53 protein-coding genes and 4 tRNA genes (2 of these 57 cut by a window edge) are annotated in these 55904 nt (G+C 60.8%); 24 read left to right on the plus strand and 33 right to left on the minus strand.

What is annotated here, in order from left to right:
• Window positions 1-80 carry the start of a 3-isopropylmalate dehydratase small subunit gene (gene leuD, locus AC19YY_RS14435; protein ID WP_169953454.1) on the minus strand. 565 nt of this gene lie to the left of the window's left edge, so 80 of the gene's 645 nt are visible here — the first part of the coding sequence; its start codon is at window positions 78-80; the stop codon falls past the left edge of the window.
• Between the two features lie 10 nt (window positions 81-90).
• The gene (leuC, locus tag AC19YY_RS14440; protein WP_169953452.1) at window positions 91-1509 is read right to left on the minus strand and encodes a 3-isopropylmalate dehydratase large subunit; all 1419 of its coding nucleotides are present in this window, start codon (window positions 1507-1509) and stop codon (window positions 91-93) included.
• 146 nt (window positions 1510-1655) lie between these two features.
• Here leuC and AC19YY_RS14445 point away from each other — a divergent pair, with 146 nt between their 5' ends.
• Complete coding sequence (locus tag AC19YY_RS14445; protein ID WP_169953450.1) at window positions 1656-2546, plus strand: LysR family transcriptional regulator; 891 nt, start codon at window positions 1656-1658, stop codon at window positions 2544-2546.
• Between the two features lie 63 nt (window positions 2547-2609).
• Window positions 2610-5903 carry an EAL domain-containing protein gene (locus tag AC19YY_RS14450; RefSeq protein ID WP_169953448.1) on the plus strand — a complete coding sequence of 1098 codons (3294 nt, stop codon included), beginning with the start codon at window positions 2610-2612 and terminating at the stop codon, window positions 5901-5903.
• 28 nt (window positions 5904-5931) lie between these two features.
• Here AC19YY_RS14450 and AC19YY_RS14455 read toward each other — a convergent pair whose 3' ends face one another.
• The 13 genes from AC19YY_RS14455 to gltX form a co-directional block, all read right to left on the minus strand.
• Window positions 5932-7251 (minus strand): hypothetical protein, encoded by a 1320-nt coding sequence (locus AC19YY_RS14455; protein WP_500604405.1) that lies wholly within the window; start codon window positions 7249-7251, stop codon window positions 5932-5934.
• Window positions 7252-7420: 169 nt separating this feature from the next.
• Window positions 7421-8173, minus strand: coding sequence for a beta/alpha barrel domain-containing protein (locus AC19YY_RS14460; RefSeq protein WP_346266497.1), 753 nt, complete (start codon window positions 8171-8173; stop codon window positions 7421-7423).
• 279 nt (window positions 8174-8452) lie between these two features.
• The gene (locus AC19YY_RS14465; protein ID WP_500604406.1) at window positions 8453-9751 is read right to left on the minus strand and encodes a hypothetical protein; all 1299 of its coding nucleotides are present in this window, start codon (window positions 9749-9751) and stop codon (window positions 8453-8455) included.
• A 559-nt stretch (window positions 9752-10310) separates the two neighbouring features.
• Window positions 10311-10760, minus strand: coding sequence for an Hsp20 family protein (locus AC19YY_RS14470; protein ID WP_170043442.1), 450 nt, complete (start codon window positions 10758-10760; stop codon window positions 10311-10313).
• Window positions 10761-10878: 118 nt separating this feature from the next.
• Window positions 10879-11838, minus strand: a complete 960-nt coding sequence (locus tag AC19YY_RS14475; protein WP_169953442.1) for a tRNA dihydrouridine synthase — start codon at window positions 11836-11838, stop codon at window positions 10879-10881.
• 67 nt (window positions 11839-11905) lie between these two features.
• A complete protein-coding gene (locus AC19YY_RS14480; RefSeq protein ID WP_169953440.1) occupies window positions 11906-12337 on the minus strand; it encodes an acyl-CoA thioesterase in 432 nt (143 codons plus the stop codon).
• A gap of 55 nt (window positions 12338-12392) precedes the next feature.
• Window positions 12393-13226, minus strand: a complete 834-nt coding sequence (locus AC19YY_RS14485; protein WP_169953439.1) for an alpha/beta hydrolase — start codon at window positions 13224-13226, stop codon at window positions 12393-12395.
• A 30-nt stretch (window positions 13227-13256) separates the two neighbouring features.
• The gene (locus AC19YY_RS14490; RefSeq protein ID WP_169953437.1) at window positions 13257-13796 is read right to left on the minus strand and encodes a TetR/AcrR family transcriptional regulator; all 540 of its coding nucleotides are present in this window, start codon (window positions 13794-13796) and stop codon (window positions 13257-13259) included.
• A 183-nt stretch (window positions 13797-13979) separates the two neighbouring features.
• Window positions 13980-14055 (minus strand) — tRNA-Glu (locus tag AC19YY_RS14495).
• Window positions 14056-14133: 78 nt separating this feature from the next.
• Window positions 14134-14209, minus strand: a tRNA-Ala gene (locus tag AC19YY_RS14500).
• Window positions 14210-14258: 49 nt separating this feature from the next.
• Window positions 14259-14334, minus strand: a tRNA-Glu gene (locus AC19YY_RS14505).
• Window positions 14335-14411: 77 nt separating this feature from the next.
• Window positions 14412-14487 (minus strand) — tRNA-Ala (locus tag AC19YY_RS14510).
• Window positions 14488-14634: 147 nt separating this feature from the next.
• Complete coding sequence (gene gltX / locus AC19YY_RS14515; protein ID WP_169953435.1) at window positions 14635-16116, minus strand: glutamate--tRNA ligase; 1482 nt, start codon at window positions 16114-16116, stop codon at window positions 14635-14637.
• A gap of 198 nt (window positions 16117-16314) precedes the next feature.
• Here gltX and AC19YY_RS14520 point away from each other — a divergent pair, with 198 nt between their 5' ends.
• Both AC19YY_RS14520 and AC19YY_RS14525 read left to right on the plus strand, forming a co-directional pair.
• The gene (locus AC19YY_RS14520) at window positions 16315-17361 is read left to right on the plus strand and encodes an HlyD family secretion protein (RefSeq protein ID WP_169953433.1); all 1047 of its coding nucleotides are present in this window, start codon (window positions 16315-16317) and stop codon (window positions 17359-17361) included.
• Window positions 17351-18901, plus strand: coding sequence for an MDR family MFS transporter (locus tag AC19YY_RS14525; protein ID WP_432755296.1), 1551 nt, complete (start codon window positions 17351-17353; stop codon window positions 18899-18901). Before AC19YY_RS14520 ends, AC19YY_RS14525 begins: the two co-directional genes overlap by 11 nt.
• Before the next feature lie 120 nt (window positions 18902-19021).
• Here the strand turns inward: AC19YY_RS14525 and uvrB are convergent, their stop codons facing one another.
• Window positions 19022-21037 carry an excinuclease ABC subunit UvrB gene (gene uvrB, locus AC19YY_RS14530; protein ID WP_169953429.1) on the minus strand — a complete coding sequence of 672 codons (2016 nt, stop codon included), beginning with the start codon at window positions 21035-21037 and terminating at the stop codon, window positions 19022-19024.
• Between the two features lie 343 nt (window positions 21038-21380).
• On the opposite strand from uvrB, the gene AC19YY_RS14535 reads away from it, so the two are divergent.
• Window positions 21381-22577 (plus strand): amino acid aminotransferase, encoded by a 1197-nt coding sequence (locus AC19YY_RS14535; RefSeq protein ID WP_169953427.1) that lies wholly within the window; start codon window positions 21381-21383, stop codon window positions 22575-22577.
• Between the two features lie 115 nt (window positions 22578-22692).
• Window positions 22693-22902: a hypothetical protein gene (locus AC19YY_RS14540; RefSeq protein ID WP_169953425.1), complete on the plus strand. Its 210-nt coding sequence runs from the start codon at window positions 22693-22695 to the stop codon at window positions 22900-22902.
• On the opposite strand, the gene ptrR is transcribed toward AC19YY_RS14540, so the two are convergent.
• Window positions 22899-23780 (minus strand): putrescine utilization regulator PtrR, encoded by an 882-nt coding sequence (ptrR, locus tag AC19YY_RS14545; protein WP_492634344.1) that lies wholly within the window; start codon window positions 23778-23780, stop codon window positions 22899-22901. The two genes, AC19YY_RS14540 and ptrR, sit on opposite strands and share 4 nt — an antisense overlap.
• A gap of 104 nt (window positions 23781-23884) precedes the next feature.
• Here ptrR and AC19YY_RS14550 point away from each other — a divergent pair, with 104 nt between their 5' ends.
• A complete protein-coding gene (locus AC19YY_RS14550; RefSeq protein ID WP_500604407.1) occupies window positions 23885-25276 on the plus strand; it encodes an aldehyde dehydrogenase family protein in 1392 nt (463 codons plus the stop codon).
• An 82-nt stretch (window positions 25277-25358) separates the two neighbouring features.
• Window positions 25359-26222 (plus strand): sensor domain-containing diguanylate cyclase, encoded by an 864-nt coding sequence (locus AC19YY_RS14555; protein WP_172313068.1) that lies wholly within the window; start codon window positions 25359-25361, stop codon window positions 26220-26222.
• Window positions 26223-26259: 37 nt separating this feature from the next.
• On the opposite strand, the gene tspO is transcribed toward AC19YY_RS14555, so the two are convergent.
• Together tspO and AC19YY_RS14565 are read right to left on the minus strand one after the other, a co-directional pair.
• The gene (tspO, locus tag AC19YY_RS14560) at window positions 26260-26700 is read right to left on the minus strand and encodes a tryptophan-rich sensory protein TspO (RefSeq protein ID WP_169953417.1); all 441 of its coding nucleotides are present in this window, start codon (window positions 26698-26700) and stop codon (window positions 26260-26262) included.
• 115 nt (window positions 26701-26815) lie between these two features.
• Complete coding sequence (locus tag AC19YY_RS14565; RefSeq protein ID WP_170043435.1) at window positions 26816-27049, minus strand: hypothetical protein; 234 nt, start codon at window positions 27047-27049, stop codon at window positions 26816-26818.
• Window positions 27050-27265: 216 nt separating this feature from the next.
• On the opposite strand from AC19YY_RS14565, the gene AC19YY_RS14570 reads away from it, so the two are divergent.
• Entirely contained in the window at window positions 27266-28312 is a 1047-nt protein-coding gene (locus AC19YY_RS14570) for an NAD(P)/FAD-dependent oxidoreductase (protein WP_500604408.1), read from the plus strand.
• Between the two features lie 12 nt (window positions 28313-28324).
• Here the strand turns inward: AC19YY_RS14570 and AC19YY_RS14575 are convergent, their stop codons facing one another.
• Genes AC19YY_RS14575 through AC19YY_RS14585 form a run of 3 tightly spaced genes read right to left on the minus strand, consistent with a single transcriptional unit; the run spans window position 28325 to window position 29071 of the window.
• On the minus strand, window positions 28325-28540 hold the full coding sequence (locus AC19YY_RS14575; RefSeq protein ID WP_346266496.1) for a cytoplasmic protein: 216 nt from the start codon (window positions 28538-28540) through the stop codon (window positions 28325-28327).
• A gap of 14 nt (window positions 28541-28554) precedes the next feature.
• Complete coding sequence (locus tag AC19YY_RS14580) at window positions 28555-28824, minus strand: Rho-binding antiterminator (protein WP_169953410.1); 270 nt, start codon at window positions 28822-28824, stop codon at window positions 28555-28557.
• Window positions 28825-28840: 16 nt separating this feature from the next.
• Window positions 28841-29071, minus strand: coding sequence for a thioredoxin family protein (locus AC19YY_RS14585; RefSeq protein WP_169953408.1), 231 nt, complete (start codon window positions 29069-29071; stop codon window positions 28841-28843).
• Between the two features lie 115 nt (window positions 29072-29186).
• On the opposite strand from AC19YY_RS14585, the gene AC19YY_RS14590 reads away from it, so the two are divergent.
• From AC19YY_RS14590 to AC19YY_RS14610, 5 genes are all read left to right on the plus strand, one after another.
• Window positions 29187-29756 (plus strand): MarR family winged helix-turn-helix transcriptional regulator, encoded by a 570-nt coding sequence (locus AC19YY_RS14590; protein WP_432755293.1) that lies wholly within the window; start codon window positions 29187-29189, stop codon window positions 29754-29756.
• On the plus strand, window positions 29753-30439 hold the full coding sequence (locus tag AC19YY_RS14595; protein WP_500604409.1) for an MOSC domain-containing protein: 687 nt from the start codon (window positions 29753-29755) through the stop codon (window positions 30437-30439). The genes AC19YY_RS14590 and AC19YY_RS14595 overlap by 4 nt, the downstream gene beginning before the upstream one ends.
• A gap of 65 nt (window positions 30440-30504) precedes the next feature.
• Complete coding sequence (locus AC19YY_RS14600; protein WP_500604410.1) at window positions 30505-31131, plus strand: LysE family translocator; 627 nt, start codon at window positions 30505-30507, stop codon at window positions 31129-31131.
• Window positions 31132-31254: 123 nt separating this feature from the next.
• Window positions 31255-31422: a DUF2986 domain-containing protein gene (locus AC19YY_RS14605; RefSeq protein ID WP_169953403.1), complete on the plus strand. Its 168-nt coding sequence runs from the start codon at window positions 31255-31257 to the stop codon at window positions 31420-31422.
• Window positions 31423-31491: 69 nt separating this feature from the next.
• Window positions 31492-32118: a glutathione S-transferase family protein gene (locus AC19YY_RS14610; RefSeq protein ID WP_170057790.1), complete on the plus strand. Its 627-nt coding sequence runs from the start codon at window positions 31492-31494 to the stop codon at window positions 32116-32118.
• Window positions 32119-32379: 261 nt separating this feature from the next.
• On the opposite strand, the gene AC19YY_RS14615 is transcribed toward AC19YY_RS14610, so the two are convergent.
• Window positions 32380-34218 carry a hypothetical protein gene (locus AC19YY_RS14615; RefSeq protein WP_500604411.1) on the minus strand — a complete coding sequence of 613 codons (1839 nt, stop codon included), beginning with the start codon at window positions 34216-34218 and terminating at the stop codon, window positions 32380-32382.
• A 383-nt stretch (window positions 34219-34601) separates the two neighbouring features.
• On the opposite strand from AC19YY_RS14615, the gene AC19YY_RS14620 reads away from it, so the two are divergent.
• A complete protein-coding gene (locus AC19YY_RS14620) occupies window positions 34602-35222 on the plus strand; it encodes a LysE family translocator (protein WP_170057788.1) in 621 nt (206 codons plus the stop codon).
• 40 nt (window positions 35223-35262) lie between these two features.
• On the opposite strand, the gene AC19YY_RS14625 is transcribed toward AC19YY_RS14620, so the two are convergent.
• Genes AC19YY_RS14625 through AC19YY_RS14645 form a run of 5 tightly spaced genes read right to left on the minus strand, consistent with a single transcriptional unit; the run spans window position 35263 to window position 41970 of the window.
• Window positions 35263-35559, minus strand: coding sequence for a DUF3144 domain-containing protein (locus tag AC19YY_RS14625; protein WP_170043428.1), 297 nt, complete (start codon window positions 35557-35559; stop codon window positions 35263-35265).
• Between the two features lie 57 nt (window positions 35560-35616).
• Window positions 35617-36327: a tRNA (adenine(22)-N(1))-methyltransferase gene (locus AC19YY_RS14630; protein ID WP_500604412.1), complete on the minus strand. Its 711-nt coding sequence runs from the start codon at window positions 36325-36327 to the stop codon at window positions 35617-35619.
• Window positions 36324-37781 (minus strand): efflux transporter outer membrane subunit, encoded by a 1458-nt coding sequence (locus AC19YY_RS14635; protein ID WP_500604413.1) that lies wholly within the window; start codon window positions 37779-37781, stop codon window positions 36324-36326. The genes AC19YY_RS14630 and AC19YY_RS14635 overlap by 4 nt, the downstream gene beginning before the upstream one ends.
• Entirely contained in the window at window positions 37778-40879 is a 3102-nt protein-coding gene (locus tag AC19YY_RS14640) for a MexW/MexI family multidrug efflux RND transporter permease subunit (RefSeq protein ID WP_500604414.1), read from the minus strand. Before AC19YY_RS14640 ends, AC19YY_RS14635 begins: the two co-directional genes overlap by 4 nt.
• A complete protein-coding gene (locus AC19YY_RS14645; protein WP_500604415.1) occupies window positions 40876-41970 on the minus strand; it encodes an efflux RND transporter periplasmic adaptor subunit in 1095 nt (364 codons plus the stop codon). The genes AC19YY_RS14640 and AC19YY_RS14645 overlap by 4 nt, the downstream gene beginning before the upstream one ends.
• Window positions 41971-42089: 119 nt before the next feature.
• Between AC19YY_RS14645 and soxR the strand changes: the two genes are divergently transcribed.
• The 4 genes from soxR (at window position 42090) to AC19YY_RS14665 (ending at window position 47939) form a co-directional block, all read left to right on the plus strand.
• Window positions 42090-42584, plus strand: coding sequence for a redox-sensitive transcriptional activator SoxR (gene soxR, locus AC19YY_RS14650; RefSeq protein ID WP_169953389.1), 495 nt, complete (start codon window positions 42090-42092; stop codon window positions 42582-42584).
• Window positions 42585-43697: 1113 nt separating this feature from the next.
• Window positions 43698-44996, plus strand: a complete 1299-nt coding sequence (locus AC19YY_RS14655; protein WP_500604416.1) for an MFS transporter — start codon at window positions 43698-43700, stop codon at window positions 44994-44996.
• 77 nt (window positions 44997-45073) lie between these two features.
• Window positions 45074-45967, plus strand: a complete 894-nt coding sequence (locus AC19YY_RS14660) for a bestrophin family protein (RefSeq protein ID WP_169953385.1) — start codon at window positions 45074-45076, stop codon at window positions 45965-45967.
• 112 nt (window positions 45968-46079) lie between these two features.
• Window positions 46080-47939 (plus strand): DUF3857 domain-containing transglutaminase family protein, encoded by a 1860-nt coding sequence (locus AC19YY_RS14665; RefSeq protein ID WP_432755288.1) that lies wholly within the window; start codon window positions 46080-46082, stop codon window positions 47937-47939.
• Here the strand turns inward: AC19YY_RS14665 and AC19YY_RS14670 are convergent.
• Window positions 47920-48420, minus strand: coding sequence for a DUF2938 domain-containing protein (locus AC19YY_RS14670; protein WP_346266495.1), 501 nt, complete (start codon window positions 48418-48420; stop codon window positions 47920-47922). The genes AC19YY_RS14665 and AC19YY_RS14670 overlap by 20 nt on opposite strands.
• Window positions 48421-48531: 111 nt before the next feature.
• Between AC19YY_RS14670 and AC19YY_RS14675 the strand changes: the two genes are divergently transcribed.
• Entirely contained in the window at window positions 48532-49194 is a 663-nt protein-coding gene (locus tag AC19YY_RS14675; RefSeq protein WP_169953377.1) for an ArsR/SmtB family transcription factor, read from the plus strand.
• A gap of 20 nt (window positions 49195-49214) precedes the next feature.
• Complete coding sequence (locus tag AC19YY_RS14680; RefSeq protein WP_500604417.1) at window positions 49215-49652, plus strand: N-acetyltransferase; 438 nt, start codon at window positions 49215-49217, stop codon at window positions 49650-49652.
• Here AC19YY_RS14680 and AC19YY_RS14685 read toward each other — a convergent pair.
• Window positions 49646-50263: a helix-turn-helix domain-containing protein gene (locus tag AC19YY_RS14685; protein WP_500604418.1), complete on the minus strand. Its 618-nt coding sequence runs from the start codon at window positions 50261-50263 to the stop codon at window positions 49646-49648. The genes AC19YY_RS14680 and AC19YY_RS14685 overlap by 7 nt on opposite strands.
• Before the next feature lie 142 nt (window positions 50264-50405).
• Here AC19YY_RS14685 and AC19YY_RS14690 point away from each other — a divergent pair, with 142 nt between their 5' ends.
• The 3 genes from AC19YY_RS14690 (at window position 50406) to AC19YY_RS14700 (ending at window position 53134) form a co-directional block, all read left to right on the plus strand.
• A complete protein-coding gene (locus tag AC19YY_RS14690; protein WP_500604419.1) occupies window positions 50406-51542 on the plus strand; it encodes an NAD(P)/FAD-dependent oxidoreductase in 1137 nt (378 codons plus the stop codon).
• A 27-nt stretch (window positions 51543-51569) separates the two neighbouring features.
• Complete coding sequence (locus AC19YY_RS14695; RefSeq protein WP_432755285.1) at window positions 51570-51956, plus strand: RidA family protein; 387 nt, start codon at window positions 51570-51572, stop codon at window positions 51954-51956.
• Window positions 51957-52072: 116 nt separating this feature from the next.
• A complete protein-coding gene (locus AC19YY_RS14700; protein ID WP_169953367.1) occupies window positions 52073-53134 on the plus strand; it encodes a YkvI family membrane protein in 1062 nt (353 codons plus the stop codon).
• Here the strand turns inward: AC19YY_RS14700 and AC19YY_RS14705 are convergent.
• The 3 genes in view from AC19YY_RS14705 to aguB are tightly spaced (at most 20 nt apart) and all read right to left on the minus strand, a layout consistent with a single transcriptional unit that may run on beyond the window.
• Window positions 53131-54240: an agmatine deiminase family protein gene (locus AC19YY_RS14705; protein ID WP_492634329.1), complete on the minus strand. Its 1110-nt coding sequence runs from the start codon at window positions 54238-54240 to the stop codon at window positions 53131-53133. The two genes, AC19YY_RS14700 and AC19YY_RS14705, sit on opposite strands and share 4 nt — an antisense overlap.
• Window positions 54241-54260: 20 nt before the next feature.
• Window positions 54261-55346: an extracellular solute-binding protein gene (locus AC19YY_RS14710; protein ID WP_500604420.1), complete on the minus strand. Its 1086-nt coding sequence runs from the start codon at window positions 55344-55346 to the stop codon at window positions 54261-54263.
• 1 nt (window position 55347) lies between these two features.
• Window positions 55348-55904, minus strand: the 3' portion of a protein-coding gene (aguB, locus tag AC19YY_RS14715; protein ID WP_500604421.1) for an N-carbamoylputrescine amidase. It continues 352 nt past the right edge of the window; only the last 557 of its 909 coding nucleotides appear in the window; its start codon lies beyond the right edge, outside the window; its stop codon occupies window positions 55348-55350.

Here is a 55904-nt window from a genome sequence, read left to right on the forward strand (position 1 = left end):
TTGGGGATGATCTGGTCAGTGTCCACGTTGGCACGGTCTAACGGCGCGACCAGACCTGTGTGTTGGGTAAAAGCTCTCATCGGGTATTCCTCAGATCAATTCGCGAACGTCGATAAAACGACCGTTGACGGCAGCCGCAGCGGCCATGGCCGGGCTGACCAGGTGAGTACGACCACCGGCGCCCTGACGCCCTTCGAAGTTACGGTTGGAGGTGGACGCGCAATGCTCGCCGGACTCCAAACGGTCCGGGTTCATCGCCAGGCACATCGAGCAGCCCGGCTCGCGCCATTCAAAGCCGGCTTCGAGGAAGATTTTGTCCAGGCCTTCGGCTTCCGCCTGGGCCTTCACCAGGCCCGAACCTGGCACCACAATGGCCTGCTTGATGGTCGAGGCCACCTTGCGGCCCTTGGCGATCACCGCCGCGGCGCGCAGGTCTTCGATCCGCGAGTTGGTGCAGGAACCGATAAACACACGGTCCAACTGGATGTCGGTGATCGCCTGGTTGGCTTTCAACCCCATGTACTTCAAGGCGCGCTCGATGGAGCCGCGCTTGACCAGGTCGGCTTCCTTGGCCGGGTCCGGCACGTTCTGGTCAACGGCCAGGACCATTTCCGGCGAGGTGCCCCAGCTGACTTGCGGCTTGATCTGGGCCGCGTCGAGTTCAACCACCGTATCGAACACCGCATCCTTGTCGGACACCAGGTCTTTCCAGGCTTCTACGGCGGCATCCCAATCGGCGCCCGCCGGTGCAAACGGACGACCCTTGACGTATTCGACGGTTTTTTCATCCGCCGCGACCATGCCCACGCGGGCACCGGCCTCGATGGACATGTTGCAGATGGTCATGCGGCCTTCGATGGACAGGTCGCGAATGGCGCTGCCGGCGAATTCGATGGCATGGCCGTTGCCGCCAGCGGTGCCGATCTTGCCGATCACAGCGAGCACGATGTCCTTGGCGGTGACACCAAAGGGCAAGGTGCCTTCGACCAGCACCAGCATGTTCTTCATTTTTTTAGCAACCAGGCACTGGGTGGCGAACACATGTTCCACCTCGGAAGTGCCAATACCGTGGGCCAGGGCGCCGAACGCGCCGTGGGTCGAGGTATGGGAGTCGCCGCAAACCACGGTCATGCCCGGCAAGGTCGCGCCCTGCTCCGGGCCGATTACGTGGACGATGCCCTGGCGCACGTCATTCATCTTGAATTCGGTGATGCCGTACTCGTCGCAATAGTCGTCGAGGGTCTGGACCTGCAAACGCGAGACCTGGTCGGCAATGGCTTCGATACCGCCCTTGCGCTCCGGGGTGGTCGGCACGTTGTGGTCCGGGGTGGCGATGATCGAGTCGACGCGCCATGGCTTGCGCCCGGCCAGTCGCAGGCCTTCGAACGCTTGGGGCGAGGTCACTTCGTGGATGATGTGACGGTCGATGTAGATCAGCGACGAGCCATCATCGCGCCGTTTCACTTCATGGGAATCCCAGAGTTTGTCGTAAAGCGTTTTGCCGGCCATCAGTCGGTCCTCATCAGCGTCTTTCTATGCCCTGGGCGTTGAACGATTCAATAACCCTTTGGCTTGTGAGGCTGATGCTATGGCGTTACATTAAATAACTCAAATTCATATTTTTCATGCTTTGGATAACCAACTGGAATACGACCATGGACCTGGCCAACCTCAATGCTTTTATTGCCATCGCCGAAACCGGCAGCTTCTCCGGGGCCGGGGAACGCCTGCACTTGACGCAACCGGCAATCAGCAAGCGCATCGCCGGCCTTGAGCAACAACTGAAGGTGCGCCTGTTTGATCGACTGGGCCGGGAAGTGGGCCTGACAGAGGCCGGGCGTGCCCTGCTGCCCCGCGCCTATCAGATCCTCAATGTGCTGGATGACACCCGCCGCGCCTTGACCAACCTGACTGGCGAAGTCAGCGGACGCCTGACCCTGGCGACCAGCCATCACATCGGCCTGCACCGCCTGCCCCCGGTGTTGCGCACGTTCACCCGGGAATACCCGAACGTGGCACTGGATATTCAGTTCCTGGATTCGGAAGTCGCCTACGAGGAAATCCTCCATGGCCGTGCCGAAGTGGCCGTCATCACCCTGGCCCCGGAGCCCCACAGCCTGGTGCGGGCCACCCCGGTGTGGGACGACCCCCTGGATTTCGTGGTGGCGCCCGAACATAGCCTGGCCAGCAACGCCAGCATCAGCCTGGCCGACATTGCCCGGCACCCGGCGGTATTCCCCGGTGGCAACACCTTTACCCACCATATCGTGCACCGGCTGTTCGAGGCCCAGGGCCTGACGCCGAACATCGCCATGAGCACCAACTACCTGGAAACCATCAAGATGATGGTCTCCATCGGCCTGGCCTGGAGCGTGTTGCCGCGCACCATGCTCGATGATCAAGTGGCCAGTATCGCTTTACCGGGCATACAGCTCAGTCGCCAGCTAGGCTATATCGTGCACACCGAAAGGACGCTGTCGAACGCTGCGCGGGCTTTCATGAGCCTATTGGATGCACAGGTCGATCCGGCTGGGATGCCGGCATGAGGCCGTGCGGCCTGTAGACCCTGCTCCCGCGCCGAACGCCCATCGAGCCAAGGCCCCTTGATAATGCCCAACCCTGTCGATCCCGTGCCGCCGCTGCCGCGCATTCACGCCCTGGACCCCCAGCAGGCGGAACAAAGCTGGGAAAACGCCCCGCAACTGCTGGCGGCGCTCAATGCCGCACGGCTTGGCGCCTGGAGCTGGGATATCGACAGCGGGCGGATCAGTTGGTCGCGCGGCACCCAGGCGCTGTTCGGTTTCGACCCCCGGCAGCCATTGCCCAAGGACCTGGACTACCTCGACCTGCTGGCCGCCGAGGACCGCGGCCGCGTGATCCGGGCGTTTCACGCGGTCCTGGCCGGCGCACCCTTCGAACAAGCCATGCATCACCGCATCCAGTGGCCGGACGGCAGCCTGCACTGGCTGGAAATCAATGGCAGCCTGCTGCCGGATGCGTCCGGGCGCCGGCGCATGATCGGGGTGATCCGCGAAACCACTCAGCAGCGCGAACGCGAACATGCCCTGGGCCACTCCGAAAAACGCTTCGCCACGCTGTTCCACCTGTGCCCGAACATGGTCCTGCTGACCCGCCAGGAAGATGGCCTGATCAGCGAAGCCAACCAGTATTTTGAAAGCCTGTTCGGCTGGCCGGTGGCCGATGCCATTGGCCGCACCACCCTCGACCTGGGGCTGTGGGTCCACCCGGAGCAACGGGCCCTGTTGGTCAGGGCGACCCAGCGCAAGGGCGAGCCCATCACCATGGAGGTGCAATTTCGCGCCAGCAACGGGCAAATCCATGACGGCACCCTCAGCGCACAAAAGGTCGAGCTCGAGGGCCAGGCCTACCTGATCAGCACCTTCCTCGACACCACCGAACGCAAGAACGCCGAGCAGGCCCTCAAGGACAGCCAGGAACGCCTGGACCTGGCCCTGGACTCGGCCCAGTTGGGCACCTGGGACTGGCATATCCCCAGCGGCATGCTCTACGGCTCGGCGCGGGCCGCGCAGTTGCACGGCCTGGATCCGCACCCGTTCCATGAGTCGTTCGACGCGTTTTTTGAAGGCATGCCCGATGAAGAGCGCGCCAGCATGCGCGATGCCTATCGCACCTTGCGTGAGGGGCCGGCGGGCAACTACCAACTGACCTACCGCGTGCAACTGGAAGACGGCAGCTCGCGCTACCTGGAAAGCCGCGCCCGCCTCTACCGTGACGCGCAGGGCACGCCGGTGCGCATGGCCGGCACCTTGCTGGATATCACCGACCAGGTGGAACGCGAACAGCGCCTGAGTGCCTCTGAAGAGAAGTTCGCCAGCCTGTTCCTCGCCAGCCCCGACCCGATCTGCGTCACACGCCTGGCCAGCGGCGAGTTCATCGAAATCAACCCCAGTTTCAGCCAGACCTTTGGCTGGGCCGCCGCCGAAGTCATCAACCACACCGCCGAGCAGATCGGCCTGTGGGATCAGCCAACCCAGCGCCTGCAGCGCATCGAGCAGGTGATCCGCGAGCAGGCGCTGAACAACGTGGCGATCATCGTCCACCACAAGAACGGCCAGCGCCTGACCTGCATGATTTCCAGCCGGCTGATCAAGGTCGGCAACCAGCCCTGTGTGGTCACCACCCTGCGCGATATCACCCAGCAACAGCGCTCGGAGGCGGCGCTCAAGGCCAGTGAGGAGAAATTCGCCAAGGCCTTCCATTCCAGCCCCGATGCGGTGTCCATTACCGAGCGCGACACCGGGCGCTATGTGGAGGTCAATGACGGCTTCTGCCGCCTGACCGGCTACCGCGCCGAAGAAGCCATTGGCCTGACCCTGTATCAGATCGGCATCTGGGCCGATGAAAACCAGCGCGCCGCGCTGTTGGCCGAATTGCAGATCAAGGGCCGCATCCACCACCTGGACATGCTCTGGCACAACAAACGTGGCGAGTTGCTGGCGGTAGAAGTGTCGGTCGAGCCGATTACCCTCAATGAAACCCCGTGCCTGCTGCTGACCGCACGGGATGTCAGCCTGCTCAAGAGCGCGCAGGCGCAGATCCGCCACCTGGCCTATCACGACCCGCTGACCAACCTGCCCAATCGCGCCTTGCTGATGGATCGCCTGAGCCAGCAGATCGCCCTGCTTAAACGCCACAACCTGCGGGGTGCGCTGCTGTTTCTGGACCTGGATCACTTCAAGCACATCAACGATTCCCTCGGCCACCCGGTGGGCGACACCGTGCTGAAAATCGTCACTGCGCGCCTGGAGGCCAGCGTGCGCATGGAGGACACCGTGGCGCGCCTGGGAGGGGACGAATTCGTGGTGCTGCTCAGCGGGCTGGAAGGTACTCGGTTAGAGGTCAGCAAGCAGGTGCAGTTGCTGTCCGACACCCTGCGCGAACTGTTGTCCGAGCCGATGTTTCTCGATGGCCAGCGCTTGCAGGTCACCCCCAGCATCGGCGTGGCGCTGATTCCCGACCACGGCTCGACCCCGGCCGACCTGCTCAAGCGCGCGGATATTGCCCTCTACCGGGCCAAGGATTCGGGGCGCAATACCACGCAGATGTTCCATAACAGCATGCAACGCACCGCCAGCGAGCGCCTGCGCATGGAGACAGACCTGCGCCTGGCGTTGTCGCGGGGCGAGTTCAGTGTGCATTACCAACCCCAGGTCGATGCCCGGGGCAATCGCATTGTCGGCGCCGAGGCCCTGGTGCGCTGGCAGCATCCGCAGTTGGGTGCGCAATCGCCGACGGAGTTCATCAAGGTTCTGGAAGACAGCGGGCTGATTCTCGAGGTGGGCACCTGGATCCTCGACGAAGCCTGTGGTGCCTTTGCCCGGCTGATCGCCGAAGGCCTGGTGGAGCCGGACGGCTTCAGCCTGTGCGTGAATATCAGCCCCCGGCAGTTTCGCCAGAACGATTTTGTCGAACGGGTAGAGCGCAGCCTCAAGCAGCATCAACTGCCGTTCACCTTGCTGAAACTGGAAATCACCGAAGGCATCGTGATCCAGAACCTGGACGACACCATCGGCAAAATGCGCCGCCTGAAAAAACTCGGGGTCAGCTTCGCCATGGACGATTTCGGCACCGGTTATTCGTCATTGACCTACCTCAAGCGCCTGCCGGTCGATGCCTTGAAGATCGATCAATCGTTTGTGAGGGACGCCACCCACGACCCGAACGACGCCGAGATCATCCGCGCGATCGTGGCCATGGCGCGCAGCCTGAACCTGGAGGTGATTGCCGAAGGCGTAGAAACGCCCGAGCAACTGGCGTTCCTGCAGGGGCTGGGTTGCCATCTGTATCAGGGTTATTTGCACAGCCGGCCGTTACCCCTGGATGCATTTATAGAGCTGTTACGGCCAGGCGCCGGGACCTGAAGAGCGCTCTGGGTCCCTGCGCCGGGTATCACACTAATTTCAATGCCCGGTGGAAGTGCCCCTGCCAGTGCGAGTTTTCCAGGCTGAGTTTTTGCCCATACAGGTCCAGCTTGCCGTCGATCACCGCCACCGAGTGGTAGGTGTTGGCCAAGGTGCCCGTGGTGCCACGAGCCAGCTCTTCAACCGTGCTTTCACGGATATAGGCAAACAACCCAAGCCGACGCAATGCGGCGCCGGGGTATTCACCGTCGTTGAGTGTTGCCATGGCAACCTCGTAACTTTGGTTGCCACGCGAATCGTTGTTTTCCACCTGGGCCCGCTTGGCACTCACGGCGTACAAGAAGTTGGCATCGTCCAGCAGCGCCGGATTGCTACCCTTCAAGTTGGAGGCAGCCTTGGCCTGTTTCAGTTCATCGTGGGTCAGGGTCAGCTTGAAGGAATCCCTCATGAGCACTTCATAACCCTCAGCCGTGGCGGTGATCTTTTTAAAGATGCCTTGGGGATTTTGTCCAAACCGCATCATGGCCGCCTTGATCGCCGACACGGTGACACAGTTGCCTTCTGCCCCCTGGTAAAAACCGTTCCAGATATCTGCGGGTTGGGTGCCTATGGGCACACTGGATAATTTCAGGTCAGGTAAATCGACGGTTGCGGGCGATACGCCAGGCACAGTCTGGTCATTGAACAACATATAACCGTAACTTCTATCAACCCGCTGTTTTTGCCCATAATTATGTTGGGTATTGTCCATGACAAACGCGGAGCCAAAATTATGGGTTTCCACCACACCCACGGCGCCGCTGGCGGCCATGTAAGTGGCAGGCACAAACTGGGCAAAACCAATCATCCCCATGCCCCGCAGGCAGTTCTGCATCGTTTCACCCTCAAGGCTCTTGTGCAGGACCTTGTCGAAACTGTCATAGCCACCTGCTTGTTGTTTGCGCTTGGCAAAAGCGGCGAGTACAACGTTGGCGTCGTTGATGGCTGCTCGGTCGTTGCCGGAAAATCGCGAGGCCTGCGCCGTAAGTTTTAGTTCATCATGGGACACATGAACCTTAAACTCATCTTTCATCGTAATGTCATAACCATCACCGGTCGATTTAATCTCATCAAACATATCGCGGGGGCTTTGACCAAAGGTCATCATCATCATTTTGATAACAGCCGCATAGGTACTATTGTCAAAATGCTCACCGAATCCACGGGGGGTGGCGGTAAAGGCATTCACGATATCTTGGGGCTTCTCCCCGCCACTAGTTGAAAAAACGTCAGCAGAAACAGCATTGACAGGTTTATCACCCAGCCTATAACTGTCAGTAAATGACCGATTGAGCATATTCACATTCATGACAACCTCCTAACCACAGACTTATTAAAAGTATGACAAGCAAGACATCGCGCAAACCCGCGCATGCCAAGCATCAGGAAAACCCAAAGTAAAATTAACGTTAAAAACCTGCGCAGGAAAACAACAGCCACTCTTATAATTTAAAACGACAACTACACAACACTACTGATCACCCGATTAACGCCACTGCATCCCCATACCGCGGCGCCCTGCCTTTTCGACCCCATAACTCTTCCTTGCCGTCGATCACTGCGACCGAATGCCGGGCGCGGTTGACCATCCCGACCTGGCCGCGGGCCAAGGTATTTACCGGGACATTTTTTATATGCTTCTTTAAGCCCAAGCGCTCGAACCCTTCCCCTGCGCCACGCTCATCTTCACCATCATTGAGACTGCGGATGGCCGCGCTGAAACTTCTCGCCGCTCGACCATCGTTGTTTTCTATCTGCGCACGCTTGGCACTGGCAGCAAACAAAAACTCAGCGTCCTTGAGCATGCCCCTGTCGCGCCCAAAAAAACGTGCGCCCGCTGCCGCCTGTTTCAACTCCTGGCTGGTCAACGTCAAATGAAAACCGTCACGCATCGTCACGTCATAGCCGCGCTCGGTTTTACTGACATTTTTGTAGATATCAGTGGGGCTTTGTCCAAACTTGTGCATGGCGGCCTTGATCGCTGAAACCGTTACGCAATTGCCATCCGGCCCTTGGCGAAAACCACCCCAGATATCATCGCATTTGGCCCCATTGCGCTTGGTCGACAAATCCGGAAGAGGTGTCTGGGGCTTTGGCACTAACGGTAAGGGCTTGATTTCAGGCGTGACAGGCGCGGGAACAACCTTGGCTTTATCAAGCTCCTTGCCACCCGACAGCAGCGCTGTAATTTGGCTCATGAACGTACTGAACATTGAAATGATGGTTTGCAAGTCCGCCGCCTGGTTTGCCCCACAGCCGTCCAGTTCAGCGACATGCCTGGGCGAGTGCTGATGGGAAAACCTGCTGACAGCCGAGCCCTGTAGCGAGGGGCTAGCGGTCTCAATACTAAAGGCTCCTGCCAAGTACCCGGAACCATTACACATGACGCTGGAAGCACGGTTAACGCTTGAAACAGACATGTTTTTTCTCGCACAAAGTGCCCCTCCGGCCGATCGCTGACCGGAGAAGCAACTGATTGAAGTTAGAGGTCTATTGGCCCAAGAGGCGCGTTAAAACCGGCGATAGGGACGCGCCGACCACCCCATTTCATCAGGGCGGCATTCCGGCCCCGCAGCGGTCACATCCGGCTCTGGCCCAGGCTTATCCGGTAGCACTTCAGGGTTTGGCAGCGGGGATACCTCAGGCTTTACGCGGCTGTCATTCGGGACGGTCGGTTCAGGCACCGCGTCGGGTGTCACCGCTGCAACACGGTTGGGCACCAAGCCCGGCCTCGCCCGACCATCACTCCCAGGCACCTGGGTATCAGGCGTCACCTTCGCATCGTTACCGGGCACTACCGTCGGCTTGGACTGCGGGCCAGGCCTCACCTGAGCGTCGTGGCGTATCACCACACCTGGCTCGGGTTCGAAACGAGGCGTCACTGTGACGCCGCCGCGCGGGCTGGGTGGCTGGTGAGTCGATGGGCAGTGGCAGTTGTTCACATTCACGTTCACCTGCACATGGTTGTCCGACGACACCTTGGCCTGCGCTTCTGGAGTCCCTGGCATAACCTTGACCTGCGGCCGCACCACAGGTTGTTTGCCGCCATCCAACATTACCTTGACTTCTTTGCCGGGAGTCGCGGGCTTGGTGTCCGTGTCCAGTTTTTGCTCGGGCTTCTTATCGCTATCAACCAGGACCTTGGCGTCCTTGCCCGCGGGCACGGGCTTGCTTTCGGCGTCCGGTTTTAGCTCCGGTTTCTTGTCGCTATCAACCAGGACCTTGGCGTCCTTGCCCGCAGGTACGGGCTTGCTTTCGGCGTCCGGTTTTAGCTGGGGCTTCTTGTCTGTATCAAGCAGTAGTTTGGTGTCGTTGCTCGCAATCGCAGGCTTGCTCTCAGTGTCGGGCTTCTTCTCGGCTAGCTTGTCCGCATCGAGCTGCTTTTTTAAAGCCTGGCCTGAAATCAACAGTTTGCCGGTGGTCTGCGGTGTGTGCGTAGTAGGTTTGTCTCCACCCACCTGTGCCTTTGCATCCTTAGTGGAAATGGCGGCTCTGTCCCCAAGAGCGGGTCTGGTTTCAGACGGTTTATCCGCCGTGGGCAAGGCCTCGGAAGGATGCTTTTTACCCGACAACACATCTCGCATTGCCTTGAAGAGCAGTTCGAACATATCCAGCAGCTTTGCAAGAGCATCCGTACTGACAGTTGTATTTTCCCGCCCAACTTCAACATGCCGAGTGTGTTCCGGCACTACGCTCGACTTAGTATTTAACAACTTACTCACATCACCACTTCCAGGCGGCGCGACCAGATCAAGCTGATGATTAGCAACATTGACGCTCGGAGGATTATTAACAGACAGATAAGACATTATTCATCCCTCTTTCAGAAAAGCACCAGGACGTTCAGACGCCCATGACAAACACTGTTTTTTTATGACTTGAAACGGCAGCGACCGTATCGAAGTCACTGGATTCGTGGGGAAATAAGCGTTCTGGTTCCAGATATCGCGGAAAACATAAGGACACTAAAAGGTAACTTAGGACTTTTACCCATGGACTTCTGCCGAAAACCTGCTTTTCTACGGCTTGTGCCTGATAAAAACACGTCATACCCGTTAATAAACTGCTGCGAGGAAAAAAACCGTTATGATTCGCCGAGTGTGCATGACAGCGCCCATGATATTTCCCGCGCGACTAAGACTGCTGCCATGCCTCCAAACAAAGAAACACTCTAACTATGCAAACACGCACCCAACCAAGAAAGTTACACACACCTGCTAGCAAACAAATAAAACAACACACCCTCAACTAAACAAAACTCCCCTCGCTATCGATTAAAACACCTGCAACCTCCTTCAAGCCCCTAAACAAAAAAAGGGCGCCAGAGGCGCCCTTTTTGCAGATGATGAAAGATTTAAAAATATGCGCTTAGTGTTGCAGCGCCGGCTTCTGCGCCCCATTGATCGGGATACGCTTGGCCTTCGCTTCTTCCGGCACGACCCGCAACAGATCGATGCTCAGCAAACCGTTACTCAGGTCAGCAGCCTTGATCTCGATATGGTCCGCCAAGCGGAATGACAGCTTGAAGGCCCGCTGGGCAATGCCTTGATGCAGATAGGTGACGCTCTCAGCCTTGGTGTCGCGCTTGCCGCCGCTGACGGTCAACACGCCCTTCTCCACCTGCAACTCCAGATCGTCTTCCTGGAAACCGGCGGCCGCGATCACAATGCGGTATTGGTCTTCGCCATGTTTCTCGACGTTATAAGGTGGGTAGCTGCTGCCCGGCTCATTGCGCAATGCGGTCTCGAACAGGTCGTTGAAACGGTCGAAACCCACGGAAGAGCGGAACAACGGCGCCAGGGAAAATGCGGTACTCATAGGTCAAATCTCCTGAAATATCAGCAAGGTTCTTTATCTCCACGACCCGAGTTCGGCATCGTGTAATCCCTAGATAAGGACCACCCATTACATTTCAAGAGAGGCTGTAAGAAAAATTTCAGGCCGCTTGCGGGTGAGGCATACCGAGCAAACGACTGACCTGCAGCAGATCGGTTTCCCGGCGCAGCGCGGTAAACAGCTCCACGGCTTGCGGGTAATTGCGCGTCAGCATCGCCAGCCACTGCTTCAAGCGGCCAGGAGCCTGGCGCTCAGTCAGTTGCGCTACAGACTGCGTCCAGAACTCCCGGAGCATGGGCTGCATCTCCTCCCAAGTCATCTCTACCACCTCCTCACCTGCACGCGCAGCGGCGATTTGCCGGGCCAGGTCGGGACGCGCTACCAGGCCGCGGCCGAGCATGATGTCTTCGACCCCACTGATCTCGCGGCAACGCCGCCAGTCCTCGACGCTCCAGATATCACCGTTGGCAAATACCGGCACCTTGACCACGTCCTGCACGCGCGGGATCCATTCCCAATGGGCGGGGGGCTTGTAGCCATCGGCTTTGGTCCGCGCATGCACCACGATGTGCGCCGCGCCACCTTCGGCCAGGGCCGTGGCGCACACCAGCGCGCCATCCGGGCTGTCGAAGCCCAGGCGCATCTTGGCGGTCACCGGGATATGCGCCGGCACCGCACGACGCACGTGCTCGACGATCTGGTTGAGCAGCTCCGGCTCCTTGAGCAGCACCGCACCGCCACGGGATTTGTTGACGGTCTTGGCCGGGCAGCCGAAGTTCAGGTCGATTACCTGCGAACCCAGCTCGCAGGCCAGCGCGGCGTTTTCCGCCAGGCACACGGGGTCGGAACCAAGCAACTGCACGCGCAACGGCACGCCCGCAGCGGTCTTGGCGCCGTGCAGCAGTTCAGGGGCAAGCTTGTGGAAATAGGCCGGGGTCAGCAGGCGGTCGTTGACCCGGATAAATTCGGTCACGCACCAATCGATACCGCCCACCTGGGTCAGCACGTCCCGCAGGATGTTGTCGACCAACCCCTCCATGGGCGCCAAGGCAATTTGCATGGAAAACACTCAACGAAAAACGTGGCGCAGTTTACTGGGTTTCCCACAGTAACCGTTAACCCCCTTGTCAGATGTGCAACGCCACGCCATAGCCCTCGATAAACTCCGCCGGCATGCGCTTGGGCTTGCCGCTGGAGAGTTCGATACAGACAAAGGTGGTTTGTGCACGCAGCAAGGTGGTGCCATCGCTGGGGCGTATCAGTTGGAAGCGCCGGGTCATTTTCAGGCGCTGGTCCCAATCGACGATCCAGGTCGCCAATTGCAACTCATCACCTTCGTAGCCCGCCGCCAGGTAATCGATTTCATGGCGCACTACCGCCATGGCCCGATCCAAGCGCCGGTACTCGCTGAGGTCCAGGCCCAGGCGCTGGGAATGGCGCCAGGCGCAACGCTCCAGCCAGGATACGTAGACGGCATTATTGGCATGCCCCAGGCCGTCGATATCCTCAGGGGCCACCTGCAGATCGATGATAAACGGCTTTGCCAAGTCCCAGCCCATGCCCTGCTCCCGGTCGATTAATGTCGGCGGCGAGCAGTGTAACCCATCGTTCGGCTCAAGCGGTTTGCCGCGCTGGTTCACGACAGCCGGCCAGTAGCGCCAGTACGCCTTCGACCACCCGGGGATCGGCCAGGACTTTCTGGTGCCCGCCTTGCTCCAGGCGTAACAGGCGGCTGTCGAACCAGGCCTCGTGGATCATCTGCGAAGCCTTGACCGGGACGAAGGTATCGTCTTCGGCATGCACGATCAGGCCCGGGATGTTCATTTGATAGTGCGCCACATCCAGGTGCTTGAGCGGGATGCCCAGGGAGTACTCGACCTCCTGGATAAACGCCGCCCGTGCCCGCGCCGGCATGCCGACCACTCCGGCAAAGCCGCGCAATACATCGAGCAAGCGGGAAGGCGCGGCAATGCTCACCAACGCATTGGTGCGCAGGCCCAACTGGATGGCCAGCATCGCACTGGCGCCGCCCATGGAGTGGCCGACCACCGCGTGCAACGGCGGCAACTCAGCGGCAGCCTCCAGCATCGCCCGGGCAAACAGCACCACGTGGGCCTCGCGGCCCGGCGAGCGGCCATGGGCCGGACCGTCGAGGGCAATCACCGAGTAGCCGGCACCCACCAATGCGTTGATCAGGCTGGCGAACTGGGTCGGGCGCCCTTCCCAGCCATGCATCATCAGCACCGCCGGGCCCTGGCCCCAGCGCAGGGCCGACAGGCCAAAGCGCAAGGTGATGCGCTCGGCCTGCGCCAGCAGCGGCAATTCCCAATCACGCGGCGGCAGATCCCGCGGCGTCATGAAAGCGCGACGCATCTGGTTGGCGATGGTCTGCGGCGCCAGCCTGCCCACAGTGCCGTTGACACGACGAATCCAGCTCAAGGTGCTCATCCATTCACTCCCCAGGCCCGCAAGCCTTGTTCAGCGCACTGCCGACTTGGAGGCGCGCAATACACGGTCCGACAATTCGCCAGGCCCCAGCGCCCGGGCCAATGCCAGGCCACCAATCATCAAGGCCATGTCGGCCAGGGCCTTATCGGTGTCTTCCGGGCTGGCAGCCAGTTGTGCGGCCATCAGTTCGACGTGCCGGTTCAATACATCGCGAAATTCATCTGGCAGGCGGCTCATCTCGCCGACCGTGGCCGGGATCGGACAGGCCTGAGCGGTGGAATCACGGTGCTTGCGCGACAGGTAGAACGCCGCCACCAGGGCTCGGCGCTCTTCGCCTGTCAGGCTGGGGTCCATATCGTCGATAGACGCCCGACGCGTGGCCAATAGCTGCTCGAACGCCTCCAGCATCAAGGCGTCCTTGCTTTCAAAGTGGGCGTAGAAGCCACCAACGGTCAGCCCCGCCGCTCCCATGACTTCACCCACACTCGGTTCGGCCGGGCCACGCTGGATCAGCGCGGAGCTGGCGGCCTGCAAAATACGTTCACGGGTTTGCGCTTTCTTATCGCTCATGACGGCCTCCGAATATTACGGTTAAAATATTATCTTCATAATAATTTTTAGCAAGCGCTGAATTCGACCGTTGGTCAGAAGAAGTTCTTTGAAAGAGGGAGGGAGAAAACCCAAACGCCAGACAAACAAAAGGGCCATTCAATAATTGAATGACCCTTAAAAATCCCGCAGAGCGGGTAATCGTGGCGTCCCCTAGGGGACTCGAACCCCTGTTACCGCCGTGAAAGGGCGGTGTCCTAGGCCACTAGACGAAGGGGACACAAACCTTCTATACAACTGATCAGGCTGAACCTGATCGATCCAAGGACGGTGTGGCCGGAACCTTGAACCTGTAAATTGGTGGAGCTAAACGGGATCGAACCGTTGACCTCTTGCATGCCATGCAAGCGCTCTCCCAGCTGAGCTATAGCCCCGATTTTTCGCCTGGCGGCGCAGCAGACCTTGCGAGCTGCTTGTTGAAACTGGCGTCCCCTAGGGGACTCGAACCCCTGTTACCGCCGTGAAAGGGCGGTGTCCTAGGCCACTAGACGAAGGGGACAAAACCTTCTGTACAACATGATCAAGCTGGGCCTGATCGATTCAAGGACGGTGTGGCCAGACCTTGAACCTGTAAATTGGTGGAGCTAAACGGGATCGAACCGTTGACCTCTTGCATGCCATGCAAGCGCTCTCCCAGCTGAGCTATAGCCCCTCATCGGTGAGGACGGGGCGAATCTTAATGGCGCTTTGAAAGGCTGTCAAATTTATTTTCAACAATTTCCAAAGTTTTTTGCCGGGATAACAATCACTTACCGTCAAAACCCCGCAAAGCCGGGGTTTTGCCCTCACCAACGCTTAACTAGGCGATAGCAGCCAGCAGCTTTTCCCATTCCTTGTTTTCTTTCTTTGATACACCGCCAAGCAAATCAAGGGCTTGGCGCAGACGGAAACGGGTCAGGTCCGGACCGAGGATTTCCATCGCATCGAGTACCGACACCGAGCTGGCTTGCCCGGTAATCGCGGCAAACATCAGCGGCATGGCATCGCGCAGCTTCAGTTCCAGGGATTCGACCACAGCCTGGATGGTCGCGGTGATGGCCTCTTTTTCCCACTGGCGCAGGCTTTCGAGCTTCCACAGGATCAACTGCATCAACTGGCGAACCTGGTCAGCCGAGAGTTTTTTCGACTCGAACAGCTTGGCATCCGGGTTCACGCCACCGGCAAAGAAGAAGCTGGCCAGCGGGGCGACCTGGCTGAAAGTCTCCACCCTGCCCTGCACCAGCGGTGCGATCTTCATCATGTACTCGGGGTTCAACGCCCACTGCTGCACACGGCTGGCGAACTCTTCCACCGGCAGGTCACGCAGCCATTGGCCATTGAGCCACGACAGCTTCTCGATATCGAAAATCGGCCCACCCAGCGAGACGCGGGACAGGTCGAAGTTATCGACCATCTCCTGCAGCGAGAACTTCTCGCGCTCGTCCGGCATCGACCAGCCCATGCGGCCCAGGTAGTTGAGCATCGCTTCAGGCATGAAGCCCATACGCTCGTAGAAGGTCACCGAAGTCGGGTTCTTGCGCTTGGACAGCTTGCTCTTGTCCGGGTTACGCAGCAGCGGCATGTAGCACAGTTGCGGCTGTTCCCAGCCGAAATATTCGTAAAGCAGGATCAGCTTGGGTGCCGACGGCAACCATTCTTCACCACGCAACACGTGGGTGATGCCCATCAAGTGGTCGTCGACCACGTTGGCCAGGAAGTACGTCGGCAGGCCGTCGGTCTTCATCAGCACTTGCATGTCCATGCGGTCCCACGGGATCTCCACGTCGCCACGCAACATGTCCGGCACCACGCACACGCCTTCGCTCGGCACTTTCATACGGATCACGTGCGGCTCACCGGCGGCCAGGCGCGCGGCCACTTCTTCCTTGGACAGCAGCAGCGCGCGGCCGTCGTAGCGCGGGGTTTCGCCGCGGGCCTGTTGCTCGGCGCGCATCTGGTCCAGTTCTTCGGCAGTGCAGAAACACGGGAAGGCGTGGCCCATATCGACCAGTTGCTGGGTGTATTGCTTATAGATGTCGCTGCGCTCGCTCTGGCGATACGGGCCGTGCGGGCCGCCGACATCCGGGCCTTCAGCCCAGGTGATGCCCAACCAGCGCAGGGCATCGAAAATCTGCTGTTCCGACTCACGGGTCGAACGCACCTGGTCCGTGTCTTCGATCCGCAGGATGAATTCACCGCCGTGCTGCTTGGCAAAGCAGTAGTTGAACAAGGCGATGTAGGCAGTACCGACGTGGGGATCCCCAGTAGGCGATGGCGCGATGCGCGTGCGGACGGTGGTCATGGCGGGTCTCGAATGGGCAATAAAGCTGAAAATAAAACAAGGGGCGAATGGTAACAGCCCCAAGCCCCCTGGCTCCAGCGTAGGCCGATCAACAAAGGGCATATAAGCCAAGGTTGGGGCTGGAACCTCGACATGGCTATTTGCCAAATCGTTAGCTGGCTATATTCCATTACCTTTTGTAACTGACACTGCGCCGCCATGCCTGCCCAACTCAAACGCCGCCTGTTTATCTTCCTGTTTATCGTCGCCCTGGTCGCCGCGGGCTTCTTTGCCCATTGGTTCTTCAAGGGACGTTTTTATGAAAGTACCGATAACGCCTACGTGCAGGGCGAGATCACCCGGGTCTCCAGCCAGTTGGGCGCGCGCATCGCCGAGGTGAAAGTGGGCGATAACCAGCACGTAGAAAAAGGCCAGTTGCTGGTCATCCTGGAGCAGGACGACTTCTTGCTGGCCATCGACCGCGCCAACGCCGCCCTCGCCACCCGCGAAGCCGAGCGTTTGCAGGCCACGAGCAAGCTGACCCAACAAGCCAGCCTGATCGCGGCCGCCGATGCCCAGGTGGCGTCCAGCCAGGCGACCCTGGGCCGCGCGCAGATCGACTTGTCCCGCGCGCAAACCCTGCGCAAGCCCGGCTATGTCTCGGAAGAGCGCGTCACCACCCTGTCTGCTGACAACCACATCGCCCGCTCCCAGGTCGCCAAGGCCCAGGCTGACTCCCAAGGCCAGCGCCAGCAAGTCAGCGCCCTGAACGCCGAGATCAAGCGCCTCGACGCGCAGATCGCCAATGCTCGCGCCGACATCGCCCAGGCCGAACTGAACCTGACCCGCAGCGAAATCCACGCGCCCATCAGCGGCCTGGTTGGCCAGCGCGCCGCGCGCAACGGCCAGTATGTGCAGGCCGGCGCGTACCTGCTGTCCATCGTTCCCGACCAGGACATCTGGATCCAGGCCAACTTCAAGGAAACCCAGATCGGCCATATGGCCCCTGGGCAGACGGCCGAGTTGACCTTCGATGCCTACGGCGATACCCCCATCGAGGCGCGGGTCGACAGCCTGTTCGCCGCCTCCGGCGCGCAGTTCAGCCTGCTGCCGCCAGACAATGCCACCGGCAACTTCACCAAAGTCGTACAACGAATCCCGGTAAAACTCACCTTTGCCGCCGACAACCCACTGCACGGCAAGATCCGCCCTGGCATGTCGGTGACCGTCAAAGTGAAGATCCAAGACCCTGACCATGGCCGGTGATCAACTGCTGCGCCCGGTCGGCGAGCCGACCCGGCGCGACTGGATCGCGGTAATGAGCGTCATGCTCGGCGCCTTCATGGCGGTGCTCGACATCCAGATCACCAACTCCTCGCTCAAGGACATCCAGGGCGCGCTATCGGCCACCCTGGAAGAAGGCTCGTGGATTTCCACCTCCTACCTTGTAGCCGAAATCATCATGATCCCCCTCACCGCCTGGCTAGTGCAGTTGCTGTCGGCACGGCGCCTGGCGGTGTGGGTGTCGGTGGGGTTCCTCATCGCTTCGCTGATGTGTTCCATGGCCTGGAGCCTGGAAAGCATGATCGTGTTCCGCGCCCTGCAAGGCTTTACCGGCGGTGCGCTGATCCCGCTGGCCTTCACCCTGACCCTGATCAAACTGCCCGAACACCATCGCGCCAAGGGCATGGCGATGTTCGCCATGACGGCCACCTTTGCCCCCTCCATCGGCCCGACCATTGGCGGCTGGCTCACGGAAAACTGGGGCTGGGAATACATCTTCTATATCAACGTACCGCCAGGGCTGCTGATGATCGCCGGCCTGCTGTATGGCCTGGAGAAAAAGGCCGCGCACTGGGAATTGCTCAAAAGCACCGACTACATGGGCATCCTGACCCTGGCCGTGGGCCTGGGCTGTTTGCAGGTATTTCTTGAAGAGGGGCATCGCAAGGACTGGCTGGAATCGAGCCTGATCGTCAGCCTGGGCAGCATTGCCCTGTTGAGCCTGATCACCTTCGTCATCGTGCAGTTGTCCAAGCCCAACCCGCTGATCAACCTGGGCATCCTCGCCAACCGCAACTTCGGACTTTCAAGCATTTCCAGCCTGGGCATGGGCGTGGGGCTGTATGGCTCGATCTACCTGCTGCCGCTGTACCTGGCGCAGATCCAGAACTACAACGCCCTGCAAATCGGCGAAGTGATCATGTGGATGGGGGTGCCGCAGTTGTTCCTGATCCCGCTGGTGCCGAAACTGATGAAATACGTGTCGCCGAAGTGGCTTTGCGCGGTGGGATTTGGCCTGTTTGGCTTTGCGAGTTTTTCCTCGGGCGTGCTCAACCCGGACTTTGCCGGCAGCCAGTTCAACCAGATCCAGATCATCCGTGCCCTCGGCCAGCCGCTGATCATGGTCACCATTTCGTTGATCGCCACCGCGTACATCCTGCCCCAAGACGCAGGCTCGGCGTCGAGCCTGTTCAATATCCTGCGAAACCTGGGCGGTGCCATCGGTATTGCGCTGCTGGCGACGTTACTGGATGCGCGGACCAAGACCTACTTTGACTACCTACGCGAAGCCATTGTGCCGACCAACCCGCAGGTGGCCGAGCGCATGGCGATGCTGACCCAGAAGTTTGGCAATGAGACGGCAGCGCTGGGCAAGCTCAGTGAGATTGCGCATCAACAGGCCCAGATCATGGCCTACAACGATGCATTTCACTTTGTGGGGTTGGCGTTGGCGGTGAGCATGCTGGCGATCTTTCTGACCAAGGCGTTGCCGGCGGGACTCAAGGCTGGGGAAGCCCACTAGACCGAGTTGCCCCTATCGCGAGCAAGCTCGCTCCCACATTCGACTGCATTCCAAAGGTGGAACTCGATCAAATGTGGCAGCTGGCTTGCCTGCGATGAAGCCCAAGCAGTCAACGCAAATTCAGACCGCCAGCAACCGCTCGCGCAACTTGCCAATCTCATCGCGCATCTGCGCTGCCGCTTCAAACTCCAGGTCCCGCGCCAACTGGTACATCTTCTCTTCCAACTGGCGGATACGCTTGGTGATTTCACTCGGCGAGCGCAGTTCGTTTTCGTACTTGGCGCTTTCCTCGGCAGCCTTGGCCATGCCTTTGCGCTTCTTGCTGCGCGAACCCGGTACGGTGGCGCCTTCCATAATGTCGGCGACGTCCTTGAACACGCCCTTGGGGGTGATGCCATTGGCCAGGTTGAACGCAATCTGCTTGTCGCGGCGGCGCTCGGTCTCGCCGATGGCGCGTTCCATGGAGCCGGTGATGCGGTCGGCGTACAGGATCGCGCGGCCGTTGAGGTTACGCGCCGCACGGCCGATGGTCTGGATCAACGAACGCTCGGAGCGCAGGAAACCCTCCTTGTCCGCATCCAGGATTGCCACCAGCGACACCTCGGGCATGTCCAGGCCTTCACGCAGCAGGTTGATGCCCACCAGCACATCGAAGGTGCCCAGGCGCAGGTCGCGGATGATTTCCACGCGCTCCACGGTGTCGATGTCCGAGTGCAGGTAACGTACACGCACGCCGTGGTCGGCCAGGTAATCGGTAAGGTCTTCAGACATGCGCTTAGTCAGCGTGGTGACCAGCACCCGCTCTTCCAGGGCCACGCGCTTGGTGATTTCCGACAGCAGGTCATCGACCTGGGTCAGGGCCGGGCGGATCTCGATTTGCGGGTCGACCAGGCCGGTGGGGCGCACCAGTTGCTCGATCACCCGGCCAGCATGCTCGGCCTCGTAGTTGCCCGGCGTGGCGGACACAAAGATGGTCTGCGGGCTGATGCTTTCCCATTCGTCAAAGCGCATCGGCCGGTTATCCAGCGCCGAAGGCAGGCGGAAGCCGTATTCCACCAGGGTTTCCTTGCGCGAGCGGTCGCCTTTATACATGGCGCCGACTTGCGGCACGCTGACGTGGGATTCGTCGATCACCAGCAAAGCATCCGCCGGCAGGTAGTCGTAGAGGGTCGGCGGCGGCGCACCGGACTCACGGCCCGACAGGTAGCGCGAGTAGTTTTCGATGCCGTTGCAGTAGCCCAGCTCGAGAATCATCTCCAGGTCAAAACGCGTGCGCTGCTCCAGGCGCTGGGCTTCCACCAGCTTGTTATTGGCGCGCAGGTATTCGAGGCGCTCGGCCAGCTCGGCCTTGATCCCTTCCATGGCATCCAAAAGGGTTTCACGGGGCGTCACATAGTGGCTTTTTGGATAGAAGGTAAAGCGCGGCAGTTTGCGGATCACTTCGCCGGTCAACGGGTCGAAGGCCGACAGGCTCTCGACTTCATCGTCGAACAGCTCGATCCGGATCGCTTCCAGGTCCGACTCTGCCGGGTAAATGTCGATCACATCCCCACGCACGCGGAAGGTCGCGCGGGCAAAGTCCATGTCGTTGCGGGTGTACTGCAAATCCGCCAGGCGTCGCAGCAAGGCGCGCTGGTCGAGTTTGTCGCCGCGATCGACGTGCAGCACCATCTTCAGATAAGTTTCCGGGCTGCCCAGGCCGTAGATGCAAGAAACGGTGGTGACGATGATCGCGTCCTTGCGCTCCAGCAGCGCCTTGGTCGCCGACAGCCGCATCTGCTCGATATGGTCGTTGATCGACGCATCCTTCTCGATAAAGGTATCGGAGGACGGCACATAGGCTTCCGGCTGGTAGTAGTCGTAGTAGGAAACGAAGTACTCCACCGCGTTGTTCGGGAAGAACGCCTTGAACTCCCCATACAACTGCGCGGCCAGGGTCTTGTTTGGCGCCAGCACCAGGGTCGGGCGGTTGATCTGCGCGATCACGTTGGCGATGCTGAAGGTCTTGCCCGAACCGGTCACCCCGAGCAACGTCTGGTGAGCCAGGCCGGCCTCGATGCCTTCGACCATCAGGCGGATGGCCTCGGGCTGGTCGCCAGCAGGTTCAAAGCGGGTGACTAGTTGGAAATCCGACATAACGTACCTCTTGAAGTCACCCCAGACTGTAAACCCGTCGGGGACGAAAAAGACCACAGCCCGCGAAGTTTCAGAGCAGACCGTAGGAAAAAACCATGATAGCTGTAGAAGTGGAGGCGAATGTGACGGGTTTCAAGGCACTCGCCCTACATGCCTGTGGCCATCAATGTTGCAATAAGACTAACGGTCGATAAATAAACCGAAAAACTTGGCCGAAAAGCCGTTTCGGCTGTCGCCGCGAGCGGTGTTGGCCTCTATACTAGCTCCCCGTTTGTGCACCGCTCTAGTGCATTCGGCTGGAGCGCGACACGTCCCTCCATTCCCCCATAGAGCTGCCGCAAAAATGAGCCTGTTCTCCGCTGTCGAAATGGCACCACGCGATCCTATCCTGGGCCTCAACGAAGCATTCAACGCCGATACCCGTACTACCAAGGTCAACCTTGGCGTAGGCGTTTACTGCAACGAGGAGGGGAAGATTCCACTCCTGCGTGCCGTTGCCGAAGCGGAAGCCATTCGCGTGGCGCAACACGCCGCTCGTGGCTACCTGCCGATCGATGGCATTGCCGCCTACGACCTGGCCGTACAGAAGCTGCTGTTTGGCGCCGAGTCGCCATTGCTGAGCGCTGGCCGCGTGATCACCGCCCAGGCCGTTGGCGGCACCGGCGCGCTGAAAATCGGTGCCGATTTCCTCAAGCAGCTGCTGCCCAATGCCGTGGTTGCCATCAGCGACCCGAGCTGGGAAAACCACCAGGCGCTGTTTGAAAAAGCCGGCTTCCCGGTGCAGACCTATCGTTACTACGATGCCGCCACCCACGACGTGAACCGCGCCGGCCTGCTGGAAGACCTCAACGCCCTGCCCGCCCAGTCCATCGTCGTACTGCACGCCTGCTGCCACAACCCGACCGGCGTCGACCTGAGCCCGGCCGACTGGAAAGACGTGCTGGAAGTGGTCAAGGCCAAGAACCTGGTGCCGTTCCTCGACATGGCCTACCAGGGCTTTGGCGACGGTATCGACGAAGATGCCGCCGCCGTGCGCCTGTTCGCCGAGTCGGGCCTGACCTTCTTTGTGTCCAGCTCGTTCTCCAAATCGTTCTCGCTGTACGGCGAGCGCGTGGGCGCACTGTCGATCGTCAGCGAGTCGAAAGAAGAAAGCGCGCGCATCCTGTCCCAGGTCAAGCGCGTGATCCGCACCAACTACTCCAACCCGCCGACCCACGGCGCGGCGATTGTGGCGGCGGTGCTCAACAACCCAGAGCTGCGCGCCCAGTGGGAAGCGGAACTGGCCGAAATGCGCCTGCGCATCCGCGGCATGCGCGAGCAGATGGTCAGCGAGCTGGCCAAGGCAGCGCCGGGCCACGACTTCAGCTTCGTCGGTCGCCAGCGCGGGATGTTCTCCTACTCCGGCCTGACCGTAGAGCAAGTCACCCGCCTGCGTAACGAGTTCGGCATCTACGCCCTCGACACCGGCCGCATCTGCGTGGCGGCGTTGAACCAGGCGAACATCGCTGCCGTGACCAAGGCGATTGTGCAGGTGCTGTAAGCCTGAGTGCGGGGTACGAAGGGGGAAGCCAATGGCTTCCCCTTTTTTGTGCGAGACTCTGTAGGAGCCGGCTCCTACAGAGGCCGTGTTCCTTCACCATTGATATGAGCCGCCTATGAGAAACGACGACCTGGACCTGCGTGCCGACCGCGACGAACTGGACCACTTCACCCCGCGCACGCCCCCAGCCAAGCGGCCAAAAAGCCTGGTCCTGCAAGTCGCCCTGGGCGTCTTCCTCGGCGGCCTGGCCCTGTGGCTGGTACAGCTGGGCGCCACGGCGCTGATGGCGAAACTGGCGATGGGCACCCTGCAATTTGGTGGCTAGCTTGCCGCCTCCTGCAGAGGAATGCGTTCCTCCAGCAGTTGCACAAAGCTGTCCAGACTCTGCGACACCGTGCCCCGGCGCCAGATCAGCCAGGTGTTGAGCAGGCGGAACTCGTCCGCCAACGGCCACACGCTGACCGTGGTAAACCCCGGCATGCTCTCCAGCATACTGCGTGGCATCAGCGCCAAACCGGCGCCGGCGCTGACGCAGGCGAGCATGCCGTGGTACGACTCCATCTCGAAAATCTTCCCCGGCACCGCGCCATCCTGGGAAAACCAACGCTCAAAGTGATGCCGGTACGAGCAGTTGGAGCGAAAGGTATAGATGCTCGCCCCGTTCACATCCTGCCCACGGGTGATCGGCCCGTGATGCAACGGCGCAATCACCACCATTTCCTCTTCAAACACCGCCACGCCTTCCAAGGTGGGGTGCAACACCGGGCCGTCGACAAATGCCGCCGCCAGTCGGCCCGATAGCACGCCTTCGATCATCGTCCCCGAGGGCCCGGTGGTCAGGTCCAGCTCGACCTTGGCGTGTTTCTGGTTGTAGGCCGCAAGCAACGCCGGGATGCGCACGGCGGCGGTACTTTCCAGCGACCCCAGGGCAAATGGCCCCTGGGGTTCCTCACCCGCCACGGTGGCGCGAGCCTCTTGCACCAGGTCGAGGATGCGCCGCGCATAGCCGAGGAAATTCCAGCCGGCAGGCGACAGGCGCAGGCGACTTTTCTCACGGATAAACAACTCCACACCCAGGTCCTGCTCCAGTTGCTTGATACGCGTGGTCAGGTTCGACGGCACCCGATGAATCAATTGTGCGGCAGCGCTGATGCTGCCTTGCTCGGCCACGGCCTTGAAAATCTCCAGTTGCACCAGATCCAAGTCATTCTCCAATCGTGAACGTATTGCTTAATATTATTCAGTTCCCGGAAAAGATACAGCCCCGTACGCTGGGCATCTTCTCCAACACTGCGCAGGACGGTGCCATGACCGCTATTTCTCACCAGACCCATGCCTTGTCGATCAACCCCGCCAATGGCGAAACCGTCGGCAGCTACCCGTACGAATCCGCCGCACAACTGGACGCCGCCCTCACCCGCGCCAGCACCGCCTTTCGCAAAGGTCGCCATACACCCGTGGCACAGCGCGCCGAATTGCTCCTGGCCCTGGCCGGCGCCCTGCGCGAACAAGCTGAAGAAATGGCGCAAATGATCACCCTGGAAATGGGCAAGCCCATCGCCCAGGCCCGTGGTGAAATCGAGAAATGCGCCTTGCTGGCCGAGTGGTACGCCGCCCACGGGCCGGCCATGCTCGCGCCGGAGCCGACCCTGGTCGACAACGGCAGCGCCCGGATTGAATATCGCCCGCTGGGCCCGATCCTCGCCGTAATGCCGTGGAACTTCCCGGTCTGGCAGGTACTGCGCGGTGCCGTGCCGGCCATGCTCAGCGGCAACACCTACGTGCTCAAGCACGCGCCCAACGTGATGGGCAGCGCCTACCTGATGCAACGGGCCTTCCACACAGCCGGCTTCGCCGAAGGCTTGTTTGAAGTGATCAACGTCACCGCGCACGGTGTGTCCCAGGCCATCGCCGACCCGCGCATCGCCGCCGTGACCCTGACCGGCAGCGTACGCGCGGGTATCGCCATCGGCTCCCAGGCCGGCGCTGCGTTGAAAAAATGTGTGCTGGAACTGGGCGGCTCCGACCCCTTCATCGTGCTCAACGACGCCGATCTCGATGCCGCCGTGCAAGCCGCCGTGACCGGCCGCTTCCAGAATTCCGGCCAGGTCTGCGCCGCCGCCAAGCGCCTGATCATCGAGCAAGGCGTAGTCGAGGCCTTCACCGCCAAATTCCTTGAAGCCAGCCGGCAACTGGTGACGGGCGACCCGACATCGAACGACACCTATATCGGCCCCATGGCCCGCTTCGACCTGCGCGACGAACTGCACGCACAAGTCCAGGCGACCCTGGCCGAAGGAGCCAGCCTGCTGCTGGGCGGCCACCCCATCGAGGGGCCAGGCAACTATTACGCCCCCACCGTCCTGGCCGATGTCACCGACCAGATGACCTCGTTCAAGCAGGAACTGTTCGGCCCCGTCGCCTCGATCATCACCGCCCGCGACGCCGACCACGCCGTGGCCCTGGCCAACGACAGCGACTTCGGCCTCACCGCCAGCGTCTTTACCCGCGACCCGGCCAAGGCGCGCGAGATCGCCAACCAGTTGGAAACCGGCGGCATCTTTATCAACGCCTACAGCGTGTCCGATCCTCGGGTGGCGTTTGGCGGGGTGAAAAAGAGTGGATTTGGCCGCGAATTGTCACATTTCGGCGTGCGCGAATTCTGCAATGCGCAGACGGTATGGGTAGATCGGCGGTAGGCCGATCATCAAGATTCCTCATTGCCAGCTTGCGGGTTCAGGATATGATCAGGCCGTTATTTGAACCGGACTGCACTGACCCATGCCCGTTGACCTGCAAGCGCTCTATCCCAAACTGATCCATCTGATGCTGGATACGGTTTTCGTGGTCGACAGGGACAACCAGATTGCATTTGTCAGCGACGCCTGCGAGGCACTGCTCGGCTACCGTGCCGACGAGCTGACCGGCAGCCTGATCACCGACTACATGCACCCCGAAGACCTGGCAGCCACCCGGGCCTCGATTATTCGGGTGATGAACGGCCAGCCCCACGTGGATTTCCGCAACCGCTATATCCGCAAGGATGGCAGCCTCGTCCATATCCTGTGGGCGGCGTTCTGGTCCGAGGATGTCGGCGCGCGGATCGGCGTGGCGCGGGACATCACCGCCCTCACCCAGGCCGAGGAAGAACTGCGCTTCCTCGCCCATCACGACCCGCTGACCACCCTGACCAACCGCTCGCTGTTCAATGATCGCCTCGATTCGGCCCTGCGCAACGCACGCCGGCAGAAGAGCACGCTGGCGCTGCTGTTCCTGGATATCAATGACTTCAAAGGCATCAACGATGTGCATGGGCATGTCGCCGGCGACCGCGTGCTGTGCACCATCGCCAGGCGCCTGGAAGCCTGTGCGCGCGAGACCGACACGGTGGCGCGAATGGGTGGCGATGAGTTCACCGTGCTGTTGACCGACCTTCATTGCGAAAACGCCGTGGCCGAGAAGGTGCAGCAGATCCTCGCCATCATGGCCGCCCCCCTTGGCCCTGAGTTTGGCCCGGTGAAAATGCCGTCGTGCAGTATCGGCGTGGCGCGTTACCCGGATGACGGGGAAGATGCCGACACCCTGCTCAGCCATGCCGATGGCGATATGTACCGGGTGAAAAAACTGCACCGCGCGGCGGGGTGAAAGTCGCCCCTGCCCTGGCGATTATCCACGCTGGCCATCAACGGTTACTGCGCAGGATCGAAAAATTCAACGCCGCGGCAACACACAGCCACGCCAGGTAAGGGAACAGGATCAACCCGGTTATCAGGTCCAGGCGCACCGCCAGCACCACCATGGCCGCCACAGTGAGCCAAAGCAGGGTGATAACCACCATCGCGGCGAAAATCCGATGTGCGCCGAAAAACACCGGCGTCCACAGGGTATTCAACGCAATCTGCGCCGCCCACAAGGCCAGCACCGTTTGACTGCCGGGGATCAGGCTCAGGCGGTAACCGGCCCAGGCGAGCAGCAGGTAAATCAGCGTCCAGGCCACCGGGAACAGCCAGTTGGGCGGGGTGAAGCGGGGTTTGACCAGGGACTCATACCAGGCACCGGGCTTGAACATGATGCCGGTGCTGGCAGCGGTGGCGCAGGCGAGCAGGAAGATAAAGAAGGTCATTGGCGGTCCTTGGCTCAAGTCAGCAATCTGGAAAGTGTCCCAGGATTGGACGCCCCGGGGGCCCTGAAAAGTTCAGTATTTCCCGGTACGACAATCTGAACCGCAACCGTACTGGCTAGCCCTTCAACTCGCCGGCGCGATTACTCGCGGCGTCGTCATAAGCCACATACAGCGACTCGGCGATCTGGCTCTTGATGGCCTTGCTGGCCTCCAGCCCCAACACAAAGCCTTCGGCCTTGCCGCCAGCGCGGTTCAGGTCTTCGGCGGTGCTGGCGCCAGTGATCGCGTCCAGCAATTTGGTAGCGTGCGGGCCAACGCCCTTGGGCAGGCTGATCTGGTCGATGCTCATTGCGCCACCTCGCAGAAGGTTGGGGATGGGGTGCTGCGGGTAAACGAGGTCATATGCGATACCTTGATGGCTTGGGGCCGATAGCGCGTGGAACCACTGCCGGGCAGGCATGGTAGACCGGGACGGAGGAAAAGGGTTGTATAAACGATCAGGCGCCGATGCTGTAGGATCTTTCACCTTTCGTGGCATCGCCAAGGCAATGGAGCGCAGGTCTAAATGGAAAACCCGCAGGGCAAACGAGTCGTGGTGATTGGCGCCGGTATCGTCGGCGCATCCTTGGCCTATCACCTGGCGCAAAAGGGCGCGCAGGTCAGCCTGGTCGAGGCGCATGAGATTGCGTCAGGCGTCACCGCCACGTCATTCGCCTGGCTCCACGCCACCCATCCGGGGCCCGACCCCATTGCCCAATTACGCGGCGCCGCCATCCAGGAATACCACCGCCTCCAAACCCAACTGCCCGGCTTGCAGATCCAATGGACGGGCGCCTTGTCTTACGATGGCTCGCCACCGGCCTCGACAAACCGGGTATCACGCGCGCAGATTCTTGAGCTTGAGCCCAACCTCAAGCAGCCCCCTGACTATGCAACGTACGTAGCCGAAGAAGGTGCCCTCGACGCAGTGGCGGCAACCCATGCGCTGGTCGCCGGCGCCCAGGCGCATGGCGCGAAGCTGCTCACTCAGACGCCGGTGCTGGGGTTTGTCACCGAGGGCCAACAGGTGACCGGCGTCGAAACCTCACGGGGCATCATCCACGCCGATATCGTTGTACTGGCAGCCGGGACAGGCACCACCAGGCTGACAGACATGTTGCACGTATCCCTGCCGATAACCGCATCGCCGTCCATCTTCATCCGCTACAAGCCACAACCCAAGTTTGTGCACACCCTCATTTCCAACCCGCACATGGAAGTGCGGCAAAACGCGGATGGCGCATTGCTGGCAGCCGAGGATTACCTGGGCGACGCCGAGGAAAACCGGGCAGACGCGATAGCACTACGCACAGCCAAGGCGATCGACCATGAGCTCAATGGGCTGGCGTGCCTTGAGCCGGAGCTGGCCTGTGTCGGGCTCAGGCCAATTGCTGCCGATGGCATCCCGATCATTGGCTATCTGCCCCAGATGGCAGGTGTGTACGTTTGCACCATGCACCCTGGGGTCGCACTGGCTGCGGTCGTGGGTCGGCTTGTCAGTGAAGAGATGCTTGAAGACAAGCCAGCAGAGGCGCTTGGGGGATGTCGTCCGGGTCGATTTTTCCGCGGGTAGGCGCCGGCTTGCCTAGGGCAAGGTCGCGCTCTTGAAAATCGGTTCGCTGTGCAGCACTCGCACCCCATCCGGACCGCTTTCAAGCAGCCGGCGCTCGCTATCGGCGACCAGCAGTTCAAGGCCGTACCCCGCAGCCGCCAGGCACCGCGCGATTTCCTGCGCGGCGTCGTGCGCCCACGGGGTGGCGGATTCGAAATGCCCCAGCAGCCTGTCGTTGCTACTAATCATGAGTCGGTATCTATTCATTCTGTTCTCACACGTTCAATTCGGCCAAAACTGACATTAAGCCCAAGCGGGGAAATGGCCAGCAATTGGTCAAGTCGCACCTCACACTGGCCACTGTCGCGGGCCAGCAGCAAAAACTCTTCCTTGCTCGCCGCAGTTCGCGTAGTCAGCGCCCTGGCGACGAAGCTGCGCCCGTCGATCAGTTCTACCTGCAGGCGGTAACGGTGCATGCAGGCGATCTCCAGGTAGTCGTGCACATCGCAGTTCAGGGGCTGATACGCGTTCATGATGTTTTCCAGCGCCTTATTTCAGGTCATCGATGGACGCACCGAAATTCAGGTGCAACACCTGGCCGTCGTGAACAAACGCAGGGACTGACTTGACCCCGGCCAGTTCGGCTTCGCCAATGCGCTGGGGTTGTTGGCCAAGGTGGACGACCTCGACCTTGAGTGCCGGGTCCAGCAGGTTGAGCAAGGTCTGCTCAGCGGAAATACAGACGGAGCAACCAGCGTGGTAGAAGCGTGCGTTAGACATTTTGCGTCTCCTTCATTGAGTTGGTATCGATTCGATACCTAACCAAGAATTACGCGCGCGTCGCTATTTGTCAATATAGTATTTAATCGATACTATATGTCGACAGGAGTGACTCATGTCCGACACAACCCTTTTCGATCTGCTTGAACGGCTTGCCAGCCTCAGCCGCATCTGGTTCCGCCAGCACCCGTTGCTGGCCGATTTGCAACCCATCCAGTTGAGCGCGCTGATGTACCTTTCGCGCTGCAACCGCTACTCCAATACACCGTTGGGCGTGACTGACTATTTGGGCCTGACCAAAGGCACAGTGTCGCAGTCACTCAAGGCGCTGGAGGCCAAGGGGCTGATCGTCAAAACCCAGGATGTGCACGACAAGCGCAGCGTGCATCTGCAGTTGACGGACACGGCGCGCGGCCTGCTGGACGCATTGTTGCCGCCGGACTTCCTCGCCGCCGGTGAGGCACGCATGGGCGCGCGCGGCGGGCAACTGCAGACACTGCTTGGCGAGTTGCTGCGCGAAGTGCAGCGCAGCGCGGACGTGCCCAGCTTTGGCCTGTGCCGCACCTGCCGCTTCCATCAGCACGTCGACGATCTGCCGTTCTGCGGCCTGACCCAGGAACCCCTGGCGCCGAGCGATGCCGCGCTGATCTGTCGTGAACATCAAACCCCGCAGGTGCCTGCATGAGCCTGACCACGATTCGCCTCGACACCCTGCTCACCGGGCGTGCGCAGCCTTTCACCCGGCCCGGTTCCCGCAGCGCCATCGACAAACAGCCGCGACCCGGCCCCCTGAAGGTCGCCACCCTGGGCCTCAGTGGCGACGAACAGGGCGACCTGCGCATCCATGGCGGAGTAGAAAAAGCCATCCACCACTACCCGCTCGAGCATTACGCCCGCTGGGCCGAGGAATTGGGGGCCCATCCATTGCTCGCCCAGCCGGGAGCCTTTGGCGAGAACTTCAGCACCACCGGCTGGAGCGAGCATGACGTCTGCCTGGGCGATCGCATCCGGGCCGGGACAGCGTTGCTTGAGGTGTCCCAGGGGCGTATGCCGTGCTGGAAACTCAGCGACCGCTTCGCCGTGGCCGAACTGGCCCTGCGCGTGCAGCAGTCGGGGCGCACCGGCTGGTACTACCGGGTGCTGGAGGAAGGTGTGGTGAGCGCCGGCGACAGCCTGCAACTGGTCGAGCGGCCATTTGCCGACTGGTCATTGGCACGCTTGTCCGCTGTGCTGTTCGACAAGCGAATGGAGAGCGAACTGTTGCGCGAATGCCTGGCGCTGCCGTTGGTCCCGTCATGGCGGCGCACGCTGGAGCGGCGCCTGGAAAAAGGCATGACCGAAGACTGGGGGCCCCGCCTGTTGGGTTGAAACATTGCATTCCCGCTTCACCTGAGGATTACTGTGATCAGTACCTCGCCCTGGGATAACCCACCATGTTCGAACTCGCCCCCCTCCTGACCTACGTCGCCGTGGTCATTGGTCTTTTCCTAATCCCCGGTCCCGCTGTATTGCTGGTGATCACCCGTACGGTGCAAGGTGGGCGCAAGGTCGGTGTGGCGACCGGGTTGGGGGTTGCCTGCGGCGACCTGATCCATACGCTGTGCGCAGCACTGGGTTTGTCGGCGATTCTGATGACGTCGGCCACCGCCTTTAACGCCGTGAAGTGGGCCGGGGCGTGTTATTTGATCTACTTGGGCGTGCGCGCATTTATGGCCAAATCGAGTGCCTATGGGCGAGCCGAGTTGCCCGCAGTGACGGCGCCCCAGGCATTTTTCCAGGCGGTGGGGGCGGAAGTGCTGAACCCGAAAACAGCGATTTTCTTCCTGGCGTTCCTGTCACAATTTGTTCACCCCGAATCGGGCTCGTCCCTGGTGCAGTTCGCAGTGCTGGGGTTGTTGTTTTCAGCGCTCAGCGCGGTATGCACCAGCCTTATTTCACTCGCCATCCGACCGCTGAGCAGAGCGATCAAGGGGCTTGCCAGACTACGCCGCTGGGAAGGCAAGATCATTGGCAGCCTGTTTGTGGGCCTGGGCGTGAAGATTGCTTTTCAGCAGCGATAGGACTGTGCAGGTAACGTGGGGCACCAGGTACCCCGCGTCGCGCCCAGGCTTTTCGCCGCAAAGCCGGCGCCTACTGGGGGTTGAGCTGATATCATCCAGGCATTAACGCGCTGAGTAGAAAGCATGAACCGTCGTAAGAAACTCAATCAGATATTGAAAGCCAACGCCAAAAAGGCCAATGCCAAACTGGCCCCCAAAAGCAAAGAGAAGTACATCAGCAAGGCCGATCGTCTGAAACTGGAGACCGAGCCCGCTCAGGACGCGCCGATTTCCTCTGACACGCCCAGCTGATTCAGGGCACTCTACGCCGGCGCAGCAGTCTGCTTACAGACACCCCACTCTCGCCCGGCGGAGCTTCCCATGATGATTGTTCACCACCTCAACAACTCACGCTCGCAGCGCATTCTCTGGCTGCTCGAAGAACTCGGCCTGCCCTACGCGCTCAAGCTCTACCAGCGCGACCCAAAGACCAACCTCGCCCCACCAGAGCTCAAGGCGATCAACGCATTGGGCAAATCGCCGGTGCTTGAAGACGGCACCCGCGTGGTGATCGAGTCTGGCGCCATTGTCGACTACCTGATCCGCCGCCATGGCCAGGGCCGCCTGCAACCAGACTCCGCCACGGCCGCCTACGACAGCTACGTGCAATGGCTGCACTTTGCCGAAGGCTCGGCCATGCTGCCGCTGATGCTCAACCTGTACGTCGGCCGCCTGGGTGAAGCCGGCGCGCCTTTGCACCCGCGGATCGAGTCGGAACTGGCCAACTACCTGGGCTACCTGAACGACGCCCTGGCGCAGTCGCCATACCTGCTGGGCGAGGAACTGAGCGGCGCGGATATCCAGATGAGCTTTATCGGCGAAATCGCCAAGGCCCAGGGCAAGTTGCCGGCGTACCCGAACCTGGCCGCGTGGGTCCAGCGGTTCCAGGACCGGCCGGCCTATCGCAAGGCGCTGGAGAAGGGTGGGGAATACGCGTTTGCCCAGTAAATCACCGGGCGTTTGACTCCTCTTCCAGAGCCGGCATAATTGCCGGCTTTTTTTCGGGACGTCCCCATGCCGGCAGGTGGCAGACTTTCTAGATGGATTGCCCCGGCCATTGAATGTTCGCCTTGAGTAACGAAGTCTGAACGTAGGACCAGTCGCCCTTCGCTCCCTGAATAAACACCATCCAACCAGTACTTCCCTCGTAGAGTACACTCCAACATCCCGGCGCAAGCATATGGAAATATGCCTCCTCCAACGAGGCGATTACAATTTCTTAACAACATGAATCTTATTTGGATAGCCTGCTATATCTGAATTTATAATTCCGCCCTCAACAAAAACATTCATATACGGCCCCGTATAGGTGATATTTGTTATCAGGCGACCTTTCGAGCCACCAAAAATCAAATAATTTCCGACAGCGATAGAAACCCTATTACTTACTGTGTTTGCAATGACAAGACCTGAAAAGGCTGTGGATATTCCTTTTGTCCAGTTCGCATCTGAAAGATCGGCTGCCAAAATACTATCCGAAGCAAGCCGCACTTCGGTGCGTTTCCACACTCCTCCTTCCTTATCAAACCTTACGGCATATCCCCCCTCCTTCCAGACTAAAGCACTTAGATACTCAGGGAAATCTACAAATGGCACGCTTGCTGTCAAATGCACACTCGCGCATGAATCTACTGCATCATCCTTAACAACGAGATCAGAACGAGACTCATAAATACCTCGATGAAACAACAGATTTGCATAAGCTCGGACACGCGTGTTCGACGATAAGACAGCACAATCAATATCGACCTCTTTGAGTACAAGCACTTTAAGATCTTGGTTTGCAGCATCCATTGCAGACCAGGCTGAATAACGCTCGTTGTAAACCTTATATGAATAAAATCCGTACATTGCTGAAGCCAGGATAAGAACGAGTAAAACGCTGCGCCATTTAGTATCTAGCCAAGCAAAATAAAAGGACAGAATCATCGCTATGGGCAGTAACATTTTTAAACGATCGAAAGAAAATTCCTGTGCATGCTGAAGCATTACCAAATTTTCTATCAGCGGTATGCTGGCCGCCACCAGCAGGCTCCAGAACACTGCGAGGCGCACATCTTTTTTAGCCGAAAAAAACGCAACAACAGGGAAAAACACAGCAACGACAAGTAAAAACAGGCCATACGAAAGCACGTAACCTTCAAACAGGCTATAGAGGCTACCTGTTGAGGTGTTTCTTGCAAAAAAGCGCGCTATGAATGAATTGATTGACGATTCGAATCCCGTCACTACCCCATAATGCACAATCGTCAATATGCCAGCAAAAAAAGTCGCTATGAAAATTTTGACTGCAAGCGCCTTCGAAAAAGGTACTTTCAATCTGTCAAACAGCAGGATGAAAAATATCCCAGCATTGAAGACATAACCTGTCCATTCTGTGGAGGCTCCCCAAAATGCCAAGCCAACTAAAATCCACCCATAAACACGTGATGCTCGTTCGTTCTCCGAAGATAGGTACTTAAAAAAAACGAATAACGAAAGTACTAATATTACCTGATAAAAACTATGAACCCAATAAAGCACGCCATGCGAGAGGAGCGCTTCACGGCTAAAGATCGCCACCGCCGCCCCGACCACCCCACCCGAGACAGCAGACCACTTGCTGAACCCGCAAAAGAATAACAACTGACTGAGCAAAGTATAGATAATCAATGCACTCAGAGCACCAATCACAAAATTAAATCTTGCCAAATTTTCCAGAGAGAACTCAATATTCAACGCACTAAATGTAAAATATGGAGCCAAAAATCCGCTCGAGGCAAAGCTCGTGTAAACATAGTCTCCTGTACTGGTTGGTATTGTTGCCCCCCAAGGAATGTTTTTATCCAGAGTGCTACCCAATGAAACTGTCGGTAAAAACCAATGATTCACAATTGGAGACTCTTTAAGTGCACTCATGGTCAAAATCACATGATAGCTGGCCTCCATATTCGGTGCGGGCGGAACTTTTTCAAAATCACCAGCCCGGATAAAAAAAGACACCACCAACATTAACAAAACAACTAGCACGCCAGGAATATAGCACTCCCGATACAGTTTTCTAGACATGATACAAATCCCTAACAACCGCTTAATGATTTCCATATGAAAATCAGCATTGACTTTCTAATAGATAGTTTTTCCCGACATGCAATCAATGTATAAACATAAAATAACCCTGCGCCCCCCTCCTTGTTAAACGGGTGCCATAATAGCAAGGTGCCACCAATAAAACATGTGTCTATACATGACTTTCAAAATTTTGCTCACTGGGCTGACGCCGGGGCTAAACGAGGCATGACAACTATGGGCATCCATTTGCAAGCTGGCTAAGTGACTACGGCTCGGCGTTATCGAGGCTCTGTGCTCGTAGACGGGCGAAAGCGCCCTGCCGGGCACCTGACTGCGTGACAGCATCTACCCAGACACAACATTGTGCAGGCACCCGCCCCATGTCCATCGCCGATAATCTGCTCGCCTTTACCCTCGCCGCCACCCTACTGACCCTCACTCCCGGGCTCGACACCGCGCTGGTGTTGCGTACCGCCACGGTGGAGGGCAAGCAGCAAGCATTGCGCGCGGCGCTGGGGATCAATGCGGGCTGTTTCTTATGGGGTGCGGCGGTGGCCTTTGGCTTGGGGGCGTTGATCGCAGTATCGGAGCTGGCGTTCAACCTGTTGAAGTACTGCGGCGCCGCTTACCTGGCCTGGCTGGGGCTGAATATGCTGCTGCGCCCACGTACTTCCCTGACGGTCGGCGACGCCCATGCCACACCCGGCACCCGCTGGTTCTTGAAAGGCATGCTGGGCAATGTGCTCAACCCCAAGATCGGGATTTTCTATGTGTCGTTCCTGCCGCAGTTCATTCCCCAGGGCCATTCGTTGATCGCCTGGACATTCGGCCTGGTGAGCATCCATGTGGTGCTCGGCCTGGCATGGTCCTTGACCCTGATCGGCGCCACCCAGCCACTGGCCGCAGTGCTGCGCCGGGGCAAGGTGATCACCTGGATGGACCGCAGCACCGGCCTGCTCTTTGTGCTGTTCGCGGCCCGCCTGGCATTGAGCAAACGCTAATCAGGGCTTGGACAAAGATCCAGCTGGGCGCTGGGGATCACTACGGCTTCGGGGCCGTCATGTACTGGCTGAAGTTGTTGATGTGATCATCCAGATTGTCTTCGAGCATCATCCGGTACTGCTCACAGAAGTACTTGAGCATCGCTTCTCGCGCCTCGGCCATCTCGGCGCCGGACTTGAAGTTGCGCGCACTCGCCCAGGCGTTGAAACGTGTGGTGCCGAACATCATCGAGGCGCTGACCTGGCCCAGGTTCTCGAGGGTTTTGAGTTGCTCGTTCGACAGCTCGATGTGCGCGTCGGCACGGTCATAAAAGGCTTGGTCTGTAGCGTCTGGCATGGTGGAGCACCTGGATGGGATAAGGGTGTCATCAAAATATTTACCGCAGGCATGACCCTAGACCGGGTGCGGCGCCTCCAGCAACTGGGTAATCCAGCGCACCTCTTGCGCCAGTTCCTGCACTTTCTGTTCGGGCAGCGCCTGTCGCGCCTCGGCGAGCTGGCCCAAGGTGCGTTGTTTGTAGCGCAGCAGGCGCTGCCACTTGGCCAGGAAGGCCGGGCTGCGCGCCTGCATCTGCAAGGGGCCGAAGTACAGTTGCTCGGCGCTGTAGCTCACCGGCCCGCTGCGCTCGGCGACGATGATTTCGTAGTCGAAGCGGTTTTCCCGCAGCAACTCCTCGCAAAGGATGCGGTAGCCGTTGTCCATCAGCCACACACGCAACGGTTGTTCGCCGCCGTTGGGTTGCAGGATCAGGCGTTCCCGGCCGCTGAGATGCGCCTTGCCGCGCTCGAGGATGTCGCGGATGGTCTCGCCGCCCATGCCGCAGATACTCACCGCGTCGAGCAGGTCGGCCGGTTCGATAGCCGCCAGGCCATCGGCCAGGCGCACGTGGATGTGCAGTTCGTGGCCGTTGTCGCACACGGTGCGCTGGGCCGCGCGAAATGGCGTCAACGCCACCTCGCCGGCCACTGCCGCGACAATCGCGCCGCGGTTCATCAACGCTACCGGCAGGTAGGCGTGATCCGAGCCGATGTCGGCCAGGCGCGCACCGGCTGGCACCTGCGCCGCCACGCGCTCCAGGCGCTTGGACAATGTGTTGTGGTTCAACTGCTGTTCCTTTTCAAGGCACCGTTGGCCTCGCTGAGGGCCGCAGGGTAAAGCCTCGGCGCCCGCCAGGCCAGCGCCTTGTACAGGTCCACCGCATTGCCATAGGACGCAGCCTGCGCCTGGGCAATGGCCTGGCGCAGGTTGAGCAGGTCGCGCAGGCTTTGCTGCACCGACAGGTAACTGCCGGAACCCGCGCCATAACGTCGCTGGGCGATGTCCAGTGCAGCTTCGGCATGCCGTGCCGATTGCACCAGGTTGAGCAGGTGTCGCTGATGCTCGGCCAGTTGGGTGATGGCACCCTCCACTTCTTCCACGGCCACCAGCAGCACCTGTTCAAAGTGCGCGGTCTCGCGCTGCGATAGCGCCTGGGCGCCCCGCAGGCGCGCACGCACGGTGCCCAGGTTGAGTGCCGGCCAGGTCAGGCCTGGGGTCAGCTCGAATGCCCGGGATGCACTGCCCAGGTCACCGTCGCGCAAGGCGAAAAAACCGACAAACCCACCCAGGTTCAAGCGCGGGTACAGGTCGGCAGTCGCCGCGCCCACATCCTCGACACGCGCCGCCAGCAGGCGCTCGGCCTGCACCACGTCCGGTCGATTGCGAATCAACTGGTCGACATCTCCCAACGGCAATTGCCGCGCTACAGGCCCCGGCGCCAGGGCGTCGAGGTCGACGCTAAAACTGCCCGGCCGCTGCCCCGACAACACCTGCAAGCGGTACAGGCTGCGTTGCAGCTGGCTTTGCAGCGGCGCAATCGCCGCCTGGGCGCGCAGCGCATTGCCGCGGGCGCTCTCCAACTCTTCAGGCAAGCCACTGCCGGCCTGGCTTTGTGCCTCGGTCAGGGCCACCGTCTCTTGCCAACTGCGCACCGCATCCTGTGCCAACCGTAGTTGTTCGCGCTGGCCCTGCGCCGCGTAATAGGTATGGGCCACTTGCGCGGCAATACTCAATTGCACCTGCTCAAGGTCGGCTTGGGAGGCTTGGGCACGGGATTGCGCGGCACGGTTCAAGTGATCGAGACGGCCAAACAGATCCAGCTCCCATTGCAGGTCCAGGCCGGCACGCCAGGACTCGGACAAGCTGCGGCTCGGCCGCGCGCCCGTCACCGCCTGCTGCTCCAGGCTGCGCTGGTACGCCGCCGTACTGGTGACCGTGGGCAGGCGCTGCAACGCTTGCTCGTCGACATACGCGCGAGCCAGCAGCAGGTTTGCGCGCGCCTGGCGCACATCGTGGTTGTGGGCCACGGCGCTATCGATCAGGCGCGCCAGTTGGGCGTCGTCGAAAAAAGTCCACCACGCGGCCACCGGCTGCACCTTGGGCCCGGCGAATTCCTGGGCCTGCGGGCTGGCCAGTTGAATCGGCGCGATCTCGGGCACGCGGTAGTGTGGCCCCACCGAACACCCGCCCAGGCCGGCCAACGCGCCAAGCAACAGCGGGTAATGGATAAACGTCTTCATGGGCGTACCTCGACATGCCCGGGCGCCAGGTACTGCTCGGCATCGGCCAATTGTTGCTGGCGCAGGCCCCGCACCCGGTGATCACGGGCCAGCCAGGCATAAATAGTGGGAAGGACAAACAGCGTAAACAACGTACCGACCAGCATCCCGCAGACGATCACCACGCCCAGGCCAAAGCGGCTATTGGCCCCGGCACCGTTGGCGAACAGCAGCGGCAGCACGCCGAAGGTCATCGCCGCCGTGGTCATCAGCACTGGCCGCAGACGGATCTGCGCGGCGCGGATGATCGCGCTGGCGCGGTCGAGGTTCTCGCGCACCTGGAGCTCATTGGCGAACTCCACCATCAGGATCCCGTGTTTGCTGATCAGGCCGATCAAGGTCACGAGCCCGATCTGCGTGTAGATATTCAACGTGGCCCAACCCAGCGCCAGCGGAATCAACGCGCCGCAAATGGACAAGGGCACGGTGACCAGAATGATCAACGGATCGACCAGGCTCTCGTACTGCGCCGCGAGCACCAGATAAATCACCACCAGGGCGGCGAGAAACGCCAGCACCAGCGCACTGCCCTCCTGCACGTATTGGCGCGACTCGGACTGCCAGTCGTGGCTGAACCCCGGCGGCAATTCGCCGGCCAGTTGCTCCAGCAGGGCTACCGCCTGCCCCTGGGAAACGCCCGGCGCCGGAATGGCTTGCAAGGTGCTGGCGTTCTGCTGATCGAACTGCAGCAAGCGGTTCGGCGCCACCGTGATATCCAGGTGCACCAGCGCCGACAGCGGGATCAACTGCCCGCCTTCGGTGCGCACATACTGGCGGGCCAGGGCCTGCGGGGTCAGGCGCTGCTCCTCGGTGCTTTGCGCAATCACATCATAAGAGCGTCCATACAAAGCGAAGCGGTTGATGTACTGCTCGCCCACCAGCACCGCCAGCGAATCGCCGATGTCGCGCATGCCAATGCCCAGGCTCGCGGCCTTGGCCCGATCGACCGTGACTTTGACCACCGGGTTGTTGTAGTCCAGGTCGCTGTCGACCACGGCAAACAGGCCGCTGTCACGGGCACGCTGCTTGAGGGTTTCCATGGTCTGGTACAGCACCGGGTAGTCCTGGGCGCTGCGTAGCACCATCTGCACCGGCAGGCCGCCGCTGGAGCCGGGTAGCGCCGCCACTTGGAAGGCAAAGATGCTGCTGCCCTCGACCTCGCCCACGGCCTGCTGCAACTGGGCCTGGACCTGCTCGGCCGAGCGCTCGCGAGCCTGCCAGGCGCTGAGGTTGATCCCACCGAAACTGGCCGCCGGCCCGTCGGTACCATTGATGATCCAGGTGTCGGTGGTTTCCGGCAGGCTTTCCATGACCCGATTGAGCTTGCTCGCAAAGCGTTCCGCGTAGTCGAGGTTGGCGTACTGCGGTGACTTGATGGCGGTCAATATCGCCGCCTGGTCCTCGGGCGGCGCCAGTTCGCGCTGCGGTAGCGTGTACAACCACGGCAGGCTCAGGCACACCAGCACGGCAACGCCGCCGCTGATCCAGCGTCGCGCCAGGGAGTAGCCCAACACCCGGCCATAGGTCGCGGCCAGTGCGCCAAACACCCGCTCGGCCAACTTGGCCATGCGTCCTTCCTGTTGCCCGGGCTTGAGCAGCAGCGAGCTCATCACCGGCGACAGGGTCAAGGCGACCACGCCCGAGACAATCACCGCCCCTGCCAGGGTCAGGGCAAATTCGCGGAACAGCGTGCCGGTCAGCCCGCCGATCAGGCCGATGGGCGCATACACCGCCGCCAGCGTCAGAGTCATGGCAATCACCGGCCCGGCGATTTCCCGGGCGCCGACCAACGCGGCGGCCACCGGCGTCAGGCCTTCTTCGATATGCCGGTGGACGTTTTCCACCACCACAATCGCATCGTCCACCACCAGGCCGATGGCCAATACCATCGCCAGCAGGGTCAGCAGGTTGAGACTGAAGCCGAAGAGCAGCATCAAGGCTGCTGCGCCGAGCATCGACAACGGAATCGCCAGCACCGGAATCGCCACGCTGCGCAGCGAGCCCAGGCACAGCCAGATCACCAGCACCACGATCAGCATGGCCTCGAGCAAGGTATGCAGCACCTCCTCGATGGACGCCTCGATAAACCGTGCGGTCTCGTAGGCCAGGGCCACATTGACCCCCGGTGGCAAGGTTTGCTGGATTTGCGGCAGCAGTTTGCGGATCCCATCAACGATCACCAAGGGGTTTCCCGAAGGCGTGGGGAACAACCCCAGGTGCACCGCCGGGCGGCCATTCATGGTGGCGCTGGTCTGGGTTGCCGCAGCGCCCAGCTCCACGATGCCGACATCGCGCAGGCGTACCAGGGCCGTGCCATCGTTGCGGATCACCAGGTCACTGAAGGCCTCGACGCTGGTCAGGTCGGTGTCGATGTGAATGTCGGCCAGCACGAACTGGCCACGGATCTGCCCCGGCGTGGCCTGGTAGTTATTGCGGCGCACCGCTTGCGCCACGTCGGCGGCGGCCACTCCGCGCCCGGCCATGCGTTCACTGTCCAGCCACAGGCGCATCGCCAGGTTCTGCCCGCCGAAGGTCTGCACCTTGGCTACCCCGTCGATCCCGGACAGCTGCGGTTCGACCACCCGCGACAGGTAGTCGCTGAGCTCGGGAATCGACAGCGTGTCACTGGCAAACCCCACGTAGGCGACGGCGGTGGAGTCGCCGGCCGACAGCTCGACCACCGGGTCGTAGGCATCGTCGGGCAAGCGGTAACGCACCTGGTTGACCTTGGCCATGGTCTCGGCCAGCGCCTGGGTCGAATCGCGGTTGAGGGTCATGCGCAGGGTGATCACGCTGCGCCCCTGGACCGACGACGACGCCAAGTAGTCGATACCCTCTACCGACGACACGGCCTGGGTGATCGGCTGGGTGACGAAGCCTTGCATCAATTCGGCCGAGGCCCCGGGGTACTCGGTACTCACGGTGATGGTCGAGCTTTCCAGCAGCGGGTACTGGCGTACCGGCAACTGGCCGAGGGCAAACAGGCCGGCGAGGACGATCAGGCTGCTGACCACCAGCGCCAGCACCGGGCGCCGCACAAAACTGTCGGTGAAGCTCATGAGGCGGGTTTCCCTTCAACGTCCAGGGTGTTTTGCTCGACCGCTTCGACGGGCATGCCGTCGCTGAGCTTGAGCTGCCCGGAGACCACCACCTGGTCGTCCAGCGCCAGGCCCGAGGTGACTTCCACCACGCCCTGCCAACGCTCCCCGGTAGTCACCTGGCTGCGACGCACACTCAAGGCGCCGGCCGGACCGGCATTGGCGACAAACACGGTCTGCCCGTAGGCGGTATAGGTGATGGCCGTTTCCGGCACCACCAGCACCCTGGGCGACTGCACCGCCGACAGGCGCACGCTGGCATACATGCCGGCCTGCAACGGCCCGCCGGGGTTGGCCAGGGTCGCTTGCACCCGCACCGAGCGCGACTGGCCGATCAGCGGGTCAATGGCGTTGATCTGCGCCGAAAAATGCTGGCCGGGCAAGGCATCCACCGTGAGTTCGGCGGTCTGGCCGATGCTCAAGCCTGGGGCCGACTGTTCACTCAGGGCGAAATTCACGTGCAGGCGCTGGGCATCCACCAGGCTGGCGATGGCTTCGCCGGTCTGCAGGTATTGGCCTTGATGCACACGGCGGATGCCCAACTGCCCGGCGAACGGCGCGCGGATGGCTTTTTGCGCAATCCGCGCGTCGACCTGTTGCAGCTCGCCCTTGGCCATGTCCAGGGCGGCGGTGGCGTTGTCCAGTTGCTCCTGGGTCGCGACATTCACGGCCTCAAGCTTTTGAATGCGCTGGAACAGGGTCTGGGCATTGCGCAGTTGCGCGTGCAGGCGCAAGCGGTCGGCCTGCTCGGGGGCGTCATTGAGCTGCACCAGCAACTGCCCGGCCTTGACCGCTTGCCCGGACTCAAACGCGATCCGCGTGATCCGCCCTGGGGTTTCCGCCGCCACCTGCACCTGGTTGGCCGCCTCCAGTTCCCCGGCGGCAAAGGCCTGGCGAGGCGCCTCGCCCTGGCGCACCTTGGCCAGCGCCACCTTGGCTACCGGCCACGCCGCTGCTGCCTGGGTTGAGGGTTGATTGCCCCATAACGTGATAACCAGGGCCAGCACCGCTACCGCTGCCACGCCCCCGCCCACTAGCATCCTAATGCCCATGCCCTGCTCCGCTGATTTGTGGTGTGTTCGCTGCCGCTCCACCCCACACAGGCGCAAAGCGGTTGCAGCAAAGATCGGGCAGGACTATAAAACCTCAACTTAACTTGAGGGCAACCCCCATGGCAGCAGAAAAGCACCCGGACGGCGTGCGCTCACTCACCATCGGCGAGGTGGCCAGGCGCAGCGGCGTACCGATCTCCACCTTGCACTTCTACGAGTCCAAGGGCTTGATCGCCAGCACCCGCAACGCGGGCAACCAACGGCGCTTCCCGTCGCTGGTGCTGCGCAGCATCGCGATTATCAAAGTGGCGCAACGTACCGGCATCCCTCTGGAAGAGATCAAGCGCGCCCTGGGCCGCTATCCGCCGAACAGCAAACTGACCGCCGCGCAATGGTCAGAAATGTCCTCGGCCTGGCGCGACAACCTCAACGAACGCATCCGAACCCTGCAAGCCCTGCGCGACAGCCTGGACAACTGTATTGGCTGCGGTTGCCTGTCGCTTAACGACTGCCCGTTGCGCAACCCCGGCGATACCTTGAGCCAGGAAGGACCGGGCCCGAGGATCCTCGAACGCGCCGCTAGCGCATCTGAAATGCAATCTTCCAATCCCTGAAGATCGAGGTGGGAGCTGTCGAGCCTTGGCGAGGCTGCGATGGCGGCGGCATTGCTGGAGTTGATGTTGGCTGACCCACCGCTATCGCTGGCAAGCCAGCTCCTACATTGGATCGTCGTACATTGAGTACCGTATGCATCCTGCGGTGGCAGTGAAATGCAATCTTCCAGACCCTGAGGATCAATGTAGGAGCTGTCGAGCCTTGGCGAGGCTGCGATGGCGGCGGCATTGCTGGGATTGATGTTGGCTGACCCGACGCTATCGCTGGCAAGCCAGCTCCTACATTGGATCGTCGTACATTGAGTACCGTGTGCATCCTGCGGTGACAGCTGAAATGCAATCCTCCAATCCCTGAGGATCAATGTAGGAGCTGTCGAGCCTTGGCGAGGCTGCGATGGCGGCGGCATTGCTGGGATTGATGTTGGCTGACCCGCCGCTATCGCTGGCAAGCCAGCTCCTACATTGGATCTTCAGTACATTGAGTACCGTATGCATCCTGCGGTGACAGCTGAAATGCAATCCTCCAATCCCTGAGGATCAATGTAGGAGCTGTCGAGCCTTGGCGAGGCTGCGATGGCGGCGGCATTGCTGGGATGGAAGTTGGCTGACCCACCGCTATCGCTGGCAAGCCAGCTCCTACATTGGATCGTCGTACATTGAGTGCCGTATGCATCCTGCGGTGGCAGTGAAATGCAATCCTCCAAACCCTGAGGATCAATGTAGGAGCTGTCGAGCCCCAGCGAGGCTGCGATTGCGGCGGTATTGCTGGGGTTGATGTTGGCTGACTCGACGCTATCGCTGGCAAGCCAGCTCCTACATTGGATCTTCAGTACATTGAGTGCCGTATGCATCCTGCGGTGGCAGTGAAATGCAATCCTCCAATCCCTGAGGATCAATGTAGGAGCTGTCGAGCCCCAGCGAGGCTGCGATGGCGGCGGTATTGCTGGGATTGATGTTGGCTGACCCACCGCTATCGCTGGCAAGCCAGCCACATTTGATCTTCAGGGCCTTGCCAGGTCGGTGCTGACTACGCCGATGACACTTTTGAAGTAAGCCGCCCCGGGCGCTTTCCCGATAATCGAGGGCTTACTGACAAAATGCCGAGGCCCCGCCATGACGCGCGCATCTACCGAACAGGTCCCGCCGCAAACCCTGAGAAAAGTCATCGTCGCCGCCGGTATCGGCAATTTTGTCGAGTGGTTCGACTTCGCCGTGTATGGCTTTCTCGCCACCACTATCGCGCAACAGTTTTTCCCCAGTGGCGATGCCAGCGCGGCGTTGCTCAAGACGTTCGCGGTGTTTGCCGTGGCTTTTGCCTTTCGGCCCCTGGGCGGGATTTTTTTCGGCATGCTGGGCGATCGCATCGGCCGCAAGCGCACCCTGGCGATGACGATTTTGCTGATGGCCGGGGCCACCACCCTGATCGGCCTGCTACCCACGTATGCCGCGATTGGCGTTACCGCGCCGATCCTGCTGTCGTTGATCCGCTGCGCCCAGGGCTTTTCCGCCGGCGGTGAATACGCCGGTGCCTGCGCCTACCTGATGGAACACGCGCCCAGCGATAAACGGGCGTGGTACGGCAGCTTTATCCCGGTGTCGACCTTTGCCGCCTTCGCCTCGGCGGCGGTGGTGGCCTATGCGTTGGAGGCCTCGCTGTCGGCCGAAGCCATGGGCAGCTGGGGCTGGCGCCTGCCGTTCCTGATTGCCGCACCACTGGGCCTGGTTGGCCTGTACCTGCGCTGGCGGCTGGATGAGACCCCGGCGTTCCAGGCGGTCAAGCAGGAGCACGCGGTGGCCCATTCGCCGCTCAAGGAAACCCTGCGCAACCATGGTGCGGCGATCTGCTGCCTGGGCGCCTTTGTGTCGCTGACGGCGCTGTCGTTTTATATGTTCACCACCTACTTTGCCACGTACCTGCAAGTGGCCGGTGGCCTGAGCCGGGCGACGGCGTTGCTGGTGTCGCTGATTGCACTGATCTTCGCTGCGGCAATGTGCCCGCTGGCCGGCTGGTATTCCGACCGCGTCGGGCGGCGCATCACGGTGATGACCGCCTGCGGGCTGTTGATGGTAGTGGTGTATCCCTCGTTCCTGATGGCCAGTTCCGGCTCGTTCGCCGCGTCCATCGTCGGCGTGATGCTGCTGGCGGTGGGCGCGGTGTTGTGCGGCGTGGTCACGGCGGCCCTGCTCTCGGAAACGTTCCCGACCCGCACGCGCTACACCGCTTCGGCGATTACCTACAACATGGCCTACACGATCTTTGGCGGCACTGCGCCACTAGTGGCGACGTGGCTGATCAGCACCACCGGCAGCAACCTGTCCCCGGCGTTTTACCTGATTGCCGTGGCCCTGCTCGCGCTGGCCGGGGGCCTGGCCTTGCCGGAGACCTCGCGCATTTCCCTGCACGACGCGTAAGGCGCGGCGAACCTTTCTTGCGCAAACACCGTCCGAGCTAGGGCACTGATGCTTTTCGCCCGCTCGGAGGTTTGTGTTTGAAAGCTGCCATCGTCAAAAAGTACCGCCTGATTATCAAGACCATGGGTTATGTCGGCTGGGCACTGTTCTGGCTGCTGCTTTGGGATATTGCGGTCACCGTGGACTTCATGCTGTTTCTCAACGCCAAGATCAACCTACCGCTGATGCCCCTGACGCTGCTCGGTTCAGCGCTGGTGGTGCTGATCAGTTTTCGTAACACCAGCGCCTACAACCGCTGGTGGGAAGCGCGCACGCTGTGGGGCGCGATGGTCAACAATTCGCGCAGCTTTGCGCGGCAGGTGCTGACGTTGCTCGACGACCCCGACAGCGAGGTCAACCCGATCAAGTCGACCCTGCTGCGCCGCCACGTGGCCTATGTGAACTGCCTGGCGGCGCACCTGCGGGGCGAGCCGTGCCCGGAGGAAGTGCGGGCGTTTATTCCTGGGGATGAGTTTGCGCGCAACGGCGCTACCAACAACTTTGCCAACGATATCCTGACCGGCTCCGCCGCCCTGCTGGCGCGCGAGTACAAGGCCGGGCGCCTGGACAGCATTCGCCTGGCGCGGCTCGAATCAACCATGGTGGACTTGTCCAACAGCCAGGGCGGCATGGAGCGCATTGCCAATACGCCACTGCCCTACCCGTATGTGTATTTTCCACGGCTGTTTATCTCGCTGTTCTGCCTGATCGTGCCGGTGGGGCTGGTGGAGTCCCTGGGCTGGTTCACCCCGCTGGCATCGACGGTGGTGGGGTTTATGCTGCTGGCCATCGAACGTATCGGCACTGACCTGCAAAGCCCGTTTCGCTCCAGCGAACACCAGATCCAGACCGAAGCCATCTGCGAAACCATCGAGAAAAACCTGCAGTCGATGCAGCGTGATTCGTTGGGGGATGTTCGCAGGGGCCACTAAAAAGCCTGCATTTTTCGAGCATCTATATAATAATGCGTCGCATTAAACGATTCGTTTATCACACCGCGCTCTTCCCCGCCGAGTGAGCGTCGCATTAGTCAGAAGGATCTCTATGCAAGGCTTTTACCTGCCCTCTGTGCGCCTGCTGGGCGCACTGTTTTTGGCTGTCTGTTCACTGACGGCCCAGGCCGCTACCGATGAAACCGACCACTCGGCCACCTTCGAAAAAAACCAACAGTCCTACGTGATCAATGCCGATGGCAGTTTCGTCCAGACCATCGAGCTGGTCACGCGGATCAACGAAGAACGGGCGATCAAGCACAACGCGCAACGTTCGCTGAGCTACAACCGCTCCCTGGAAAACCTCGAAGTGCTGCAAGCCTTCACCCAGAAACCCGATGGCCGCAAGGTGAAGGTGGGCGCCGAACAGATCAAGGAGCAGCAGGAAACTGCCTCTTCCCAGGCGCCGATGTTCCAGGACTCGCGGGTCAAGGTGGTGATTTTTCCAGAGGTGGCGGTCGGTGACCGGCTGGTCCTGCGCTACCAGCGCCAGCGCACTACGGCGCTGTTCCCGCAGCAGTTCGAAGACTTCTTCGTGCCGGACTTCTACGATGCCGAGCAGTTGAGCCTGAGCTACGACTTGCCAGCCGACAAGCCGCTGTTCGTCGATGCCCGGGGCTTCAAGGCCAGCACCCCGGCCGCGGCAGCCGGGCGCAAGGTGTACCGTTGGGACTACGTACCGCAGGAAAAAGCGCGCATGGAAAACGGCGCCGTGTCCTATGTCGATTACGGCCAATTCCTCGCGGTCTCGACGTTCGCCAGCTACAAGGACTTCGCCCAGGCCTATGAGGCCAGGGCCCAGGTCGAAGTGACGCCGGCCATTGCCGCCCTGGCCAAGCAACTTACGGCCAACCTGAGCACCCCGCGCAGCAAAGCCCTGGCCCTGAGCGACTGGGTGCGTAAGAACATTCGTTATGTCGCGGTGTATGTCGGCGCTGGCGGCGTAGTACCGCATCCAGCCCAGGCCGTGCTGGACAACCGCTATGGCGACTGCAAGGACCATGTGGCCCTGCTGGAAGCCATGCTGCGCGCAGTAGCGATCGAGAGTTCGCCGGTGCTGGTCAACCTGGGTAACAGCTACACCCTGGCCAAAGTACCCACCCTGGGCGTGCTCAACCATGCGATCACGTATGTGCCGGCCCTGGATCTGTACCTGGACTCCACCGCCACGGCCATCGCCGCCGGCTACCTGCCGATCCCGGTGCTGGGCAAGCCAGTACTGCTGACGCAGTCCGGCGAACTGGCCAAGACCCCGGCCGCGCAAACCGGCAAGGTTACCAACGACCTGCTATTCAAGGTCGACAGCAACGGCGCGGCGGACTTTGTGCATGCCACTACCGTGGAAGGCTGGGGCTCGGAGTTCAATCGCTACCTGCTCAATGCGATGAAACCGGCTGACCGCGACTCGATGATCCGCAACGTCCTCGGCTGGTACGGGCAAACGGGCCAGGGCACGTTCAAAAGCGACTCCCTGCAGGATGAAGTCAACCCATTCAAGAACACCCTTGAAGGGCGCACCGACAACCTGGTCAACCTGCCAGGCCCCACCGGCGTGCCAGCGCTCAGCAGCCTGGTCGGCGGCATTGCGCAGAACGTGTTTGCCTTCGCCTCCGAGAAAGACCGCACCCAAGGCTTCGGTTGCCTCTCCGGAGAAACCCAGGAGCAGGCCCGTTTCGAGTTCCCCAAGGAAGTCACCGTGCTCGCCGTGCCCAAGCCGCAGTCCCTGCAACAGGCCGGCTTTGACTACCAGGCCACCTACGCCAAGGAAGGCAACACGGTGCTGATCACCCGCCACTTCAAGTTCGCCCATGCCAATACGGTGTGCAGCCCCGAGGACTTCAAGGCGATGAAGCCGGTGATCGAAAGCATGGTCAACGACCTCAAGAGCCAGATCATCGTGCAGACCCTGTAAGCAGGAGCAGCGCCCAGGCGGCCAGATACAGACCCACCCCAAACACCCCATGGGCCACCGTGCTGCGCAACCGCGCAGTATTGGGCCTGGGGGTTCTGGACGCTGCGATGCCGGCACCCATCGCCGGTTGCAAGATGAAGAACGGCGCGACCACCGATAGCACACCGAAGGTCAGGGCCGGCAGCAACGTAGGCTGTCGCGCCCATTCAAGACCCACCATCAACAGCAGCAACGCCGCAAAGAACACCCCGATCAGGTAATGGGTGACCCAACCCAGCAGCCCCTCCCCCGGCACGGGTGATGATTGGGCGATACCGGCATGCATCCAGCGCCCACGCGGCAGGTGGCCGACCCAACGACCGACCATGGAAAAATCCAGGGACGGCATGCCAAGGCAGCGCTTGAGCAACAACGCCCAAAGATCCATGACCAGGGTCGCACCGGCCCCGATAAACACCGAAAACCCAACAAACTCAAGCACGTCCCTACTCCCTTTGACCATTGGCGGTGAGCGCAGCAGCGGTGCTGAAGCGCCAGCAAAAAAACATTCAATTAATTGATTGAATGTTTGGCCGATGCTAGGATCTTTGCCATGAAACCGTCAAGCCCCTTATTCCCCGCCGATCACTTCATCGCCCTGGCCGACATTGCCCGGACCCTGGGCCACGCCCATCGCCTGGCGCTGCTTGAACACATTGCCCAGGAGGAGCGCTCTGTCGAACAACTGGCGCAACTGTCCGGCGTGTCTGTGGCCAATGCTTCGCAGCATTTGCAGCAACTCAAGCGCGCGGGCATCGTGCAGACGCGCCGTGATGGCAAACGGGTGCTGTACAGCCTGGGGGCCGGTCCGGTGGCGCCTTTGCTGGAAGCATTGCGTGGCTACCTGGCGTTCCAGCATGCCGAGATACGCGAGGTAGCCCTCGATAGCCTGTCGCGACGTGACCGCCTGGAGGGTATATCCATCGAGGAGTTGCTGCTGCAGATGCAAAGCCAGAGCGTGGTGCTACTGGATGTGCGCCCCGAAGACGAGTTCGCTTCAGGGCACTTGCCAGGCGCGCTCAACATCCCGGCTGAGGCCCTGCAACAGCGTTTGGCAGAGCTGCCCAAAGGCAAGCACGTGGTCGCCTACTGCCGCGGGCCTTATTGCGTGCTGTCCACCGATGCCATCAACACCTTGCACGCCCATGGCTTGCCCGCACGCCGGCTGCGCGCCGGGTTTGACGACTGGAAAGCGGCCGGCCTGAGCGTCGAATAACCCATCGCAAGACTTAAAAAATGATCAGACCCCTTGACCCCAAAGACCTCGATTGCGTCCTGCAGATCTGGCTGGATGCCTCGCTCATAGCCCACGACTTTATCGACGCCGCCTTCTGGCAGTCGCAGGTCGAGAACATGCGCAACCTTTACCTCCCTGCATCCCAGACCTTCGTCATTGAGCGTCAATCGACGGTGGTGGGGTTTTACTCGTTGCTCGAGCAGCAGATGGCCGCGCTGTTTGTCGCCCCCGACTGCCAGGGCCAGGGCCTCGGCAAACAGCTGGTGGCGCACGCCAGGAAGCAGCAGCCCGTACTGACCTTGGCGGTTTATAAAAACAACAGCGCCAGTTACCAGTTCTACCTGTCACAAGGGTTTGTGGTCACCCATGAGGAGATCGATGAGCACAGCGGCCAAGCGCAATACTGGATGAGCAGCGTCGCCAGCACACCTCAGTAATCCGTCATCACCACCATCACTTCAGCGTCCGCCTCGCTTTCGGCGAGGTAGATATGGCCGATGCCGCTATTGAAATAAGCGGTTTCGCGACAGCCAATGCTGATGGACTCGCCCGTTTCGAATTGAATCCGCACCCGTCCGGACAGCACCACCGCGAACTCCTGGCCGGGGTGGCGGATGTAGTCGTCAAACTGGGTCAGTTCACGGGCGAAGATGCGTGCGTACATCGGCGTCATGCGCCGCCCGGGGAAGTCCCCGGCCATCGGGTGATAGTCATAATTGCCCGTGCTGTAGCCCGCCGCGCTATCTATGGCGGTGCTGACCACGGTGGGCTGGACCTGGTTGGGCGCGGTCGTTTCCGGGCTGAATAACTGCGCAATATCCACGCTCAGTGCCCGCGCCGCCGCCGCCAGTTTTTCGTAGCTCACCGATACCTGCGCCAGTTCCATCTTCGACAAGGTCGACAGCGCCACGCCCGAACGCTCAGACAATTGCTTGAGCGTCAGCTGCTGGTTTTTGCGGATTCCCCGCAGGCGGGCGCCTACCTGGCTGCGATCTATCAGCGGATGGGCCGTGGAACACGAAGCGGGCGCTGTCTGATCGGAACTCATGCTGACTCTCTGTCGTGGACCAAGCCCGGAATATTAACCCACGAGGAAGGCTTGACTGGGAAATTCTCATACCCTACATTTCTCTTATGTGAGAATTATCAAAAACGAGAAAAACCCATTCGCACACAGAAGGTACTCAGGCATGCAGGACCGCGATTGTTTCGATTTCGCCATTATCGGCGGGGGCATTGCAGGCGCTTCACTGGCCTATCGCCTGGCAAGTGAGGCCAGTGTGGTGGTGCTCGAGCGTGAGAGCCAGCCGGGTTATCACGCCACTGGCCGTTCTGCCGCCATGTTCATGGAAACCTACGGCACCCCGCAGATTCAAGCGCTGACCCGCGCCAGCCGGGCCTTCTACGAGCAACCACCGGCAGACTTTACCGAGCACGCACTGCTTGAACCTCGCGGCTGCCTGTATGTTGCCAATCACGAACAGCAGCCATTGCTGAAAAAAACCTTCGACAGCCACTTGGCTACCGCAGCCAATGTGTCGCTGATCGATCGTGAACAGGCGCTGTCACTGGTGCCTTGCCTGCGCCCGGAGGCGATCGCCGGTGCCATGCTTGAAACCGAGGCCCGTGACCTGGATGTGCATGCGCTACACCAGGGTTTCCTGCGGGCGATGCGCCGTGCCGGTGGGGTCTTGCAGTGCAACGCGCAGTTGAGTGGCGCCACCCGCCAGGGCCGTTACTGGCTGCTGACATTGGCCGACGGTCGGCAAATACGCGCACGTAATCTGGTCAACGCCGCTGGCGCCTGGGCCGACCAGGTTGCACAGCAATGCGGTGTAGCACCGGTCGGCTTGCAAGCGTGCCGCCGTACCGCATTCACCTTCGATGGCCCCGAGGGCGTCGACTTTTCACGCTGGCCCGCCGTTATCGGCATCGATGAAAGCTTTTACTTCAAACCCGACGCCGGCCAACTGCTGGGCTCACCGGCCAACGCCGACCCGGTCCCGCCACAGGACGTGATGCCCGAAGAGCTGGATGTTGCCACCGGGATTTATCACATCGAAGCCGCCACTTCCCTGAGCATTCGGCGGCCACGCCACAGCTGGGCCGGCCTGCGCTCATTCGTGGCCGATGGCGACCTGGTGGTCGGCTGGGACGAACAGTGTGAAGGCTTCTTCTGGCTTGCCGCCCAGGGCGGTTATGGCATCCAGTCGGCGGCAGGCGTTTCGCAACTGGCCTGCGCCCTATTGCTCGATCAACCCTTGCCTGAAGCGCTGCGGCGCCAGGGCGTAGAACCACAGCGCCTGGCTGCGGCCCGCTTGCGCTGATCATTCACTCTGCCGAGGTTCCTTGTCATGTCAGAAAGTCTCCAGCGTTATCCCAGTCACCTGCCCTACCCGTTCTCCAAAGCCATTCGGGCGGGCGATCTGCTGTACCTCTCCGGACAAGTGCCCATGGACCCAAAGGGCGAAGTGGTACGCGGTGATATCCAACTGCAAACCGAAGCCGTCATGAGCCGCATCGGCGAAACCCTGGCCGAATGCGGTGCCGGGTTTGACCAGGTGGTGAAGGCCACGGTGTGGTTATCAGATATGCAGTATTTCGCCGGTTTCAACGAGGTGTACGCACGCTACTTCAAGCAGGGTTTCCCGGTGCGCTCCACGGTGGGTGGTACGCAACTGGCGCTGGGGGTCGATGTAGAAATCGAAGTCCAGGCCTGGGTCGGCCCGCCTACCCGCTGATAGTTCGCCACAAACCTCAAGGCAACGCGTTGGTTCAAGGACTGCGCGTTACGCCTGCGGTGTTTCACAAGCAAGCTCGCACGCCCCTTAACAAAAACAATTCAAGGGAAGTCGTCATGAAAGAGAGTCTGAAGATTGCCGGTGCATTTGTCGGCGTGATCGTTGGTGCGGGGTTCGCCTCGGGTCGGGAACTGTTGCTGATGTTCGTCGATTTCGGCGTATGGGGATTGCTCGGCGCAGTGCTCAGCGCGGCGTTGTTCACCTTCCTTGGGATGGCGCTGGCGGGCATGGGAAACCGCCTGCGCGCCACCTCCCATAAAGATGTGGTGTATGCGTTGTGCGGGCGGCACCTGGGGGTGCTGGTCGACCTGATGATCACCTTTTTCATGTTTGCGGTAACGGTGGTGATGCTCGCGGGCGGCGGCGCATTACTGGAACAGCAGTTCGGCATCCCGGCCACCCTGGGCAGCGTGGCGGTCACCCTGGTGGTGATCGTTATTGTGTGCCTGGACGTGCACAAGGTCATCGGCCTGATCGGCTCGGTCACCCCGTTCTTGATCCTCACGGCAGTCGGCGTGGCGCTGTACGGCGTTGCCACCCGAGGCCTGAGCTTCCCTGAGCTGGACCAACTGGCCGCCCGCCAGAGTGCCGGCGCCAGCCATTGGCTGCTCGGCGCATTGCTGTACGTGTCCTACAACATTGTGGCCGGCGTACCGATCCTGGCAATCATGGGCGGCGCGGCGAAAAGCGAAAAACAGGCAGTCTGGGGCGGAATTCTCGGCGGTGCCATATTGGGCCTGCTGATGCTGGTCATGAGCCTGGGCTTGTTGTCGCGCCTGGACAGCGTGGCGGATCTGCCGATGCCGATGCTGTCCATCGCCAGCGAAGTCTCGCCGGCGCTCGGGCTGCTGATGGCGGTGATTATCTTCCTGATGATCCTCAATACCGCCGTCGGCACTTTGTACTCCTTCTCGGCCCGCCTGCTGCCACCCGGCACCCGTACATTCCGGGTCGGTTCGGCGGCCTTTGCCACACTGGCCTTTGCCGGCAGCCTGATCGGTTTTATCAGCCTGGTCGGCCAGGTTTACCCGCTGTTTGGCTACCTGGGTTTCTTGCTGATCGCGGCCGTGTTGATTGGCTGGTTGCGCCTCGGGCGCCTGGCCGGGGCCACAAGCTAAACCCAAGGCTGATGGCTGGTCACGCAGTGAATGCCACCACCGCCGGCCGCAATGGCGTCGATATCCAGCTGCACCACCTTGCGTCCCGGATAGAGCCGGGACAGCAGGTCGAATGCCTTGCGGTCGGCGGCCTTGTCGCCAAACTGCGGGGCGATCACGGCGCCATTGATCACGAAGTAGTTGATGTAGCCGGCGGCGTAGTCCGGATTGTCACGGCTGAAACGGTTGCTGCGCGGGTTGAGCGGCGGCGATACGGTGTGTATTTGCAACGGCCGGCCATCGGCATCGGTGGCCTGCTTGAGAATATCCAGGTGGGCCAAGGTCACCTGGTGGTCGTAGGACTGGGGGTCGGTGTCCAGGTTGGCGATGACCACGCCCGGCGAGACAAAGCGTGCGTAAAAGTCGACATGGGCGTCGGTAATGTCCTTGCCCTTGATGCCCGGCAACCAGATGATCTTGCGCAAGCCCAGCCGGCTCTTCAGTTCGGCCTCGACGTCGGCCTTGCTCCAGCCGGGGTTGCGGTTGGTATTGATCCAACTGCTTTCGGTCATGATCCCGGTGCCGTGGCCGTCCACTTCGATGGCACCGCCCTCGCCCACCAGTTCGCTGCGGATATAGGTGGCGCCTGCCAGCTCGGCAACGTGAGCTGCCAGTTCGGCATCGTCGGCGTGCTGCTGCTTGTTGCCCCAGCCGTTGAAGTTGAAGTCCACCGCGCCCAACTGGCCATTATCATCCACGACAAAGTTGGCGCCGGTGTCACGCATCCAGATGTCATCCAGTTCGGTGTGCACGAAGGTGATGTTGCGGGTGCCGCATTTTTCTTCGGCCAGCTCACGCTCTTCTTCGCGGCAGAACACCGTGACCGGCTCGTACGCGGCAATCGCCCGGGCGATACGGCCCAGGGCGTCCTGCACAGCGGGGGTAAAGTCCTGGTGAATCGCCTCCTGGGCGCCGAAGGCGATAAAGGCACGCTGGTGTTTCTCACCCTCGTCGGGCATGAACCAGCGGCCCAGGAGTGCCGCCTGCACGGGCAGCCCCATGGAGGCGGCGGCGCCCAGGCTGGCCACCACCGCGGCCTGTTTGATGAATTGGCGACGTGTGCTCATGTGTACCTCTGTAGGTGCCGTCATTGACCGACGGCCGTCTTGAATTTAGTCCAAACCCGCATGCGTGCGCGCATATCGGCCTGGGGAATATCCTGGCCGGCCACCAGTCGCTTGAAGGTGGCGTCGTCCGGGTAAATGTCCGGGTTGTTGCCCATGGCCGGATCCACGCTGGCGCGGGCCTTGGCATTGGCCGTGGGGTAGCCGGTGAAATTGCTGATGGCCGCCATGTTCTCCGGGCGCATGACAAAGTTGATAAACGCGTAGGCATATTCCGGATGCCGCGCATCCACGGGAATGGCCATGGTGTCCATCCACACCGTCGTGCCCTCGCGGGGGATGTGGTATTGGAAGCGCGCCTTTTTACCCGCCGCATCCGCCGCCCGTTGCGCCTGGGTCATGTCGCCGCTGTAGCCCAGGGACAGGCACAGGTTGCCATTGACCAGGTCAGTCACCGGCTGCGACTGGAACTTGCGGATGTATGGCCGCAGCTTGAGCAACAGGGCGCTGGCCGCGGCCAGGTCTTCGGGCTTGGCACTGCGCGGTTCGCGCCCCAGGTAAATCAGCGCGACGGCCAGTACTTCGTCGGGCGAGTCGATCAGCGAGATGCCGCAATCGGCAAATTGGCGCGCCAGTTCCGGCTTGAACAACAGGTCCAGGCTATTGACCGGCGCATTCGGCATGCGCTGTAGGATTTGCTCGGCGTTATAGGTCAGGCCAATCGTGCCCCAGGTGTAGGGCACTGTGGCCTGATTTGACGCGCGGTAATGACTGCGCAGTTGTTGCAGGCCTGGTTCGATATCCTCCAGCGCCGCAAGTTTCGCCGAATCCAGCGGTTGCAGGCTGCCGGCGCGCATCAAGCGCTCGCCCACCGTATCGCCGGGGAAGATCAGATCATAGCCACTGCCACCGGCCATCAGCTTGGCCTCCAGGGTCTCGCTGCCATCCATCACGTCGTAGATCACCTGGATCCCGGTTTCGGCAGTAAAGCGAGCCAGGGTGTCTTCGGCAAAATAGTCGGCCCAGTTGTACAGGCGCAGGATCTTTTCGTCGGCCTGTACCGTCGGGATGACGATGCTCAGGGCCAGGGTGCAGTGGATCAGCTTCATGTCATACCCCTTGGGTCTGCCAGCGTGGATGCAGATGGCGACCGTCCTGGGTCAGCAAGCCGCCATACATGTCCGGGCGGCGGTCGCGGTAGATGCCCCAGGTCAGGCGCTCTTCGGCCATGGCCGCCAGGTCCAGGCACTGGAGCAGCACGCCGCTGCTGGCGCGGTCGGCCTCGGCCAGCAGTGCGCCTTTGTGGTTGCAGATAAACGACGAGCCGTAGAACTCCATCTGCAAGGCCGGGTCGCTGGTCGCCACTTCCCGGCCGACACGATTGGCCGCCACCACCGGCAACAGATTGGCGGCGGCGTGCCCGCGCATGGTCATCTGCCAGTGATCACGGGAGTCCAGGCTGGCACAACCCGGCTCGGAGCCGATGGCGGTGGGAAACAGCAACACCTCGGCGCCCAGCAACGCCAGGCAACGCGCGGTCTCGGGGAACCACTGGTCCCAGCAGATACCCACGCCGAGGCGGCCGAACGCGGTGTCCCAGACCTTGAAGCCAGTGTCGCCGGGGCTGAAGTATTCCTTCTCCTGATAGCCAATGGCGTTGGGGATAT

The organism is Pseudomonas sp. MF09156 (assembly GCF_059862305.1).

What these genes read in the sequence shown, in the direction of transcription:
- AC19YY_RS14480 (WP_169953440.1), bottom strand. Translation starts at nt 12,337, where the DNA reads ATGGGCTGGGACTTGGCAAAGCCGTTTATCATCGATCTGCAGGTGGCC.
- AC19YY_RS14550 (WP_500604407.1), top strand. Translation starts at nt 23,885, where the DNA reads ATGACCGCTATTTCTCACCAGACCCATGCCTTGTCGATCAACCCCGCC.
- tspO (WP_169953417.1), bottom strand. Translation starts at nt 26,700, where the DNA reads ATGACCTTCTTTATCTTCCTGCTCGCCTGCGCCACCGCTGCCAGCACC.
- AC19YY_RS14575 (WP_346266496.1), bottom strand. Translation starts at nt 28,540, where the DNA reads ATGATTAGTAGCAACGACAGGCTGCTGGGGCATTTCGAATCCGCCACC.
- AC19YY_RS14610 (WP_170057790.1), top strand. Translation starts at nt 31,492, where the DNA reads ATGATGATTGTTCACCACCTCAACAACTCACGCTCGCAGCGCATTCTC.
- uvrB (WP_169953429.1), bottom strand. Translation starts at nt 21,037, where the DNA reads ATGTCGGATTTCCAACTAGTCACCCGCTTTGAACCTGCTGGCGACCAG.
- AC19YY_RS14555 (WP_172313068.1), top strand. Translation starts at nt 25,359, where the DNA reads ATGCCCGTTGACCTGCAAGCGCTCTATCCCAAACTGATCCATCTGATG.
- AC19YY_RS14635 (WP_500604413.1), bottom strand. Translation starts at nt 37,781, where the DNA reads ATGAAGACGTTTATCCATTACCCGCTGTTGCTTGGCGCGTTGGCCGGC.
- AC19YY_RS14625 (WP_170043428.1), bottom strand. Translation starts at nt 35,559, where the DNA reads ATGCCAGACGCTACAGACCAAGCCTTTTATGACCGTGCCGACGCGCAC.
- AC19YY_RS14640 (WP_500604414.1), bottom strand. Translation starts at nt 40,879, where the DNA reads ATGAGCTTCACCGACAGTTTTGTGCGGCGCCCGGTGCTGGCGCTGGTG.
- AC19YY_RS14450 (WP_169953448.1), top strand. Translation starts at nt 2,610, where the DNA reads ATGCCCAACCCTGTCGATCCCGTGCCGCCGCTGCCGCGCATTCACGCC.
- AC19YY_RS14445 (WP_169953450.1), top strand. Translation starts at nt 1,656, where the DNA reads ATGGACCTGGCCAACCTCAATGCTTTTATTGCCATCGCCGAAACCGGC.
- leuC (WP_169953452.1), bottom strand. Translation starts at nt 1,509, where the DNA reads ATGGCCGGCAAAACGCTTTACGACAAACTCTGGGATTCCCATGAAGTG.
- AC19YY_RS14470 (WP_170043442.1), bottom strand. Translation starts at nt 10,760, where the DNA reads ATGAGTACCGCATTTTCCCTGGCGCCGTTGTTCCGCTCTTCCGTGGGT.
- AC19YY_RS14475 (WP_169953442.1), bottom strand. Translation starts at nt 11,838, where the DNA reads ATGCAAATTGCCTTGGCGCCCATGGAGGGGTTGGTCGACAACATCCTG.
- AC19YY_RS14585 (WP_169953408.1), bottom strand. Translation starts at nt 29,071, where the DNA reads ATGTCTAACGCACGCTTCTACCACGCTGGTTGCTCCGTCTGTATTTCC.
- AC19YY_RS14465 (WP_500604406.1), bottom strand. Translation starts at nt 9,751, where the DNA reads ATGTCTTATCTGTCTGTTAATAATCCTCCGAGCGTCAATGTTGCTAAT.
- AC19YY_RS14455 (WP_500604405.1), bottom strand. Translation starts at nt 7,251, where the DNA reads ATGAATGTGAATATGCTCAATCGGTCATTTACTGACAGTTATAGGCTG.
- AC19YY_RS14665 (WP_432755288.1), top strand. Translation starts at nt 46,080, where the DNA reads ATGCAAGGCTTTTACCTGCCCTCTGTGCGCCTGCTGGGCGCACTGTTT.
- AC19YY_RS14700 (WP_169953367.1), top strand. Translation starts at nt 52,073, where the DNA reads ATGAAAGAGAGTCTGAAGATTGCCGGTGCATTTGTCGGCGTGATCGTT.
- AC19YY_RS14710 (WP_500604420.1), bottom strand. Translation starts at nt 55,346, where the DNA reads ATGAAGCTGATCCACTGCACCCTGGCCCTGAGCATCGTCATCCCGACG.
- AC19YY_RS14490 (WP_169953437.1), bottom strand. Translation starts at nt 13,796, where the DNA reads ATGAGCGATAAGAAAGCGCAAACCCGTGAACGTATTTTGCAGGCCGCC.
- AC19YY_RS14685 (WP_500604418.1), bottom strand. Translation starts at nt 50,263, where the DNA reads ATGAGTTCCGATCAGACAGCGCCCGCTTCGTGTTCCACGGCCCATCCG.
- AC19YY_RS14605 (WP_169953403.1), top strand. Translation starts at nt 31,255, where the DNA reads ATGAACCGTCGTAAGAAACTCAATCAGATATTGAAAGCCAACGCCAAA.
- AC19YY_RS14680 (WP_500604417.1), top strand. Translation starts at nt 49,215, where the DNA reads ATGATCAGACCCCTTGACCCCAAAGACCTCGATTGCGTCCTGCAGATC.
- gltX (WP_169953435.1), bottom strand. Translation starts at nt 16,116, where the DNA reads ATGACCACCGTCCGCACGCGCATCGCGCCATCGCCTACTGGGGATCCC.
- AC19YY_RS14690 (WP_500604419.1), top strand. Translation starts at nt 50,406, where the DNA reads ATGCAGGACCGCGATTGTTTCGATTTCGCCATTATCGGCGGGGGCATT.
- AC19YY_RS14615 (WP_500604411.1), bottom strand. Translation starts at nt 34,218, where the DNA reads ATGTCTAGAAAACTGTATCGGGAGTGCTATATTCCTGGCGTGCTAGTT.
- AC19YY_RS14570 (WP_500604408.1), top strand. Translation starts at nt 27,266, where the DNA reads ATGGAAAACCCGCAGGGCAAACGAGTCGTGGTGATTGGCGCCGGTATC.
- AC19YY_RS14645 (WP_500604415.1), bottom strand. Translation starts at nt 41,970, where the DNA reads ATGGGCATTAGGATGCTAGTGGGCGGGGGCGTGGCAGCGGTAGCGGTG.
- AC19YY_RS14520 (WP_169953433.1), top strand. Translation starts at nt 16,315, where the DNA reads ATGCCTGCCCAACTCAAACGCCGCCTGTTTATCTTCCTGTTTATCGTC.
- AC19YY_RS14675 (WP_169953377.1), top strand. Translation starts at nt 48,532, where the DNA reads ATGAAACCGTCAAGCCCCTTATTCCCCGCCGATCACTTCATCGCCCTG.
- AC19YY_RS14580 (WP_169953410.1), bottom strand. Translation starts at nt 28,824, where the DNA reads ATGAACGCGTATCAGCCCCTGAACTGCGATGTGCACGACTACCTGGAG.
- AC19YY_RS14595 (WP_500604409.1), top strand. Translation starts at nt 29,753, where the DNA reads ATGAGCCTGACCACGATTCGCCTCGACACCCTGCTCACCGGGCGTGCG.
- AC19YY_RS14540 (WP_169953425.1), top strand. Translation starts at nt 22,693, where the DNA reads ATGAGAAACGACGACCTGGACCTGCGTGCCGACCGCGACGAACTGGAC.
- AC19YY_RS14565 (WP_170043435.1), bottom strand. Translation starts at nt 27,049, where the DNA reads ATGAGCATCGACCAGATCAGCCTGCCCAAGGGCGTTGGCCCGCACGCT.
- AC19YY_RS14620 (WP_170057788.1), top strand. Translation starts at nt 34,602, where the DNA reads ATGTCCATCGCCGATAATCTGCTCGCCTTTACCCTCGCCGCCACCCTA.
- AC19YY_RS14655 (WP_500604416.1), top strand. Translation starts at nt 43,698, where the DNA reads ATGACGCGCGCATCTACCGAACAGGTCCCGCCGCAAACCCTGAGAAAA.
- AC19YY_RS14705 (WP_492634329.1), bottom strand. Translation starts at nt 54,240, where the DNA reads ATGAGCACACGTCGCCAATTCATCAAACAGGCCGCGGTGGTGGCCAGC.
- soxR (WP_169953389.1), top strand. Translation starts at nt 42,090, where the DNA reads ATGGCAGCAGAAAAGCACCCGGACGGCGTGCGCTCACTCACCATCGGC.
- AC19YY_RS14525 (WP_432755296.1), top strand. Translation starts at nt 17,351, where the DNA reads ATGGCCGGTGATCAACTGCTGCGCCCGGTCGGCGAGCCGACCCGGCGC.
- AC19YY_RS14695 (WP_432755285.1), top strand. Translation starts at nt 51,570, where the DNA reads ATGTCAGAAAGTCTCCAGCGTTATCCCAGTCACCTGCCCTACCCGTTC.
- AC19YY_RS14485 (WP_169953439.1), bottom strand. Translation starts at nt 13,226, where the DNA reads ATGAGCACCTTGAGCTGGATTCGTCGTGTCAACGGCACTGTGGGCAGG.
- AC19YY_RS14590 (WP_432755293.1), top strand. Translation starts at nt 29,187, where the DNA reads ATGTCCGACACAACCCTTTTCGATCTGCTTGAACGGCTTGCCAGCCTC.
- AC19YY_RS14600 (WP_500604410.1), top strand. Translation starts at nt 30,505, where the DNA reads ATGTTCGAACTCGCCCCCCTCCTGACCTACGTCGCCGTGGTCATTGGT.
- AC19YY_RS14535 (WP_169953427.1), top strand. Translation starts at nt 21,381, where the DNA reads ATGAGCCTGTTCTCCGCTGTCGAAATGGCACCACGCGATCCTATCCTG.